Source organism: Streptomyces sp. NPDC059256 (genome assembly GCF_042753785.1).
Lineage (GTDB): Bacteria > Actinomycetota > Actinomycetes > Streptomycetales > Streptomycetaceae > Streptomyces.
In genome coordinates, this window is the sequence record NZ_JBHYZO010000003.1 from 502,686 (window position 1) to 560,356 (window position 57,671).

The 57,671-nt window shown below is 68.7% G+C and carries 49 protein-coding genes and 1 pseudogene (1 of these 50 only partly in view); 37 read left to right on the forward strand and 13 right to left on the reverse strand.

Annotated elements, in window-relative coordinates; all coding sequences use genetic code 11:
* A protein-coding gene (locus ACFXJL_RS10140; RefSeq protein WP_384691364.1) for a hypothetical protein crosses the window boundary here: on the reverse strand, positions 1-179 show its beginning. 1,339 nt of this gene lie to the left of the window's left edge; 179 of the gene's 1,518 nt are visible here — the first part of the coding sequence; its start codon is at positions 177-179; the stop codon falls past the left edge of the window.
* 800 nt (positions 180-979) lie between these two features.
* Between ACFXJL_RS10140 and leuS the strand changes: the two genes are divergently transcribed.
* From leuS to ACFXJL_RS10165, 5 genes and pseudogenes are all read left to right on the forward strand, one after another.
* Positions 980-3,844, forward strand: a complete 2,865-nt coding sequence (leuS, locus tag ACFXJL_RS10145) for a leucine--tRNA ligase (protein WP_384690934.1) — start codon at positions 980-982, stop codon at positions 3,842-3,844.
* 295 nt (positions 3,845-4,139) lie between these two features.
* Positions 4,140-4,919, forward strand: coding sequence for a hypothetical protein (locus tag ACFXJL_RS10150; protein WP_384639300.1), 780 nt, complete (start codon positions 4,140-4,142; stop codon positions 4,917-4,919).
* A 247-nt stretch (positions 4,920-5,166) separates the two neighbouring features.
* On the forward strand, positions 5,167-6,012 hold the full coding sequence (locus ACFXJL_RS10155) for a DegV family protein (protein ID WP_358879051.1): 846 nt from the start codon (positions 5,167-5,169) through the stop codon (positions 6,010-6,012).
* Between the two features lie 1,051 nt (positions 6,013-7,063).
* Positions 7,064-7,723: a helix-hairpin-helix domain-containing protein gene (locus ACFXJL_RS10160; protein WP_384690937.1), complete on the forward strand. Its 660-nt coding sequence runs from the start codon at positions 7,064-7,066 to the stop codon at positions 7,721-7,723.
* Positions 7,720-10,326, forward strand: a pseudogene (locus ACFXJL_RS10165) (ComEC/Rec2 family competence protein); the annotation flags it as partial. The gene ACFXJL_RS10160 and the pseudogene ACFXJL_RS10165, both read left to right, overlap by 4 nt.
* A gap of 447 nt (positions 10,327-10,773) precedes the next feature.
* Here the strand turns inward: ACFXJL_RS10165 and ACFXJL_RS10170 are convergent.
* Positions 10,774-11,244 (reverse strand): pyridoxamine 5'-phosphate oxidase family protein, encoded by a 471-nt coding sequence (locus ACFXJL_RS10170; protein ID WP_384690940.1) that lies wholly within the window; start codon positions 11,242-11,244, stop codon positions 10,774-10,776.
* Between the two features lie 65 nt (positions 11,245-11,309).
* Here ACFXJL_RS10170 and ACFXJL_RS10175 point away from each other — a divergent pair, with 65 nt between their 5' ends.
* Entirely contained in the window at positions 11,310-12,194 is an 885-nt protein-coding gene (locus ACFXJL_RS10175) for an arylamine N-acetyltransferase (RefSeq protein ID WP_384690943.1), read from the forward strand.
* 4 nt (positions 12,195-12,198) lie between these two features.
* Here the strand turns inward: ACFXJL_RS10175 and ACFXJL_RS10180 are convergent, their stop codons facing one another.
* Positions 12,199-12,444 carry a hypothetical protein gene (locus ACFXJL_RS10180; protein WP_358879055.1) on the reverse strand — a complete coding sequence of 82 codons (246 nt, stop codon included), beginning with the start codon at positions 12,442-12,444 and terminating at the stop codon, positions 12,199-12,201.
* 56 nt (positions 12,445-12,500) lie between these two features.
* Here ACFXJL_RS10180 and holA point away from each other — a divergent pair, with 56 nt between their 5' ends.
* Complete coding sequence (holA, locus tag ACFXJL_RS10185) at positions 12,501-13,487, forward strand: DNA polymerase III subunit delta (protein WP_384691367.1); 987 nt, start codon at positions 12,501-12,503, stop codon at positions 13,485-13,487.
* 344 nt (positions 13,488-13,831) lie between these two features.
* On the opposite strand, the gene rpsT is transcribed toward holA, so the two are convergent.
* The gene (rpsT, locus tag ACFXJL_RS10190) at positions 13,832-14,098 is read right to left on the reverse strand and encodes a 30S ribosomal protein S20 (RefSeq protein ID WP_358879056.1); all 267 of its coding nucleotides are present in this window, start codon (positions 14,096-14,098) and stop codon (positions 13,832-13,834) included.
* Positions 14,099-14,334: 236 nt separating this feature from the next.
* Between rpsT and lepA the strand changes: the two genes are divergently transcribed.
* The 3 genes from lepA (at position 14,335) to hemW (ending at position 19,892) form a co-directional block, all read left to right on the forward strand.
* A complete protein-coding gene (gene lepA, locus ACFXJL_RS10195) occupies positions 14,335-16,203 on the forward strand; it encodes a translation elongation factor 4 (protein WP_358879057.1) in 1,869 nt (622 codons plus the stop codon).
* A gap of 420 nt (positions 16,204-16,623) precedes the next feature.
* Positions 16,624-18,513, forward strand: a complete 1,890-nt coding sequence (locus tag ACFXJL_RS10200; protein WP_384690947.1) for an AMP-dependent synthetase/ligase — start codon at positions 16,624-16,626, stop codon at positions 18,511-18,513.
* 146 nt (positions 18,514-18,659) lie between these two features.
* Positions 18,660-19,892 carry a radical SAM family heme chaperone HemW gene (gene hemW / locus ACFXJL_RS10205; RefSeq protein WP_384690949.1) on the forward strand — a complete coding sequence of 411 codons (1,233 nt, stop codon included), beginning with the start codon at positions 18,660-18,662 and terminating at the stop codon, positions 19,890-19,892.
* 246 nt (positions 19,893-20,138) lie between these two features.
* Here the strand turns inward: hemW and ACFXJL_RS10210 are convergent, their stop codons facing one another.
* Together ACFXJL_RS10210 and ACFXJL_RS10215 are read right to left on the reverse strand one after the other, a co-directional pair.
* Positions 20,139-20,963, reverse strand: coding sequence for a DUF3097 domain-containing protein (locus ACFXJL_RS10210; protein WP_384639281.1), 825 nt, complete (start codon positions 20,961-20,963; stop codon positions 20,139-20,141).
* Between the two features lie 10 nt (positions 20,964-20,973).
* A complete protein-coding gene (locus ACFXJL_RS10215; protein WP_384690952.1) occupies positions 20,974-21,699 on the reverse strand; it encodes an MBL fold metallo-hydrolase in 726 nt (241 codons plus the stop codon).
* Positions 21,700-21,875: 176 nt separating this feature from the next.
* Between ACFXJL_RS10215 and hrcA the strand changes: the two genes are divergently transcribed.
* From hrcA to era, 17 genes are all read left to right on the forward strand, one after another.
* Complete coding sequence (gene hrcA / locus ACFXJL_RS10220) at positions 21,876-22,901, forward strand: heat-inducible transcriptional repressor HrcA (protein ID WP_358879062.1); 1,026 nt, start codon at positions 21,876-21,878, stop codon at positions 22,899-22,901.
* Entirely contained in the window at positions 22,902-24,038 is a 1,137-nt protein-coding gene (dnaJ, locus tag ACFXJL_RS10225; protein WP_358879063.1) for a molecular chaperone DnaJ, read from the forward strand.
* 392 nt (positions 24,039-24,430) lie between these two features.
* Positions 24,431-25,504: a nitronate monooxygenase gene (locus tag ACFXJL_RS10230; protein ID WP_329018613.1), complete on the forward strand. Its 1,074-nt coding sequence runs from the start codon at positions 24,431-24,433 to the stop codon at positions 25,502-25,504.
* Entirely contained in the window at positions 25,501-26,244 is a 744-nt protein-coding gene (locus ACFXJL_RS10235) for a 16S rRNA (uracil(1498)-N(3))-methyltransferase (protein ID WP_329018610.1), read from the forward strand. The genes ACFXJL_RS10230 and ACFXJL_RS10235 overlap by 4 nt, the downstream gene beginning before the upstream one ends.
* A 246-nt stretch (positions 26,245-26,490) precedes the next feature.
* Positions 26,491-26,925: a hypothetical protein gene (locus tag ACFXJL_RS10240; RefSeq protein ID WP_358879065.1), complete on the forward strand. Its 435-nt coding sequence runs from the start codon at positions 26,491-26,493 to the stop codon at positions 26,923-26,925.
* Positions 26,926-27,304: 379 nt separating this feature from the next.
* The gene (locus ACFXJL_RS10245; RefSeq protein ID WP_384690956.1) at positions 27,305-30,547 is read left to right on the forward strand and encodes a S41 family peptidase; all 3,243 of its coding nucleotides are present in this window, start codon (positions 27,305-27,307) and stop codon (positions 30,545-30,547) included.
* A 204-nt stretch (positions 30,548-30,751) separates the two neighbouring features.
* A complete protein-coding gene (locus tag ACFXJL_RS10250; RefSeq protein WP_358879067.1) occupies positions 30,752-31,111 on the forward strand; it encodes a histidine triad nucleotide-binding protein in 360 nt (119 codons plus the stop codon).
* A gap of 12 nt (positions 31,112-31,123) precedes the next feature.
* A complete protein-coding gene (locus ACFXJL_RS10255; protein WP_358879068.1) occupies positions 31,124-32,032 on the forward strand; it encodes a ribonuclease Z in 909 nt (302 codons plus the stop codon).
* 14 nt (positions 32,033-32,046) lie between these two features.
* The gene (locus ACFXJL_RS10260; RefSeq protein WP_358879120.1) at positions 32,047-33,054 is read left to right on the forward strand and encodes an adenosine deaminase; all 1,008 of its coding nucleotides are present in this window, start codon (positions 32,047-32,049) and stop codon (positions 33,052-33,054) included.
* Between the two features lie 497 nt (positions 33,055-33,551).
* The gene (locus ACFXJL_RS10265) at positions 33,552-34,601 is read left to right on the forward strand and encodes a PfkB family carbohydrate kinase (protein WP_358879121.1); all 1,050 of its coding nucleotides are present in this window, start codon (positions 33,552-33,554) and stop codon (positions 34,599-34,601) included.
* 343 nt (positions 34,602-34,944) lie between these two features.
* A complete protein-coding gene (locus ACFXJL_RS10270; RefSeq protein WP_358879069.1) occupies positions 34,945-36,027 on the forward strand; it encodes a PhoH family protein in 1,083 nt (360 codons plus the stop codon).
* A 13-nt stretch (positions 36,028-36,040) separates the two neighbouring features.
* Positions 36,041-36,538, forward strand: coding sequence for an rRNA maturation RNase YbeY (gene ybeY, locus ACFXJL_RS10275; RefSeq protein WP_358879070.1), 498 nt, complete (start codon positions 36,041-36,043; stop codon positions 36,536-36,538).
* On the forward strand, positions 36,535-37,833 hold the full coding sequence (locus ACFXJL_RS10280; RefSeq protein ID WP_358879071.1) for a hemolysin family protein: 1,299 nt from the start codon (positions 36,535-36,537) through the stop codon (positions 37,831-37,833). The genes ybeY and ACFXJL_RS10280 overlap by 4 nt, the downstream gene beginning before the upstream one ends.
* Before the next feature lie 76 nt (positions 37,834-37,909).
* On the forward strand, positions 37,910-38,263 hold the full coding sequence (locus ACFXJL_RS10285) for an MmcQ/YjbR family DNA-binding protein (RefSeq protein ID WP_358879072.1): 354 nt from the start codon (positions 37,910-37,912) through the stop codon (positions 38,261-38,263).
* A gap of 102 nt (positions 38,264-38,365) precedes the next feature.
* Positions 38,366-39,052, forward strand: coding sequence for a hypothetical protein (locus ACFXJL_RS10290; RefSeq protein ID WP_384690962.1), 687 nt, complete (start codon positions 38,366-38,368; stop codon positions 39,050-39,052).
* A gap of 94 nt (positions 39,053-39,146) precedes the next feature.
* Positions 39,147-39,500, forward strand: a complete 354-nt coding sequence (locus ACFXJL_RS10295; RefSeq protein ID WP_384690965.1) for a cytidine deaminase — start codon at positions 39,147-39,149, stop codon at positions 39,498-39,500.
* Positions 39,501-39,730: 230 nt separating this feature from the next.
* Positions 39,731-40,684, forward strand: a complete 954-nt coding sequence (gene era / locus ACFXJL_RS10300) for a GTPase Era (RefSeq protein ID WP_384639251.1) — start codon at positions 39,731-39,733, stop codon at positions 40,682-40,684.
* 138 nt (positions 40,685-40,822) lie between these two features.
* Here era and ACFXJL_RS10305 read toward each other — a convergent pair whose 3' ends face one another.
* Together ACFXJL_RS10305 and ACFXJL_RS10310 are read right to left on the reverse strand one after the other, a co-directional pair.
* Positions 40,823-41,089: a protealysin inhibitor emfourin gene (locus ACFXJL_RS10305; protein WP_384639248.1), complete on the reverse strand. Its 267-nt coding sequence runs from the start codon at positions 41,087-41,089 to the stop codon at positions 40,823-40,825.
* A gap of 108 nt (positions 41,090-41,197) precedes the next feature.
* Complete coding sequence (locus ACFXJL_RS10310; protein WP_358879076.1) at positions 41,198-42,274, reverse strand: M4 family metallopeptidase; 1,077 nt, start codon at positions 42,272-42,274, stop codon at positions 41,198-41,200.
* A gap of 313 nt (positions 42,275-42,587) precedes the next feature.
* On the opposite strand from ACFXJL_RS10310, the gene leuA reads away from it, so the two are divergent.
* The 8 genes from leuA to ACFXJL_RS10350 all read left to right on the forward strand — a co-directional run bounded on the left by leuA (position 42,588) and on the right by ACFXJL_RS10350 (position 50,802).
* On the forward strand, positions 42,588-44,348 hold the full coding sequence (gene leuA, locus ACFXJL_RS10315; RefSeq protein WP_358879077.1) for a 2-isopropylmalate synthase: 1,761 nt from the start codon (positions 42,588-42,590) through the stop codon (positions 44,346-44,348).
* Positions 44,349-44,552: 204 nt separating this feature from the next.
* Entirely contained in the window at positions 44,553-45,248 is a 696-nt protein-coding gene (locus tag ACFXJL_RS10320; protein WP_358879078.1) for a TerB family tellurite resistance protein, read from the forward strand.
* Positions 45,249-46,060: 812 nt separating this feature from the next.
* The gene (locus tag ACFXJL_RS10325) at positions 46,061-47,257 is read left to right on the forward strand and encodes a sensor histidine kinase (RefSeq protein ID WP_384690969.1); all 1,197 of its coding nucleotides are present in this window, start codon (positions 46,061-46,063) and stop codon (positions 47,255-47,257) included.
* A complete protein-coding gene (locus ACFXJL_RS10330; RefSeq protein ID WP_384690972.1) occupies positions 47,254-47,958 on the forward strand; it encodes a response regulator in 705 nt (234 codons plus the stop codon). The genes ACFXJL_RS10325 and ACFXJL_RS10330 overlap by 4 nt, the downstream gene beginning before the upstream one ends.
* A 167-nt stretch (positions 47,959-48,125) precedes the next feature.
* On the forward strand, positions 48,126-48,395 hold the full coding sequence (locus tag ACFXJL_RS10335) for a DUF1905 domain-containing protein (RefSeq protein ID WP_384639239.1): 270 nt from the start codon (positions 48,126-48,128) through the stop codon (positions 48,393-48,395).
* Positions 48,396-48,577: 182 nt separating this feature from the next.
* A complete protein-coding gene (recO, locus tag ACFXJL_RS10340) occupies positions 48,578-49,342 on the forward strand; it encodes a DNA repair protein RecO (RefSeq protein ID WP_358879082.1) in 765 nt (254 codons plus the stop codon).
* A 61-nt stretch (positions 49,343-49,403) separates the two neighbouring features.
* The gene (locus ACFXJL_RS10345; protein ID WP_329018544.1) at positions 49,404-50,228 is read left to right on the forward strand and encodes an isoprenyl transferase; all 825 of its coding nucleotides are present in this window, start codon (positions 49,404-49,406) and stop codon (positions 50,226-50,228) included.
* Positions 50,221-50,802, forward strand: coding sequence for a YcxB family protein (locus ACFXJL_RS10350; protein WP_384690975.1), 582 nt, complete (start codon positions 50,221-50,223; stop codon positions 50,800-50,802). The genes ACFXJL_RS10345 and ACFXJL_RS10350 overlap by 8 nt, the downstream gene beginning before the upstream one ends.
* A gap of 26 nt (positions 50,803-50,828) precedes the next feature.
* On the opposite strand, the gene ACFXJL_RS10355 is transcribed toward ACFXJL_RS10350, so the two are convergent.
* From ACFXJL_RS10355 to ACFXJL_RS10370, 4 genes are read right to left on the reverse strand one after another with little or no spacing between them, the layout of a single operon-like run.
* Complete coding sequence (locus ACFXJL_RS10355; protein WP_329018538.1) at positions 50,829-51,254, reverse strand: transcriptional repressor; 426 nt, start codon at positions 51,252-51,254, stop codon at positions 50,829-50,831.
* A 57-nt stretch (positions 51,255-51,311) separates the two neighbouring features.
* Complete coding sequence (locus ACFXJL_RS10360; RefSeq protein WP_358879084.1) at positions 51,312-52,217, reverse strand: metal ABC transporter permease; 906 nt, start codon at positions 52,215-52,217, stop codon at positions 51,312-51,314.
* Positions 52,218-52,219: 2 nt separating this feature from the next.
* A complete protein-coding gene (locus tag ACFXJL_RS10365) occupies positions 52,220-53,014 on the reverse strand; it encodes a metal ABC transporter ATP-binding protein (RefSeq protein ID WP_358879085.1) in 795 nt (264 codons plus the stop codon).
* Positions 53,011-54,009: a metal ABC transporter substrate-binding protein gene (locus ACFXJL_RS10370; RefSeq protein WP_384639231.1), complete on the reverse strand. Its 999-nt coding sequence runs from the start codon at positions 54,007-54,009 to the stop codon at positions 53,011-53,013. Before ACFXJL_RS10370 ends, ACFXJL_RS10365 begins: the two co-directional genes overlap by 4 nt.
* A gap of 143 nt (positions 54,010-54,152) precedes the next feature.
* On the opposite strand from ACFXJL_RS10370, the gene ACFXJL_RS10375 reads away from it, so the two are divergent.
* A complete protein-coding gene (locus ACFXJL_RS10375) occupies positions 54,153-55,535 on the forward strand; it encodes a glycine--tRNA ligase (RefSeq protein WP_329018526.1) in 1,383 nt (460 codons plus the stop codon).
* Positions 55,536-55,825: 290 nt separating this feature from the next.
* Positions 55,826-56,059 (forward strand): DUF6243 family protein, encoded by a 234-nt coding sequence (locus ACFXJL_RS10380; RefSeq protein WP_358879087.1) that lies wholly within the window; start codon positions 55,826-55,828, stop codon positions 56,057-56,059.
* A 115-nt stretch (positions 56,060-56,174) separates the two neighbouring features.
* Here the strand turns inward: ACFXJL_RS10380 and ACFXJL_RS10385 are convergent, their stop codons facing one another.
* Positions 56,175-57,626 carry an MFS transporter gene (locus ACFXJL_RS10385; RefSeq protein ID WP_384690980.1) on the reverse strand — a complete coding sequence of 484 codons (1,452 nt, stop codon included), beginning with the start codon at positions 57,624-57,626 and terminating at the stop codon, positions 56,175-56,177.
* Positions 57,627-57,671: the final 45 nt, after the last annotated feature.

Sequence of the window (57,671 nt, forward strand, 5' to 3'; positions counted from 1 at the left end):
GCACGGTGGACGGCCTGCGCCAGCAGTCGATGGCGGGGAGAGAGCAATAGTCGATCGGTGGCGATCAGCCCCCAGGCGATCGAGGCCGTCAGGGCCACCAGGGCAAGGACCCCGGTGGTGAAGTCGAGCGCTGCGCGAAAACTCTCGCTCCCGCCGATGGCGAGAAGGGGAATGAGCACCAATCCCGCTACGGTCAGGCCGCCTTGCACGGGGCGACCGAGTCCGGAACTCGGGGCGGGCGATGAACGGCTCTTGCGATGAGGCTTCATGGGGCAACTCCGAGGGTGCGGGAAATGCGGTCCCGTTGAGGAATGCTAAGTCGACCCTTGGTGGGCGGAACGACGTTTTGGCGTTTACGGGGGAGACCCGCTCCCGCCGGATGCTGAGGTTGCCCCGGATAGGGTTGATATGCGCGTCCAGCAGGGGGAGTTGGCGCTCCGGGGTTCTGATCGGGGTAGGTGCCCGGTGACCTGCGCGGGACGGACGGCATTCGGCTCCCGGGGCTGTCGGCGATGTCCACGCGTTTCGATACGGGTTTCGTCCCGGATCGTCTCGATGTCGAGAGCGGTCGGTTGAAATTTCCGGTCACTGTCGCTTCTTCGCCGACCACCATTCCCGTGGGGGCCTTCACCTCTCGGGCGCATCGGTTTTACCATCGGCCACGACGCCATCCGCTTTACCGGTCGTCCGGGAGCCGGCATTCCCAGCGCTGACCGCCCCCGCTCACCCGGTGCCCTCTCACCGCTCACTCCCCGTGCCCGGGGCATACCAGCGCGCGTCCGGATCTGCTGCTGCGGTACCCTGACGCTATGCGTGCCGTACGCCTTCTGCTTAGCGAGCCGCGCTGATCAGTCCCGACGGATGAATAGGTCCGGTCGGAATCGGCGCGGCTTCCCCTCCTGTGCGAGGGGTCCTTTTGTTTACGGGCTATGCCCATTCCGACCGCTGGGCAGAGACGATCGATGGAGCTTTAAGGATCATGAGCGAGACGAATTCTGCTGCTTCTGCCGCCGAGGTGGCTGCGCCGCACCGCTATACGGCAGCGATGGCCGCCGATATCGAGGCACGCTGGCAGGACTTCTGGGACGCAGAGGGCACGTACGAGGCACCCAACCCGAGCGGCGACCTGGCGGGGGACCCGGCACTGGTTGCTCGGCCCAAGAAGTTCATCATGGACATGTTCCCCTATCCGTCCGGTGCCGGACTGCACGTCGGGCACCCGCTGGGGTACATCGCCACCGACGTCTTCGCCCGTCATCAGCGGATGACCGGCCACAACGTGCTGCACACCCTGGGCTTCGACGCCTTCGGACTGCCGGCAGAGCAGCACGCGGTCGCCACCGGAACCCATCCGCGGGTGTCGACCGAGGCCGCCATGGACAACATGAAGCGCCAACTGCGCAGGCTGGGGCTCGGTCACGACCAGCGCAGGTCGATCGCGACGATCGATCCGGAGTACTACAGGTGGACCCAGTGGATCTTCCTGCAGATCTTCAACTCCTGGTACGACCAGGAGGCTCAGCAGGCCCGTCCGATCGCGGAACTGGTGGCGCAGTTCGAGTCCGGTGAGCGACAGGTCCCCGACTCCTCGCGCACCTGGGGCGAGTTGAGCGCCGTCGAGCGTTCAGAGGTCCTGGGCGGGTACCGCCTGGCGTACGCCTCGGACGCACCGGTGAACTGGTGCCCCGGTCTGGGCACCGTACTGGCGAACGAAGAGGTCACCGCCGACGGTCGGTCGGAGCGTGGGAACTTCCCCGTCTTCAAGGCCAAGCTGCGCCAGTGGAACATGCGCATCACCGCCTACGCGGACCGTCTGCTGGACGACCTCGATGCGCTGGACTGGCCCGAGGCCATCAAGTTGCAGCAGCGCAACTGGATCGGCCGGTCCGAGGGCGCTCGTGTCGACTTCTCGATCGAGGGACATGACGACGCCCGGATCACGGTCTTCACCACCCGACCCGACACCCTGTTCGGCGCCACCTACATGGTGCTGGCTCCCGAGCACGCGCTGATCGACTCGATCCTGCCGGCCGAATGGCCGCAGGGCGTGAAGGCCGAGTGGACGGGCGACGCCGCCACACCGGCCGATGCCGTGTCCGCGTACCGCAAGCAGGCGCAGACGAAGAGCGACGTCGAGCGTCAGACCGAGCACAAGGACAAGACGGGCGTCTTCACCGGCGCCTACGCCGTCAATCCGGTCACGGGCACCCGAATTCCGGTCTTCGTCGCCGACTATGTGCTGATGGGCTACGGCACCGGCGCGATCATGGCCGTGCCCGGGCAGGACGAGCGGGACTGGGAGTTCGCCGAGGCTTTCGGCCTGCCGATCATCCGTACCGTCCAGCCGCCCGCAGGATGGGAGGGCGAGGCGTTCACCGGTCAGGGCCCGGCGATCAATTCGTCGAACGAGGAGATCTCGTTGGACGGCCTGGAAGTCGTCGAGGCCAAGGCACGGATCACCACCTGGCTGACCGAACGGGGGATCGGCGAGGGAACCGTCAACTTCCGGCTGCGCGACTGGCTGTTCAGCCGGCAGCGCTACTGGGGCGAGCCGTTCCCCATCGTCTACGACGAGGACGGTGTGGCCCACTCGCTGCCGGACTCCATGCTGCCGCTGGAGCTGCCGGAGGTCGACGACTACTCACCGCGTACGTTCGACCCCGATGACGCGGACACCAAGCCGGAGACCCCGCTGTCCCGGAACGAGGAATGGGTCAACGTCACCCTGGACCTCGGCGACGGTCCCCGCAGGTACCGCCGAGAGACCAACACCATGCCCAACTGGGCCGGTTCCTGCTGGTACGAGCTGCGCTACCTGGACCCCCACAACAGTGAGCAGTTGGTCGCTCCGGACATCGAGCGCTACTGGATGGGGCCGCGCGAGGGGATGCCGCACGGCGGTGTCGACCTCTACGTGGGCGGCGCCGAACACGCGGTGTTGCACCTGCTGTACGCACGGTTCTGGTCCAAGGTCCTGTTCGACCTGGGGCACATCTCCTCGCCCGAGCCGTTCCACAAGCTGTTCAACCAGGGCATGATCCAGGCGTACGTCTACCGTGACAGCCGTGGTTTCCCGGTGCCCGCCGTCGAGATCGAGGAGCGGGACGGCAAGTTCTTCCACGAGGGCGAGCCCGTCAAGCGCGAGCTGGGCAAGATGGGCAAGTCCCTGAAGAACGCGGTCACTCCCGATGAGATCGCCGCCGAGTACGGCGCCGACACGCTGCGGCTGTACGAGATGGCGATGGGGCCGCTGGACGTGTCCCGGCCCTGGGACACCCGCGCCGTGGTCGGCCAGTACCGACTGCTGCAGCGGCTGTGGCGCAATGTGGTGGACGAGTCCACCGGCGACGTCACCGTCGAGGACCGCGAGCCGGACGAGGCCACGCTGCGTGCCCTGCACAAGGCGATCGACGGCGCGGGAGCCGATCTGGCGGCGCTGCGCTTCAACACGGCCATCGCCAAGATCACGGAACTGAACAACTACCTGACCAAGTCCGGTGGGCCGCTGTCCAGGAGCGTGGCGGAGCGGCTGGTCCTGCTGATCGCCCCGCTCGCCCCGCACATCGCCGAGGAGCTGTGGCGGAAGCTGGGGCACCGCGAATCCGTCGTGCACCAGGACTTCCCGGTCGCCGACCCCGCCTACGTGGTGGACGAGGCCGTGACCTGCGTGGTTCAGATCAAGGGCAAGGTCAGGGCACGCCTGGAGGTCTCGCCGACGATCTCCGACACGGAGTTGGAGGCGCTGGCTCTGGGCGATGCCGCTGTCGTCGACGCCCTTGGAGGCGGCGGCATCCGCAAGGTCATCGTGCGCGCCCCGAAGCTCGTCAACATCGTCCCCGAGTAGTCCTCTTTCCCGAGACGGCCGGTCAGCGCTGCGCCCTCCCCGGACGGCGTGCTGCGCCGCGACGGCCGTCTCGGAGCATTCCCGGCCGCCCTGAGACCGATCCGCGCCCTGATGTGCGGGGACGCGCCGACTCCGGGTGGCTCAGGGGGCGATCAGGGGCTCCTCAGGGGCTCCTCAGGGTCTCCACTCAGGGCAGGTTGAGGGTTCCAAGGAACCCTTGGCCTGCCTGCGGCGTTTACGGTGGGAGGAGCACGACTACGGTGGATGTAGGACAACCGAAGCCGAAGGGGCGCCCATGGAAAGCGCGATTCTGATACTGGCGCTGCTCTTTGTCGCTTTTGTGGCGCTCGGGGTCTATGCGACGGTGAAGGCGGTGCGCATCGCCAAGAAGGGCGTGGAGCGCACGGTCAACCAGGCGCGCCGTACGGTCGAGGACACCACCCTGCGGGCCAAGAGCTACGGTCAGATCGGCGTCGCGGGCGAGCTGGCACAACTGCGGCTGAAGCTGCGGACCTCCATGCGGGCGACGCAGGACGCTCTGAACGCCGGCGTGGCGGAGGACGCCTCGCTCTCCGAATCCATCAGCCTGTTCGAGCGCCTCAGCGTTCACGGGCGCGAGTTGGACGACGAGCTGAAGCGCCTTGAGCGCGAGCCTGACCGGGTGACGATCTCCAGCAAGCTGCCCGAGCTGCGCGAGCGCATGGAGCGGATCACCCGCTCGGCCGAGTCGCTCCGCTGGGCGGCCCGGGATCGGGCGAGTCGCTTCGCTGAGGACGATCTGGACACCTTGGCGGGCCAGATCGACATGGAGGCCGGAGCCCTGCGGCACTGGGCGGAGACCGAGTCCCCGGCGGATGCGGGATCCACCACGGGATCGGCCTCCGACTGGCCCGCGGCGGACGATCGCACGGTGGCCCATCAGTCCTGGTCGGACGAGGAGTCCGCGACCGGTGAGAGCGCTGGCAAGTCCGGCACCGGCCCGTCGGACCAGCAGCCGCAGGCCATTACGGCGCGTGACCCCCGGCTGACGAGCTACCCATGGGAGAAGTCCGCGCGCCCCGAGACCACCAACTGAGGCGGTACGAGTCGGGGCCGGGGAGTCCCCGAGCCGCTCTGTGGGATGTCCGCTGTCCGCATGGTTGACTCCCACCGAGTGCCCCGCATGGTTCGGGGCATCCGAGGGCTATGAGCCAATGTGACGGGGAGCGCCACCGCAGCAGTCACCACCGCACCGGACTGGAATGGGCGGGGCGGATGGGACCGTGTGAGGTACCGAGGGGCCGGGCTCCCGTTTGCGAGCGCTGACCGGTAACCTCCCGCTCATGTCCCGCCATGTCGCTATCGTCACCGATTCAACGGCCTACCTGCCGCAGCCGGCGATGGCGCGCCACGGCATGGTGGCGGTGCCCCTGACCGTTGTTCTCGGCGATGAGGCGTTGGAAGAGGGCACCGAGATCTCGGCCCGCTCGCTCGCTCTGGCCCTGCAGAAGAGGCGCTCGGTCACCACCTCGCGCCCCAGCCCGCAAGTCTTCGCCGAGACTTATCGCGCACGAGCCGAGGCGGGGGCGACCGGAATCGTCTCGCTCCATCTGTCCGCCGAGTTCTCGGGCACCTACGATGCCGCGGTGCTGGCCGCGAAGGACGCACCGGTACCGGTGCACGTGGTGGACACCGGGATGGTCGCGATGGCCCTGGGGTTCTGTGCGTTGGCCGCCGCCGAAGCGGCTGAAGCCGGTGGGACCCTCGACGAGGTGGTGGCCGCGGCAGAAAAGCGGGCCGCGAACACCTCTGCCTTCTTCTACGTCGACACTTTGGACTATTTGCGGCGCGGTGGCCGTATCGGAGCTGCGCAGGCCCTGTTCGGCTCGGCACTCGCGGTGAAGCCGTTGCTCCAACTGGTCAACGGACGCATCGAGATGCTGGAGAAGGTGCGCACAGCATCGAAGGCGATCGCCCGGCTTGAGGAGATCGCCGTGGCCGAGGCGGGTAGCGGCTCCGTGGATGTCGCGGTCCATCATCTGGCGGCTCCCGAACGGGCCGCGGCCTTGGCGGATCGGCTGCGTGAGCGGGTGCCGGGGCTGGTCGACCTCCATGTGAGCGAGGTGGGCGCGGTGATCGGGGCTCACACGGGTCCGGGCCTCCTGGGGGCCGTGATTTCACCCCGCTGACGTCTCCGGCCCGGTCGATGAGGCGCACCCCCGCCCGGGTGGGTCCTTCCGTCTCCTCGTCTCTGTACGTGAACGGTGTCCGCTCGGTACTTGAACGGTGTCCACTCGGTACGTGCACGGTGTCCGCGGTGGATTTCTGCGCCCGCCTCGACTTCTGCGAAAGGGACGGTTGGCCTCCTGGGGTCAGGGCCCGATGCGGAGGCTCTGCCGCCTGGGCACGGTTCTGCCCTGTTGAAGGGATGACCTGCCTTGGTGCGGGATGGCCGCTCTCGGCGAGGGGCGCTACGGCAAGGAACGACGGCAGGCGGACCACTCGATGTGGCGATGTGGCGATGTGGTCGGGGAGACGCCTGGGACCGGTGGCGTGTTGGTGGGCTCAACAGGGTTCATGTGGGTGTCTGGGTTATCCACAACACATCAGTTTTCCACCGTAATTGAGGTCGCTCAGCGAGATCAGCAGGGGCTGTCTAGCGTCCTGTGCATGGATCTTCGATCACGTTCTGCAACCAGCGGGCCGGGCCGTGCCCCGGCTTCGGACGGTCGTGCCCGTACCGGGCGTGGCGCAGGTCCGACCGCCCGGGCCTCTCGTGTGCGCCCCGCTGTCGGCTTCGGCACCCGACCGGGTGGCCACGGCCGAGGACCGGCACCGGGTGGCCGTGGCTCCCGATCGAGTGTCGGCCGAAGGCGGCTGCACCGCGCATCCCGCCCTTCCCACCCGGGGGTGCAGGTTTCCTCCCATGAGGTGGCCAGGCGGAGAGCGGTCGCCTTGTTCGACTCACCTTCGGGAAGCGGCGCTGGCGCCACAGGGACAGCCGACGACCTCACGCCCCCTGCCGGGGCGTTCCCATCCCACGCCCGCGCAAACGAATCCCAAGGACCCGCGGTACCAGCGCAGTTGGCCTCCGTGCCACCATCCCGGCCACCCGGAGAAGTCGCAGCGGGCGAGGGGAGCGGTCCCCGGGCTTGGCGCCGGCTGGCTCTCGCCACCCGGGAGCGGCTGCCCCTCTGGGTGCAGCTGCGATGCGGGCTCGAACCGAAGACGCTGGTGGCGTTGGCAGTCGTCTTCCTGGTGGCGGCGGTCTTCGCGGCCCAGCACTTCTGGACCGGACGACCGGAGACCGTGCGAGCTCCGCAGGTGCTGCCGGAGCCGGTGGCGCAGGCGCGTACGCCCCCGCCCGGGCCGGCGCCGACTCCTCGACCGACGCCGTCGACAGTTGGACGCATCGTCGTCGATGTCGCCGGCAAGGTACGGCGTCCTGGTGTGCTGAAGCTGCCGATGGGCTCCCGCGTCGCCGATGCCCTGGCGGCTGCTGGTGGGGTGAGGACGGGCGTGGACACATCCGCCCTCAACCGCGCTCGGTTGCTCGTGGACGGTGAGCAGGTGGCAGTGGGTGTGCCGGCGGCCCCTGCCCCGGCTCCGGGAGTGGATGGCGGCGCAGCCGGTGCGGGTTCGGGCGTCCCCGGGGATCCTCGCGCAGGTGGTGAGGGCGGTCAGGGGGCGAGCACTGCCCGAACCGCAGGGACGCTGAGTCTGAGCACGGCAACAGCGGAGGAGTTGGACACCCTTCCCGGTGTCGGACCGGTGCTGGTCCAGCACATCATCGACTACCGCACCCAGCACGGTGGATTCCGCTCCGTCGATCAACTGCGTGACGTCGACGGCATCGGGGATCGACGGTTCGCCGAGCTGAAACCAAGGGTGCGGCCGTGACGCGCGGGGGAGTCCACCGCGGGTCCGCCCATTCCTTGGGAAACTCCCACCCACGCCAAGAGGGCCCTGCCGACCTGCGATTGGTGTGCCCTGCTCTGGCGCTCTGGGGTGCGGCTGCCCTGGCCGTCGCCTTGTCGTGGCGGACAACAGCCCTCGGGGTCGTGCTCTGTGTCTGTCTGGCGGTCCTCCTACTGGCTTGGGCCGTGCTCCAGCGCAGCGGATCTTCATCTCCGGCCCGTACGACTTCTCCGGCCTCCGGCGATGGTGCTGCCCGCCGGGACAGTCGTCTGCGGCTGAACGCCACCGCGCTCGCGGCCGTGTTGCTGGCAGCGGCTGCGGGTGCTGTGGCAGGAGGGCTCCACGCGGCTGATCAGCGGCGTGGTCCGCTGCCGGACATGGCAGCAGCGCACTCCCGCGCCACTGTGGAGCTGACGATCTCCACCGACCCGCGGTTAGCCCGGCCCCGGGCACCAAGTGGATCCTGGATGGCACGCGCTCTGCTCTTCGACGCCGAGGTCACCCAGGTCACAGCACCCGGGGGAGAGGTGACAGCGACGAGGAACCCCGTGCTGGTGATCGTGCGGCCGGGCCTACCGCAAGCAGCCCTCGCACGCTGGCAACGACTTCTCCCGTCGACCCGGTTGCGTCTCCACGGCCAGCTCGCACCACCGCTTGCCGATGATCACCGCTTTGCCGCAGTACTGAAGGTGCCGGGCGGGTGGCCCGAGATCGTCCAGGGCCCCTCCTCCGTGCAGAGGAGGGCTGGCGACCTCAGAGCCGGGCTGCGTGAGGCATCGAAGGATCTGAGCCCAGATGCGCGCGCATTGTTGCCGGGGTTCGTCGTCGGTGACACCACGAGGGTCACCCCCGATCTGCACAGGGCATTCGAAGCAACCGATCTGACGCACCTCCTGGCGGTGTCAGGAAGCAACCTCAGCATCGTGCTCATTCTGCTGATCGGACCACCCGGTCGCGCCCTGCTCGCCGAGAGGGGTGGACTCGCGCCCCGACTCGGCATCACCCTGAGGGGGACGGCTCTCCTCGGAGGCGCCCTGACACTTGCTTTCGTCATCGTGTGCAGACCGGAACCAAGCGTTTTGAGGGCCGCCGCCTGCGGAGCGATCGTCCTGCTCGCGATCGGGACCGGGCGTCGACGATCACTGATCCCAGCCCTTGCCGCCGCCGTCGTGGTGCTCGTCCTCTACGACCCGGGCCTGTCCCGGAGCTACGGCTTTCTGCTGTCGGTCCTGGCCACGGGGTCCCTCCTGACCATCGCGCCGCGCTGGAGCGCCTCGCTCCAGCGGCGGGGCGTACCACCGAGGCCGGCCGAGGCGCTGGCCGCGGCAGCCGCAGCACAGGCCGTCTGTGCTCCAGTGGTCGCGATCTTCGCCGCCCGGGTCAGCCTGGTCGCGGTGCCGTGCAATCTCCTCGCGGAGCTTGCGATCGCCCCGGCGACCGTGCTCGGCTTCCTTGCGCTCGCCACTGCCCCGGTGTTCATGCCCCTGGCGGAAGCACTGGCTCAGATCGCGGGCTGGCCGACCGGCTGGATCGCCTCCGTGGCCCGGGCGGGAGCCTCGCTGCGGGGAGCCCAGCTGGACTGGCAGGGCGGTTGGAGGGGCGGGCTCTCACTGGCCGTGATCACCGTGCTGGCCGTTCTCGCTCTCCGCAGACTGCCGCGTCATCCATGGGTGGCACTGGTCTGCGCGCTGGTACTCCTGTGTGCTGTGGTGCGTCCCGCACCACTCACCCGGGTGCTCACGGGTTGGCCGCCGCCTGGTTGGACGTTCGCCATGTGTGATGTGGGTCAGGGAGATGCCATGGTGCTCTCCGCCGGTGACGGGAGGGCCGTGGTCGTGGACGCGGGGCCGGATCCCGTGGCGGTCGACGCCTGCCTCAGGACGCTGGGCGTCGAGCGGATCCCCCTCGTTGTGCTGACCCACTTCCATGCGGACCACGTTCGAGGGCTGCCCGGGGTGCTGAAAGGGCGCAGCGTGGGCGCGGTGCAGACGACCAGCATGCAAGAGCCCCCGGAGCAGAGCGCATTCGTCCACAGGGTCTCCGCCAGAGCCCACGTTCCTTTGATCCACGCTCGTATGGGTGAGCGGAGGAAGGACGGGAGGCTGTCCTGGCAGGTGCTCTGGCCACGGCCTCACGCACGCAGCGGAGAACTGCCGCATGTCGAGACACCAGGAAGGCACGGGGAGCTTGAGGTGCCCAACGGATTCGGCCTGCCGGACGGGCCCAACGACGCCAGTGTCACCCTATGGGTCGAGATCGCAGGGGGGCCGACCCTGCTGATGCTCGGAGACCTTGAACCGCCGGCCCAGCGCGGTCTGTTGATCGAGCACCCGAGGCTCGCGCGGGTGGACATCCTGAAGGTCGCCCACCACGGTTCGGCCCATCAACATCCGGAACTGCTCACCGCAGCGCGTCCCCGACTCGCCTTGATCTCCGTGGGCCGGGGAAACACCTATGGCCACCCTTCGCCTCGTACGGTGAGTGCATTGCGGGACGTGGGCGCACGCGTTCTGCGCACGGACAGGGACGGTCCCATCGCGGTCACCGGAGACGGGCAGAGTCTGCGGGCCCACATTGGTGGGAGTGCCCGTTCCGAAGGCACCCTCGCCGCATTCCGACACCTCCATGGTGGGGACGGTTCATCCACTCTCCGACAGGGCGGCGCGGCCCCGGGGAAACAGCACCGACTTCCGGGAGACGCCAGCCGTCGTGCCCGGCCTCGATGCCCATCGCGCTGTCATCGCGGGCGGACGGCCGATGGGGACTCGATCGCTGGTGCTGTCATTCTCGTAGGTCAGCACCGAGTACCGCTGCCTGTGCGCCGGGTGCTCGGACCGGTCATCTCCAGAACTCGTGCCGCGCAGCCGTCGCCCCCGTGTGTGGAGGAGCGACTCCCCGGTCGTGTCTTGGGCGCCGAAGGAGGCGGGCACCTCATGGCCTGCGGTTTCCTTCGACGGCGCAGGGAGCAGGCTTCGTTCCTCTGGCAGGCTGAGCCGCTGCAGTGCTCCCGACGCATTCGGTTCTGCCGGACCTCAGACCAGCCATGCACCATCGCGCATCAGATCGCGATCGGCGAGCTCATTGACCTCCCTCCACGCCTGTACGGTCGTCGGGGTGACCCGAAGGTAGATCCATCGCGGTTGGTCGCGCGGGTCCCAACCCTCCAGCTTGTCGGCAAAGGCATCCGCCGACCGGGTCGCCAGGGCTGCGCCCTCCACCATCTCGGCGTCTCCTTTGATCAGCACGACGTCCCGGGTCGTTCCCAAGGTGAGGATGACCGGCCCCCGAGGGGTCAGATTGATCGCGGTCGGGTTGGTTCGTCGGGTACACATCAACAGGGTGTCCTGGTCCCACACGAAGGACAGCGGTACCAGACAAGGCCTGCCGTCTGCGGATGCGGTCGCCACCCAGACATCGTGGTCCCGGGACAGCCGAGCGAGGACGTCGTGTTTGCGCTGCTCCGCCGAGCGGGCCGGATCGTAGCTCCGGGTCTCTGTCGCCATGTTCGGCACGCTAACCCGTGCCCTTGCTCTCACGCCTCGGCCAACGGGCCTAGGACCAGCGACTCATGGAAGTGGAGATCATCTGGGGCACCATGGGCGCCATGGACGACTACCTCCGCAGAATCGGTGCTGATCGACCCGCGCGGGTCGACATCGAAGCCCTACGCGAGCTTCAGTTGCGGCATCTGCGCACGGTGCCCTTCGAGAACCTGTCGGTGCATCTCGGCGAGGAGATCGTGTTGGAGGAAGGGCCCCTGCTCGCCAAAGTCGTCCAAGGTCGCCGGGGTGGGATCTGCTACGAGGTCAACGCAGCGTTCGCCGCACTTCTGCGCGATCTCGGGTTCACCGTCCGCCTGCTCGCCGGGCGGGTGCACACGGCGGACGGGCAATGGGGAATCCCGTACGACCATATGGCGCTTCTGGTGGAGCCGGCGGATGGGAGCGGGCGGTGGGTGGCCGATGTGGGATTCGGTGAGCACGCGCATTACCCCCTGGCCCTCGACGATCGGGCAGAACAGCCGGATCCCGCAGGTTCGTTCAGGATCGTGGAAGCGTCGGGGGGAGGGGTGTCGGGACACGGAGACCTCGACGTACTCCGGGACGGTGAGCCCCAGTACCGCCTGGAGACCAGGCCCAGGGAACTGGCGGACTTCCGCAGCGGCGCCTGGTGGCACAGCACCTCACCGCTATCGCACTTCACCCGGTCGCCCGTCTGCACCCGACTCACGGCCGACGGCCGGATCACGCTCAGTGGTCGCACACTGGTCACGACCGAGCACGGCGAGCGGCACGAAGAGCTGCTGGTCGACGATGGGGAGGTCCTGGCCGCCTATCGGGAGCGCTTCGGTGTGCGTCTCGACCGGGTGCCGGCCGACCCCCGCGATGATGTGGGGCGCACCGGTGACGACCGACCGGCCCGTGCTCGCCAGGAGCGGCGTCCGCCCGCCTGAGGGCTCAAGGAGACTCCAGCCAGCCTTCGTACTCGGCTGCGAAGTCATCGAGGGCCTGTGGGTCGAGACGGCTCGTCGGATCCTCCACCACGACCAGCCACTGGGCGTCTTCGGCGTCGTCCTCACCTGCGAGGGCATCGCGTATCAGCTGGGGTTCCTCGTGCACGCCGAAGCGCTCCGTCAACTCCCGCGCCACGTCCTCGGCCGTGTCGCGGTCGGGGAGCACCAGTACATGTCGTTCCTCGCTCACCCGGCCATTGTCCGGCACGCGAAGGAGTGTCGGTGGCACATGGGATGCTGGACGCGATGGCCACCAGGAAGAATTCCCACGACGATCCGCTCGCACCCGTCACCCTCGCGGTGGGGCAGGAGGATCTGCTCCTCGACCGCGCGGTACAGCAGGTGGTCGCGGCTGCGCGGGCCGCCGATGCCGATATGGACGTCCGCGATCTCACCGCTGATCAGCTGCAACCGGGCACTCTCGCGGAGTTGACCAGCCCGTCACTCTTCGCCGAGCGCAAGGTCGTCATCGTGCGCAATGCGCAGGATCTCGCTGCCGACACCGTGAAGGACGTCAAGACGTACCTCACCGCTCCTGCCGAGGAGATCACCCTGGTCCTGCTCCACCCCGGTGGAGCCAAGGGCAAGGGGCTGCTCGATGCGGCCCGCAAGGCGGGGGCGCGGGAAGTGGCCTGCCCCAAGACCACGAAGCCAGCCGAGCGGCTCACCTTTGTGAGGGCGGAGTTCCGGGCCATCGGGAGATCGGCCACACAGGAGGCGTGTCAGGCGCTCGTCGATTCGATCGGCAGCGATCTACGGGAGTTGGCCAGCGCTGTTTCCCAGCTCGCCGCCGATGTCGAGGCAACCATCGACGAGGAGATCGTCGGTCGCTACTACACCGGTCGGGCCGAGGCATCGAGTTTCAATGTCGCTGACCGGGCGGTGGAAGGCCGGGCCGCAGAGGCACTGGAGGCACTGCGCTGGTCACTGTCGACGGGGGTTGCCCCCGTGCTGATCACCAGCGCACTGGCACAGGGGGTGCGGGGCATCGGCAAGGTGCTTTCCGCACGTGGTGGTCGGCCGGCGGATCTCGCGCGTGAGCTGGGCATGCCGCCGTGGAAGGTCGATCGGGTCAAGCAGCAGATGCGGGGCTGGACACCTGATGCGGTGGCGATTGCCCTGCGCGCGGTGGCCGAGGCGGATGCGGGCGTGAAGGGTGGTGGGGACGATCCGGAGTACGCGTTGGAGAAGGCGGTCGTGACCATCGCTCGGGTCGCGCGCCCCCACCGCTAGCCCTTCCCGGCGCTTGCGTTCTGCGGCGCTTGCGATGGGTAGGCAGAGCGATCCACACTCCCCGCTGAGTACATCCGCACTCCCCGCTGGGTACATCCGCGACGCCGTTGCTCAGCCCAGGGGAGTCACGCCCGCGAGGTCGGGGACACAGGCGAGGGAGGGCAGGAGAAAGCCCCGGGCTCTGCGTCCTGGGGAAGGACGAGGAAGCACCGGGGCCTTCGAAAGGTCCTGCGGTCGGGCTCGCACCCGCGTGGCGAACGCAGGTCCAAGTGCAAGCCCTGAAGTGTCGGTCAGGGGCGGATGAGAGGGCCCGCTCACCCTTCCGACGGTTGGATCAAGAGCACTCAGCCCTGAAGAGCGGCAACCTTGGTGGCCAGCGCCGACTTCTTGTTGGCGGCGGCGTTCTTGTGGATGACGCCCTTCGAGACTGCCTTGTCGAGCTTGCGGGCGGCCTCGCGAGCGGCCACGGTGGCCTTCTCGACGTCGCCTGCGGCAGCAGCCTCACGGGCCTTGCGGACCGCGGTCTTGAGCGACGACTTGACGGCCTTGTTGCGCAGGCGCGCCTTCTCGTTCGTCTTGTTCCGCTTGATCTGGGACTTGATGTTCGCCACGAAAGAGCCTTCTCAGGTTCGATTGATCTTTGATGAGGTCCCGCGCGGAGTTCCGAATCGAAAGCCCTGTGCGAGCAGCCCGAGGCGGGCACGAGACACAGCTGTCCACATTACCAGTCGCTCTCCGGGCGGCCCAAACCGGGCGCAGCCCGCTGCGCGTGGGACCATGGAGGCTACGTATCGATCCGCCATCGCCCGAGACGAGACGCCCCGCGTCTCAAGAATCAGGACCTTGCGTGCCCGCGACTCCTCCCAACGTGCCCGAGCCGAGCCGTACCGACCCGGCGCTGATCCGCAACTTCTGCATCATCGCCCACATCGACCACGGCAAGTCCACGCTCGCCGACCGGATGCTCCAGCTGACCGGTGTGGTCGATCAGCGGCAGATGCGTGCCCAGTACCTCGACCGCATGGACATCGAGCGGGAACGCGGCATCACGATCAAGTCCCAGGCGGTCCGACTGCCCTGGGCACCCACCGAGGGGCCCGATCAGGGCAGGACCCACATCCTGAACATGATCGACACTCCGGGGCACGTGGACTTCACCTACGAGGTCTCCCGGTCCCTCGCGGCCTGCGAGGGCACGGTCCTCCTGGTGGACGCGGCCCAGGGCATCGAGGCCCAGACGCTCGCCAACCTCTATCTGGCGATGGAGAACGAGCTCACGATCGTTCCGGTCCTCAACAAGATCGACCTTCCGGCCGCCCAGCCCGAGAAGTTCTCCGAGGAACTGGCGAACCTCGTCGGTTGTGACCCGGAGGACGTGCTCAAGGTCTCCGCGAAGACCGGCATCGGCGTGGAGGCGCTGCTCGACCGGGTCGTCCGCGAGGTCCCGCCCCCGGTGGGCGTGGCCGATGCGCCCGCCCGCGCCATGATCTTCGACTCCGTGTACGACTCGTACCGCGGTGTCGTCACCTATGTGCGTGTCATCGACGGCAAGCTGGGCAAGCGCGAGCGGATCCGGATGATGTCGACCGGGGCCACCCACGAGCTGTTGGAGATCGGCACCAACTCGCCCGAGATGCTCTCGGCCGACGGTCTGGGCGTCGGTGAGGTCGGGTACCTCATCACCGGGGTGAAGGACGTTCGCCAGTCGAAGGTCGGCGACACCATCACCCAGCAGCACAAGGGAGCCACCGAGGCGCTCGGGGGGTACAAGGACCCGAAGCCGATGGTCTTCTCCGGTCTGTATCCGCTCGACGGATCGGATTACCCCGAGCTCCGGGAAGCCCTCGACAAGCTCCAGCTCAACGATGCCGCGCTGGTGTACGAGCCGGAGACTTCGGCGGCGCTCGGCTTCGGCTTCCGCGTCGGTTTCCTGGGCCTGTTGCACCTGGACGTGATCCGGGAGCGCCTGGAGCGCGAGTTCGGTCTCGACCTGATCGCCACCGCGCCCAACGTGGTCTACCGCGTCCTGATGGAGGACGGCACCGAGCACACGGTCACCAACCCGAGTGAGTTCCCCGAGGGCAAGATCGACGACGTCTACGAACCCGTGGTGCGGGCCACGATCCTGGCGCCCACCGAGTTCATCGGCGCGATCATGGAGCTCTGCCAGACCCGCCGCGGCACCCTGCTCGGCATGGACTACCTCTCCGAGGACCGGGTTGAGATCCGCTACACCCTGCCGCTTGCGGAGATCGTCTTCGACTTCTTCGACCAGTTGAAGTCGAAGACCCGCGGATATGCCTCGCTGGACTACGAGCCCACGGGCGAGCAGGCATCCAGCCTGGTCAAGGTGGACATCCTGCTGCACGGCGACAAGGTTGACGCCTTCTCGGCCGTCACGCACAAGGACGCGGCGTACGCGTACGGTGTGCGGCTTGTGGCGAAGCTGCGCGAGTTGATCCCCCGGCAGGCGTTCGAGGTGCCGATCCAGGCCGCGATCGGTTCCCGTGTGATCGCCCGCGAGACGATCCGTGCGATCCGCAAGGACGTTCTCGCCAAGTGCTACGGCGGTGACATCTCCCGGAAGCGGAAGCTGCTGGAGAAGCAGAAGGAAGGCAAGAAGCGCATGAAGATGGTCGGCAGTGTGGAGGTTCCGCAGGAAGCCTTCATCGCCGTCCTCTCCAGCGATGACAGCGGGGGCAAGAACAAGAAGTAGTCCCTCGTGGCTCTCGCCGTGCTGATGGCGGCGAGAGTGCGGCGGCAAAGGCTCCGCGCCGATCCGCCCCCGAGAGCGCCGTCACGTCAGCCCGGGTCGCCCTGGTCGGCCCGGGCTGAAGCGTATGTCCGTCCGCTGAAGCACATCTTTGTCCGTCGGTGGACGACGGTCGTGGCACTCTTCCGGTAGAGGTCAGGTCGAGGTCGGGGCGAGTACGGTCCGGGGTGCCCCGGGGCAGGTGTGACGGGCGCGGCCCATTGGTCGAGGGACCCCGCTTTCGCGCCGGGTTCGTTATGAAGCGGCAGCCCACAGAGACTTACGCCTCGGCACAGCGCGTTCTACTCTGATCACGGCTCGATGGTTACTCGCCAGTTAAACACCAGCCAGTCGTGCAGTGCTGCCGCAGGCCCGGAGGATGTCGTGAGCGACACACAGACCCTGATCGAGAACCGACCGCCCTCGGTGGCGAACCTCTTCGCCGAGCGGGTGCTGGCCACGCCGGACGCCGAGGCGTTCCGGTATCCGGTGCCCCCCGCCTCCGGTCAGGGGCCCGAGGAATGGAAGTCGCTCAGTTGGGGCGAGACCGCCGAGCGCGTTTATCGCATCGCGGCCGGTCTGATCGCCATCGGGGTACGCGCCGAGGACCGGGTGGCCCTGTTGTCCGCCACCCGTATCGAATGGATCCTCGCCGACCTCGGTGTCATGTGCACCGGCGGTGCCACCACAACGGTCTACCCCTCCACCAACGCCGAGGAATCGGCGTACATCCTCGCCGATTCCGGCAGCAGGGTGCTGGTCGCCGAGGACGCGACGCAGTTGGCCAAGGTGCGTGAGCGACGGGCCGAGCTATCCGAACTCAGCCATGTGGTCGTGATCGATCCCACCGGTGTGGAGGCGGACAAGTCGGACCCCGAGGGCTGGGTCCTCTCACTCGCAGATCTGGAGGAGCGTGGAGCCCGCCACCTCCAGGAGCACCCCGAAGCGGTCAAGGAGCGAGTCGGGGCGATCGAAGCCGATCAGCTGGCGACCCTCATCTATACCTCTGGCACCACCGGTCGCCCCAAGGGTGTTCGGTTGCCGCACGACAACTGGTCGTACATGGCGAAGGCGATCGCCGCGACCGGCCTGGTGACCCAGGACGACGTGCAGTACCTCTGGCTGCCGCTGGCCCACGTCTTCGGCAAGGTGCTGACGTCGGGCCAGATCGAGGTCGGTCATGTCACCGCGGTCGACGGCCGGATCGACAAGATCATTGAGAATCTGTCCGTGGTGCAGCCGACCTATATGGCCGCCGTTCCGCGCATCTTCGAGAAGGTCTACAACGGAGTCGCCACCAAGGCCCGGGCGGGCGGTGCGGCGAAGTACAAGATCTTCCAGTGGGCCGCTGCGGTGGCGCGCGACTACGCGAAGGCGTCCCAGGACAACTTCCGGCGTACGGGCACGGCATCGTCGCCGCTCGCCCTCCGCGCCAAGCACAAGGTGGCCGACGCCCTGGTCTACGCCAAGCTCCGCGAGGCGTTCGGCGGCAGGCTGCGGGCCGCGATCTCCGGGTCCGCCGCGCTCTCACCCGAGATCGGCTTCTTCTTCGCCGGCGCCGGCATCCACATCCTGGAGGGGTACGGACTCACCGAGTCCAGTGCGGCTTCCCTGGTCAACCCCGGTGAGGCATATCGCACCGGGACCGTGGGCAAACCGCTGCCGGGCACCGAGGTCCGCATCGCCGACGACGGCGAGATCCTGCTGCGCGGCCCCGGGATCATGGAGGGCTACCACGGGCTCCCGGAGAAGACGGAAGAGGTGTTGGAGCCCGATGGCTGGCTCCACACCGGGGACATCGGCGAGCTCTCGGCCGACGGATATCTGCGGATCACGGACCGCAAGAAGGACCTGATCAAGACGTCGAACGGCAAGTACATCGCGCCGACCGAGGTGGAGATCCAGTTCAAGGCCATCTGCCCGTTCGTCTCGAACATCGTCGTCATCGGCGCCGACCGCAACTTCTGCACGGCGCTGATCGCCCTCGACGAGCCGACGCTGCTCAGCTGGGCCGAGGGCCATGACCTGGCGGGGAAGCCCTACGGGGAGGTCCTCGTCGCGCCGGCGACCGTCGAGCTGATCCAGGGCTATGTGAACCGGCTGAACGAGGGCCTTCAGCGGTGGCAGATGGTGAAGAAGTTCCGTCTGCTGCCCCGGGACCTCGACGTCGAGCACGGTGATCTCACTCCCAGCCTCAAACTGAAGCGACCGGCCGTCGAGCGTGAGTTCCAGCACTTGATCGAAGAGATGTACTCCGGAACCCGCGAGGCATAGGACGGGACATCACCGGTGCGGGCCGGGTGCACCCCGTCCCGCACCGGCCCGTCCGCCGGGGGAGCGGCCCGTACCCCGGCGCCCCGATGCCCCGGCCGCTCGCCACCGACGGATTCCACTCCCGTCAGTGACGGACAATGGGGCGTATGCCTTCCGTACTGCCTGACGGCGAACCCATGCCCGAGGACGGGGCGCTTCCCGCGTCCGCCCTTGAAGGGGCAGCCGACCGGCCGCTCGCCTTCTACCTGCACGTACCGTACTGCGCCACACGCTGCGGCTACTGCGACTTCAACACCTACACGGCGACCGAGCTGCGCGGCTCGGGCGGGGTGCTGGCCTCCCGTGACAACTACGCGGCCACCCTCACGGACGAGGTTCGCCTCGCCCGCAAGGTCCTCGGAGACGACCCCCGCCCGGTGCGCACCCTGTTCGTGGGAGGCGGTACGCCGACCCTGCTGGCCGCATCCGACCTGGTGGCCATGTTGAGCGCCGTACGGGAGGAGTTCGGCTTCGCGGAGGGCGCGGAGATCACCACGGAGGCGAATCCGGAGTCCGTGGGTCCCGAGTACCTCGCGGAGCTACGGGCAGGAGGCTTCAACCGCATCTCCTTCGGCATGCAGAGCGCCCGCCAGCACGTCCTGAAGGTCCTGGACCGCACCCACACCCCCGGGCGGCCCGAAGCGTGCGTCGCCGAGGCGCGGGCGGCGGGGTTCGAGCACGTGAACCTCGATCTGATCTACGGCACTCCGGGGGAGAGCGACGACGACTGGCGCGCCTCGCTCGCCGCTGCGGTCGGAGCCGGGCCCGACCACATCTCCGCGTACGCGCTCATCGTCGAGGAAGGGACCCAGCTGGCCCGGCGCATTCGCCGCGGCGAGGTGCCCATGACCGACGATGACGTCCACGCTGACCGCTATCTGATCGCGGACTCGGTCCTCTCGGAGGCGGGCTACTCGTGGTACGAGGTGTCCAACTGGGCTACGACCGAAGCGGGCCGATGCGTCCACAACGAGCTCTATTGGCGGGGCGCCGACTGGTGGGGGGCCGGTCCCGGGGCGCACAGCCATGTCGGCGGGGTCCGCTGGTGGAACGTGAAGCATCCCGGGGCCTATGCCGCGGCACTCGCCCAGGGCCGCTCACCGGGAGCCGGCCGTGAGCTGCTGTCGGCCGAGGACCGGCGGGTGGAGAGGATCCTGCTGGAGCTGAGGCTTCGGGAGGGGGTACCCCTGTCATTGCTGCGTGAGGCGGGGCTGGAGGCCGCTCGGGGAGCCCTTGCGCAGGGGCTGCTGGACGAAGTTCCGTACGGCGAGGGGCGCGCGGTCCTGACGCTGCGGGGGCGTCTGCTCGCGGACGGTGTCGTACGGGGTCTGGTCGACTGACAACCCGATCCGGACCCCGCGCGCCCAGAGCCGCGGTGGGGGAGCGACCCGGAGCCCCACCCGGGACCGAAACCGACCGGCTGAAACCCACCGACCGACCGACCGACCAGCCAGCCACCCACCTAACCAACCGACCGACCAACTGACCAACCGACCGGCCGCGCCCGGCGTCCACCGGCCCACTGCTCCACCGGCACCGGCACTGGCACTGGCACCGGCCCTCCGGTCAGGGGAGAAGTGCGGGCGTCACCCGTCCCCCGCGGGTGCGGTCACGAAGTCGATCAACTCCTCGACCCTCCCCAGCAACTCAGGTTGCAGGTCCCGGTACGAGTGCACCTTCGACAGGATGTGCTGCCACGCGGCGCCCGTGTTCTCCGGCCAGCCCAGGGCCTTGCAGACGCCCGTCTTCCAGTCCTGCCCCCGGGGGATGACCGGCCACGCCTCCAGTCCGAGGACCGACGGCTTCACCGCCTCCCACACATCGATGTAGGGATGGCCGGCGACCAGTACGTGCGCGTCCGTCACCGAAGCGGCGATCCTGGACTCCTTGGACCCCGGCACCAGATGGTCCACCAGCACCCCGAGCCGGGCGTCCGGTCCCGGAGCGAACTCGGCGACCACCGCCGGAAGGTCGTCGATGCCCTCCAGGTACTCCACCACCACGCCCTCGATCCGCAGATCGTCGCCCCAGACGCGTTCGACGAGCTCGGCGTCGTGGCGGCCCTCCACATAGATCCGGCCAGCCCGGGCCACCCGCGCCCTTGCCCCGGGAACCGCCAGGGAACCGGAAGCGGTCACCACCGGCTTGGACGGTCTCCCCGGGCCCGGCCGGACCAGGGTCACGACCTCGCCGTCCAACAGAAACCCCCGCGGTGCCAGCGGAAAGACCCGGCGCTTGCCGAAGCGGTCCTCCAGCGTCACCGTGCCGGCCTCGCAGCCCACCACCGCACCGCAGAAGCCGGTGCCGGCCTCCTCCACCACCAGATCGGGGTCCGACGGATCGGCCGCGACCTCCCTGGCGGGAGCCGACTTCTTCCAAGGGGGCGTCAGATCAGGGCTGTAGCTGCGCATTCGGCCGACGCTACGACACCTCGAACCGCTCCGCCAGCGCATCGCGCTGGGCACGTACGAACGCGGCGTCCACGACCGCGCCGTGCCCCGGCACGTACCGTGCGTCCTTGCCGCCGAGCGCCAGCAGCCGGTCCAGAGCGGCCGGCCAGCGGGCTCCGACGGCGTCCGGCCCCGCCTGCGGCTCTCCGGACTCCTCCACCAGATCGCCGCAGAACACCACGGCGGGGCTCCCCGGCACCAGTAGCGCCAGATCGTGACCGGTGTGCCCGGGACCTGCGTCGACGAGAACCACCCGGCGGCCTCCGCCCAGATCGAGCGTCTGCTGACCGGCGACCGCATGCCCCGGGCTCACCAGCGCCCCGGCCGCCGCAGCCGCCTCCAGCGGCTCCACGCCGTGCCGTACGGCATCTGCCCGCAGTGCGTCCGCCTCCCGGCGCAGGAGGCCATCGAGGCCCTGTGTGCCGTACACCTCGGCCCCGGGGAATGCGGCGGCCCCCAGCACATGGTCGAAGTGCGGGTGGCTCAGTGCGATGTGCGTCACCTCGCGACCGCTCAGCAGGGCCTGTGCCTGGGCCCTCAGCTCGGCACCCTCCCGCAGGGTCGAACCGCTGTCGAACAGCAGCACGCCTTCGCCACCGACGACCAGCCCGCAGGTCGCGTCCCAACCCGGCAACCGCCGTCGCCCCACCCCGTCGGCCAACCGCTCCCAGCCGAAGTCTTCCCAACAGACGTTCATACCGGGACGCTACTGGCAGCGACCAGCGAAGGCGCGCGGTAGCGTGGTCGGTCGCCCTTGCTACGGGCGTACCCCACGGCCGTACACTGGCACGGGGGATTCTTGGCACTCGGACCTGGTGAGTGCCAGACAGTGACCGAAGAACCACCGTGGGACCACAGCTGGAGGTGTGCGCGATGCTCAGTGAACGCAGACTCGAAGTGCTGCGCGCCATCGTCCAGGACTATGTCGGTACCGAGGAGCCCGTCGGCTCCAAGGCGCTCACCGAGCGCCACAGGCTCGGTGTTTCACCGGCCACCGTCCGCAATGACATGGCGGTCCTGGAAGACGAGGGATTCATCGCCCAGCCGCACACCAGTGCCGGGCGCATCCCCACCGACAAGGGGTACCGCCTCTTCGTCGACAAGCTCGCCGGGGTGAAACCGCTGTCGTCAGCCGAGCGCCGCGCCATCCAGAGCTTCCTGGACGGCGCTGTGGACCTCGATGACGTCGTCGGCCGTACGGTGAGGCTGCTGGCGCAGCTGACCCGTCAGGTCGCGGTCGTGCAGTACCCCTCGCTCACCCGCTCCACGGTGCGCCACGTGGAGTTGCTGGCGCTCGCACCCGCACGGGTCATGCTCGTGTTGATCACGGACACGGGCCGGGTCGAGCAGCGCATGGTCGACTGTCCGGCTCCCTTCGGCGACACCCCGCTCGCCGATCTGCGGGCCCGGCTCAACAGCAGGGTCGTCGGCCGTCGCTTCGCGGATGTGCCGCAGTTGGTCCAGGACCTCCCCGACTCCTTCGACCCGGAGGACCGGGGTGCGGTCTCCACCGTGCTCTCCACCCTGTTGGAGACGCTGGTCGAGGAGACCGAGGAGCGGTTGGTCATCGGCGGCACCGCGAACCTCACGCGCTTCGGCCATGACTTCCCGCTGACGATCAGGCCCGTCCTGGAGGCCCTTGAGGAGCATGTGGTGCTCCTCAAGCTCCTCGGTGAGGCCAAGGAGTCCGGCGGCATGGGCATGACGGTGCGTATCGGCCATGAGAACGCCCATGAAGGACTCAACTCAACCTCCGTGGTCGCCGTCGGCTACGGTTCGGGCGACGAGGCAGTCGCCAAACTCGGCGTGGTCGGACCGACCCGCATGGACTACCCCGGAACGATGGGAGCGGTACGCGCAGTGGCACGTTACGTCGGACAGATCCTGGCGGAGTCGTAAGTGGCCACGGACTACTACGCCGTACTCGGCGTGCGCCGCGACGCATCTCAGGACGAGATCAAGAAGGCGTTCCGCCGGCTGGCGCGTGAGCTCCATCCGGACGTGAACCCCGATCCGAAGACCCAGGAGCGGTTCAAGGAGATCAACGCCGCTTACGAGGTGTTGTCGGACCCGCAGAAGAAGCAGGTCTACGACCTCGGCGGCGACCCCCTGTCCCAGGCGGGTGCCGCCGGTGCGGCCGGCTTCGGTGCCGGTGGCTTCGGAAACTTCTCGGACATCATGGACGCCTTCTTCGGTACGGCGTCCCAACGCGGCCCCCGCTCGCGCACCCGGCGCGGCCAGGACGCGATGATCAGGCTGGAGATCGACCTCAACGAGGCCGCCTTCGGTACGACCAAGGACATCCAGGTCGACACGGCAGTCGTCTGTACGACGTGTTCGGGCGAGGGCGCGGCCCCCGGGACCTCGGCCCAGACCTGTGACATGTGTCGTGGGCGCGGTGAGGTCTCCCAGGTCACCCGCTCCTTCCTGGGCCAGGTCATGACCTCGCGCCCCTGCCCGCAGTGCCAGGGCTTCGGCACGGTCGTCCCCACCCCGTGCCCGGAGTGTGCGGGCGACGGTCGGGTCCGTTCCCGTCGCACGCTGACCGTGAAGATCCCGGCCGGCGTCGACAACGGCACCCGTATCCAGTTGGCGGGGGAGGGCGAGGTCGGCCCGGGCGGCGGCCCCGCCGGCGATCTGTACGTCGAGATCCACGAAGTGCCCCATGCGGTGTTCCAGCGACGGGGTGACGATCTGCACTGCACGGTGACGATCCCCATGACGGCGGGCTCGCTCGGTACGAAGGTGCCGTTGGAGACGCTCGACGGGATGGAAGAGATCGACATCCGGCCGGGGACCCAGTCGGGGCAGTCCATCCCGCTGCACGGCCGGGGTGTCACCCACTTGAGGGGTGGCGGTCGGGGTGATCTGATCGTGCACGTCGAGGTGATGACGCCGACCAAGTTGGACGCGGAACAGGAGAGGCTCCTTCGGGAGTTGGCGAAACTTAGAGGTGAGGAGCGCCCGCTCGGTCAGTTTCAACCGGGACAACAAGGACTCTTCTCCCGACTGAAGGACGCGTTCAACGGGCGTTAGGCGATGCCCCCGCGGTGCCGAGCCTCGGCCGGCGCCGCGGGGTCTGCTCAAGGGCCCCGGGCCCCTCTGGCCCCGGCCAGAGCTTCCCGGGCCAGAGCTTCCCGGGCTAGAGCTTCCCGGGCCAGAGCTTCCCAGGCCGGAGTGCGCCAGCCTTCCCCGTGCGATCCGGAGCCCCCTTCCACGGGCCTTGCGAGCACCCCGGAAACACCCGCCGACCCCCTTCCGAGCAGCCTCCGAATCCCTTCCGCGGCCCCTTCCCGACCAGGTGATCCGACCCTCGTCGCAGCCGTCCGGCCCTCTGGTGAGGGAGGGTGCGTAGCACGTCAAGGGGCCTTCCGGGGAGCTGTCGGGCTCGATTCGGCCGGCCGTCAGCGGCATGACACGATGCACACATGTCCTCCGTACTGACCGATCTCTGCCGGTATCCGATCGTGCAGGCACCGATGGCGGGCGGTGCGTCGTGCCCGCAGTTGGCCGCTGCTGTGTCCGAGGCCGGCGGCCTCGGGTTCCTGGCTGCCGGGTACAAGACCGCGGACGGCATGTACCAAGAGGTCAAACAGATCCGCGGGCTCACCTCGCGGCCCTTCGGCGTCAATCTCTTCATGCCGCAGCCCAAGACGGTGGATTCGGCGGCCATCGAGGTCTACCGGCAGCAACTCGCCGGTGAGGTGAGTTGGTATGAGACTCCGCTCGGTGACCCCGATTCGAGTCGTGACGACGGCTACGAGGCCAAGCTCGCCATTCTCCGTGACGACCCCGTACCGGTGGTGTCCTTCACCTTCGGCTGTCCGAGCGCCGAGGTCCTGGAGTCGTTCGCCAAGGCCGGAACGGTCACCGTCGTCACCGTCACCACACCGGAGGAGGCACGCATCGCCGAGCGCGCCGGTGCCGATCTGCTCTGCGTCCAGGGAATCGAAGCGGGCGGCCACCAGGGCACCTACCGGGACGATCCCGCCGCCTCGCACGGGGGCATCGGGCTGCTCACGCTCATCGCCCTGATCCGTGAGTGCGTCGACCTCCCGGTGATCGCCACCGGCGGGTTGATGCGGGGCAGCCAGATCGGCGCGGCGATCGCCGCAGGGGCGAACGCCGCTCAGTTGGGGACCGCGTTCCTCGTCTGCCCCGAATCCGGTGCGCACCCCCTGCACAAGCAGGCGATGACCAATCCCCTCTTCGCCCGCACGGACCTGACCCGGGCCTTCACCGGGCGGGTAGCACGCGGTCTCGTCAACCGCTTCATGCGCGAGCACGGACCGTACGCCCCCGCCGCCTACCCGCAGGTGCACTATCTGACGAGGGACCTGCGCAAGGCGGCTGCCAAGGCGGGGGACGCCCAGGGCATGGCGCTCTGGGCCGGTCAGGGACATCGGCTGGCGCGCGAGATGCCCGCCGGGCAACTCGTCGAAGTCCTCGCCGCCGAACTGGAATCGGCCCACATCGCCCATGACCCCGAGGAGTCCCGTTGACCGCGCCCGTGTTCCTGACGGACTCCCTGGCGGATCTCGTGCCCGGTGCCCGGCTCGTCCTCGACGGTCCGGAGGGCCGTCACGCGGTGTCGGTGCGACGGTTGCAGCCGGGGGAGGACATCGTGCTCACCGACGGTCTGGGCCGGGGCGCCGCCGGGCTCGTCGTCGGGACCGAGGGCAAGGACCGGCTGACCGTGGAGGTGCTGAGCCTGCCCGAGGAACCCGAACCGCGGACGCGCATCACCGTGGTGCAGGCGCTGCCCAAGGGGGACCGTGGCGAGTTGGCCGTGGAGACGATGACCGAAACGGGTGTGGACGCCATCGTTCCGTGGGCGGCGGCGCGTTGCATCACCCAGTGGAAGGGCGAGCGCGGCGCCAAGTCCCTCGCCAAATGGCGGGCGACGGCCAGGGAAGCCGGCAAGCAGTCGCGTCGGCTGCGGTTCCCGGAAGTGGCGGAAGCCGCCACCACCAAACAGGTCGCCTCCCTCCTCGCTGATGCCGACTTCGCCGCTGTGCTGCACGAGGAGGGCGCACAGCCGCTCGCCACGGTCGCGTTGCCGGCCGAAGGTTCGATCGTGCTGGTCGTTGGCCCCGAAGGCGGAGTCGCCCCACAGGAGTTGGCCGCCTTCGCCGATGCCGGTGCGTCCCCCTATCGATTGGGACGCAGTGTGCTGCGGACTTCGACGGCGGGCACGGCGGCGGCGGCGCTGCTCCTGGGTCGCACGGGGCGTTGGTCCTGACGCTCGCGGTCGGATCGATGGCGCAGTTCGCCTACGCCAGTTGGGGTAGGCGAAAAGGCCGACGATCGGTCATCTTGGCGTCCATCCGGGGGGTTGTGGCCGCAACCAGTCTTTTCCCGCCCGCTCCCCGGTGTCACCCTGCCCTCCATGGAAGTCTCACCGCATAGGCGGAGCCGGCGCGTTCTGGTGTCGTGCGCCCTCACGGGAGCTGTCGTCGCCACGACCGCCTTGACCGGGTGCGAGCCCGTGTCCAACGGGCTCAACTCCTCGGCCGTCGCGATCACCACGGACCGTACGGCCACGAACGCCCTGGAGCGACTCGGCTTCCAGGTGGGGTGGTTCAGTTGTACGGCGGAACTGGGCGAGAAGGACCGGTCCGCCGCACCGACGGGGTCGGGGTTCGCCTCCGTCGACTGCGAGGGGGAAACCGACTCCGACCAGCGGATCACCCTCAAGGGCCGGGTGACGGAGGAGCGTTCGGGCACCTGTATCCGGGGCGATCTCACGACGCGGATCAGCGGGAAGGTCGTCTTCACGGCGACGTTCCTCGGGGACTGCGAGTCCCAGCCCACGAGGACGACCCGTCCCGTCGAGCCGCCGGACCGTTCGAACGGGAGACCCCGGGCGACCGTCACCGTCACGGAGACGGTCACCGTCACCGCCGAACCGCCCCGTAAGTGACCGGGCCCGTGCGTACGGGTGAGGACGCTCCCCGCGCACACGGACGCGCCATGCCCGTCCCGTCGGCGTCGTCGGAGAACGCCGGAAGCTCCCCGCGCACCGGTGCACGTCCGTACGCGGACCAGCATCCGTACCCATCCATGCACCCGCACCAGCGCCCGCACGCGCCGTGCTCGCGCCGCCCGACCGAGTGGGCGCGGCCGGCGCCACCCGCTCGCACATCGGTGTCGGCCGGATGCCGGACACCGGCTGCCAGATGCCGTCCGTCCAGGGGTTGCACCGCTTCCCGCTGCGTGCACGCGAAGGCGGTGCCGACCCATGTGCTGATGTTGCCCGCAAAGCCGTGACCTCGACGTCCCCACCTGCCTAGGGTGATCCTGTGACGCAGCCTGCTTACCTCCGGTATCCGCACATTCACGGCGAGTTGATCGCCTTCACCGCCGAGGACGACGTCTGGGTCGCCCCGCTCGACGGAGGTCGAGCCTGGCGCGTCAGCGCCGACGACATACCGGTCGACCACCCGCGCTTCTCACCCGACGGCGCACACATCGCCTGGACCTCCCGACGCGACGGCGCCCCCGAGGTCCACGTGGCCCCGGTCGATGGCGGATCGACGACCCGGTTGACGTACTGGGGGGACCACAAGACGTCCGTCCGCGGCTGGACGCCCGACGGCGAGGTCCTCGCCATCAGCGCGCGTGGACAGGCGTCCTCCCGTCGCACCTGGGCCAGGGCCATCCCGTTGGACGGCGGACCGGCGACCGTGCTGCCGTACGGCCTGGTGGGCGATGTTGCCCACGGCGGGTCCGGAGTGCTGCTGCTCTCCGCCACCATGGGGCGGGAGGCCGCCGCCTGGAAGCGCTACCGGGGCGGTACGGCCGGGAAGTTGTGGATCGATCGGGCCGGAGACGGAACGTTCGTCCGGCTGCTCGAAGAGTTGGCCGGCAACATCGAGTACCCGCTGTGGATCCAGGGGGACGGTTCCCGGGACACCGAGGGCAGAGTCGCCTTCCTGTCCGACCACGAAGGCACCGGAGCCGTCTACTCCGCCCAGCCGGACGGTTCGGACCTGCGACGGCACACACCACTCGGCGGCTTCTACGCCCGGCACGCCGCCACCGACGGGACCCGTATCGTCTACAGCTCCGCAGGCGAACTCTGGGTCGTCGACGATGTGTTCGCCGAGAGCTCGCAACCCCGTCGGCTGTCCATCAAACTCGGCGGTCAACGCACCGATCTGCGACCCCGGCTCATCGACGCCGAACACCACGTGGGCTCCGCACGGCCCGACCACACCGGCCGCGGGAGCGCCGTGGAGGTACGGGGCGGCATCCACTGGGTGACGCATCGGGAAGGGCCGGCGAGGGCCCTGTCCGTCACCCCGGGGGTGCGCGCCAGACTGCCCCGCAACTTCCGGGTCGACGGCGCCGAGCACGTCGTCTGGGTCACGGACGCCGAGGGAGAGGACGCCCTGGAGTTCGCGCCGGCGACCGGTGCCCAACCGGGGGTCGCACCGCGCAGGCTCGCGGCCGGGCAACTCGGCAGGGTACTGGGCCTGGCCATCGCCCCCGACGGCAGTCGAGCCGCGGTCGCCACCCACGACGGCCGGGTCCTGCTGGTCGAGCGGGAGTCGGGGGAGGTGCGCGAGGTCGACCGCAGCGCCGACGGCGAAGCCACCGGTCTCACCTTCTCGCCCGACTCCGGTTGGCTCGCCTGGTCCCACGCCGGACCTGCGCCCCTGCGCCAACTCAAGCTGGCCGGCACCGCCGAACTCACCGTCGCCGAGGCCACCCCGCTGCGCTTCAGGGACTTCCAGCCGGCGTTCACGCTCGACGGCAAACACCTGGTGTTCCTCTCCGAGCGCGCCTTCGACCCCGTCTACGACTCGCACGTCTTCGACCTCGCGTTCGTCGGCGGCTGTCGTCCGCACCTGATCACCCTGGCCGCCACGACCCCCTCGCCCTTCGGTCCGCAGCGCCACGGCCGCCCCTTTGAAGCGGACAAGCCCGATAGGCCGGACAAGGGCGACGAAGGGGACGGCCGACAGGTTGGTGCCATCACCAGGATCGATCTGGAGGGGATCGCCGATCGGATCGTGCCCTTCCCCGTGGAGGCGGCCCGGTACTCGACCCTGCGGGCGGCCAAGGACGGGGTGCTCTGGTTGCGCCACCCGCTGAGCGGCGTGCTCGGCACCGCCCGGGCCAATCCCGGCGACCCGGGGCCCACCACCTCGCTGGAGCGGTACGACCTGGCCCAGCCCGGCATGGAGGAACTCGCCTCGGACGTGGCGAGCTACTCGGTCAGCGGTGACGGGAAGCGGGTGCTCCTCTTCACGGGCGGCAGCGTGAAGGTGGTCCCGAGCGACCAGCGCGCCTCCCACGACGAGGACAGCGACACCAACATCACCGTCGACCTCTCGCGGGTTCGCCAGCCACTCGACCCGGCTGCCGAGTGGCGGCAGATGTACGAGGAGGCGGGCCGGTTGATGCGCCAGAACTTCTGGCGTGCCGATCTCGGCGGCGTCGACTGGGACGACGTACTGGACCGCTACCGACCCGTGCTCGACCGGATCGCCACCCATGACGACCTGGTGGACCTTCTGTGGGAGGTGCAGGGGGAACTGGGCACCTCACACGCCTATGTCACCCCCCGTGGCTGGTTCGGCGGTCGGTCCGAGCGCCAGGGACTCCTGGGCGCCGACCTCTCGCGGGCCGAGGACGGCATCTGGCGGGTGGACCGGGTGCTTCCGTCCGAGACGTCCGACCCGCAGGCGCACTCCCCGCTGGCCGCACCCGGCGTCGCGGTCCGCGCGGGCGATGCGATCACCGCCGTCGACGGCCGGCCGGTCGACCCGGTCGCCGGCCCGGGGCCGCTGCTGGTCGGTTCGGCGGGCAAGCCGGTGGAGTTGACGATCGCTCCGGCGGGTGGTGGCGACCCCCGGTACGCGGTGGTGGTGCCGATCGCGGACGAGGAGCCGCTGCGCTACCACGCCTGGGTCGCCGATCGGCGCGCCTACGTCCATGAGCAGTCGCAGGGCCGGCTCGGCTATCTCCACGTACCGGACATGCAGGCTCCCGGCTGGGCCCAGATCCACCGAGATCTACGGATCGAGGTAGCCCGGGAGGGGCTCGTCGTCGACGTCCGGGAGAACCGCGGGGGCCACACCTCCCAACTGGTGGTGGAGAAGCTGGCCCGGCGGATCGTGGGCTGGGACCTGCCGCGCGACATGCGCCCCTTCAGCTATCCGCAGGACGCCCCGAGGGGGCCCGTGGTCGTGGTGGCCAACGAGTTCTCCGGATCCGACGGGGACATCGTCAACGCGGCGATCAAGGCCCTGGGGATCGGTCCGGTGGTGGGGACGCGGACCTGGGGCGGTGTGGTGGGCATCGACAGCAGATACACATTGGTCGACGGCACCGCGGTGACCCAGCCCAAGTACGCCTTCTGGCTGGAGGGTTACGGCTGGGGAGTGGAGAACCACGGGGTGGATCCCGATGTGGAGGTCGTGATGACTCCGCAGGACCACGTGGCCGGCCGGGACCCGCAGTTGGACGAGGCCGTGCGGATGGCGCTGGCGACGCTGGTCGAGAACCCGGCGAAGTCGCCGCCCACGGTCGAGTGATGCACCCGCCCGGCTTCCCTGGGGGAGCCGGGCGGAAACCGGCCGTCGACCGGGCGGTCGACGGCCGGCCCGGGCGTCCCCGCTGCGGTCGTGGCACGAGCACGGGAGCCGATCGCACGCCGCGTTGTCCACAGGGCGGACGGGCCGGACACCCGGGCTCGATACGATGCACGGGTACTGGACGCAATGCGAGGAGGACCCGGCATGGCGGGAGAACCGCAGGCTGACTGCCTGTTCTGCAAGATCGTCGCGGGTGATGTGCCCGCCACCTTGGTCCGGGAGACCGAGACCGCGGTCGCCTTCCGCGACATCAACCCCCAGGCGCCCACCCATGTGTTGGTGATCCCGCGGGCCCACTACCCCGACGCTGCCTCCCTCGCCGTGGCCGAGCCCGCCCTCGCGGCGGACGTGCTGCGTCTGGCCGGTGAGGTCGCCGAGCAGGAGAAGACGATCGACTCCGGGTACCGCATCGTCTTCAACACCGGTTCGGGTGCGGGCCAGACCGTCTTCCACGCCCATGCGCACGTCCTCGGTGGACGCGGGCTCGCCTGGCCCCCTGGATAGCGGCGACCGATCTTGTCCGTACGAGAACTGGTGGTGCTGGGCACCGCCAGCCAGGTCCCCACCCGTCACCGCAACCACAACGGGTACCTCCTGCGCTGGGGTGCCGAAGGCATTCTCTTCGACCCCGGCGAAGGCACCCAGCGCCAGATGCTGCGGGCCGGGGTCGCAGCCCACGACATCAACCGCATCTGCATCACCCACTTCCACGGCGACCACTCACTGGGGCTGGCCGGGGTCATCCAGCGCATCAACCTCGATCGCGTTCCGCACGAGGTCGTCGCCCACTACCCCGCCAGCGGCCAGCGCTACTTCGACCGCCTGCGCTACGCGACGGCCTACCGGGAGACGGTCCAGCTGACCGAGGCTCCCGTCGCCGCCGACGGGACGCTCGCCAGTACCGGGGCGTACCAACTCCTCGCCCACCGGCTCTCCCACCCGGTCGAGTCATTCGGCTACCGACTCGTCGAGCCGGACGGCAGACGGATGCTCCCCGAGGCATTGGCCGCCCACGGCATCCGCGGCCCCGACGTGGGCCGCATCCAGCGCGAGGGCGCGCTGGGCGGAGTCACCCTGGACCAGGTCAGCGAGGAACGCCGTGGTCAGCGATTCGCGTTCGTCATGGACACCCGACTCTGTGACGGCGTGTACGCCCTCGCCGAGGACTGCGATCTGCTCGTCATCGAGTCCACCTTCCTGGACGAGGACGAACAGCTCGCCACGGACCACGGCCATCTCACGGCCGGCCAGGCCGCCCGGGTCGCCCGTGAAGCGGGTGTGCGGCATCTCGTCCTCACCCACTTCTCCCAGCGCTACGCGGACCCGGACGCCTTCGAGCGACAGGCGAGGGCCGCCGGATTCGGCGGCGAGTTGACCATCGCGGCCGACCTCCTGCGCGTCCCCCTCCCCACCCGACGACCATGAACGAAGCTGAACCCGTGCCCCTCCCCAAAGCCGAACTCCACCTCCACATCGAAGGCACCCTAGAACCGGAACTCGCCTTCGCCCTCGCCGCGCGCAACGGCGTCCAGCTGCCCTACCCGGACACCGAGGCGCTGCGCAGCGCGTATCTCTTCGACGACCTCCAGTCCTTCCTCGACCTCTACTACGCCCTGATGGCGGTGTTGCGGACCGAGGACGACTTCGCCGATCTGACGGACGCCTATCTGACCCGGGCCGCCGCGCAGGGGGTGCGGCACGCCGAGATCTTCTTCGACCCCCAGGCCCACACCGCCCGGGGTGTGCCGATCGGCACCGTCATCAACGGAATCGCCCGGGCGCTCGACCGGAGCGAGGACCGCCACGGCATCTCCACCCGTCTGATCATGTGCTTCCTGCGGGACCTGTCCGCCGCATCCGCGCTGGAAACCCTCGATGCGGCGAGGCCCTACCTCCATCGGATCACGGCCGTCGGTCTCGACTCCGCGGAGGCGGGCCATCCGCCGTCCAAGTTCCGTGAGGTGTACGAGGCGGCCGGAGCCCTGGGACTGCGCAAGGTGGCCCACGCGGGGGAGGAGGGCCCGCCGGAGTACATCCGCGAGGCGCTGGACGTCCTCGGAGTCGAGCGCATCGACCACGGACTGCGCTGCATCGAGGACAGCGAGTTGGTGGCACGGCTCGCCCGTGAAAGGGTGCCGCTGACCCTGTGCCCCCTGTCGAACGTCCGGCTCAAGGTCATCGACGTACTGGAAGACCACCCATTGCGGCAGTTGATGGACGCCGGGCTGCTCTGCACGGTGAACTCGGACGACCCGGCGTACTTCGGCGGATACGTGGGGGACACCTTCCACGCCGTCCGCGAGGCGCTGGACCTGGATCATGAGCGGCTGCGTGAGCTCGCTCGCAACTCGTTCGTCGCGGCCTTCCTCCAGGACGACGAGGAACGGCGCACCCGTTTGCTGGCCGAGGTGGACGCATACGACTTCGCAGGCGAGTCGGGTTTCTAGCGCGGCTCGCCGGATCGCCCGGGCCTGAGGGGGCTGCTGGACCTTCCGGGCTCGGGGCGCTCCTCGCCCACCGGATCGCACCAGCCAGACCAGTGGGCCAGCGCACGCCGGACGGACCGGCCGCATCAGAGCTGACTCAGTCGAGCCAGTCGAACCAGTCTGAATCGTCCACAGCAGTCGGTTGGGCCCGGACTCCCCTCCGGTGCGGCCTCTGCCGCCCATCGGTGGGGCATACACCGAGCGAAAAAGGGCAATTGTCGAGCTTGCTGTGACTTGCACGGAAAGAGTAGTCCCGACCGAAGAAACTTCTTCCTTCCTCTCACAACAGGCCCCGCCCCAGCAGGCTCCATCAGGCACACTTGCCCTCATCTGCACCATGCACAGGAGCGGCGGCACGGGTGAGCACGCGACACGGAAAACACGGGCAACAGCACGGACCCCGGGAGGCCCAGCAGCCCCCGGTCCCCAAACCCCCCTGCCTCGATCCCCTCGCCGCCCTGCGCACCCCCGCCGATCCCGCCTGCGACGTCTACCTCACCGGGACCGTCTTCCTCGACATCATCTTCACCGGGCTCGGCTCGGCACCCGTGCGCGGCACCGAGTCCTGGGCGCACGGCATGGGCTCCAGCCCCGGTGGCGTCGCCAACATGGCCACCGCCCTGGCCCGACTGGGCCTGCGCACCTCCCTCGCCGCCGCCTTCGGTGACGATCACTACGGCGACTACTGCTGGGACGCCCTGGAACAGGGCGAGGGCATCGACCTCACGCTGTCACGCACGGTTCCCGGCTGGCACTCCCCGGTCACCGTCTCGATGGCGTACGAGGGCGAGCGGACGATGGTCTCCCACGGCCATGAGGCACCACCGCCCGAGTCCGCCCCTGAATGCCCGCCGCCCGCGAGAGCCGCCATCGCCTCGCTCACACCCGGCCGCCGGGACGAGTGGATCGCACAGGCGGCCCGTCAGGGCACCCGGGTCTTCGCCGACGTCGGCTGGGACGAGACGGGCCGCTGGGATCCGGACGACCTGGCCGATCTGGAGCACTGCGAAGCATTCCTCCCCAATGCCGAGGAGGCCATGCGCTACACCCGCACCGACTGCCCACGGGCTGCGGCGCACGCCCTCACCGAGCGGGTGCCGGTGGCCGTGGTCACGCTCGGCGCGGAGGGCGCGTACGCGGTGGACGGTCGCACCGGCGAGTGCGCCGAGGTCCCCGCCATCGTGGTGGAGGCTCTCGACCCGACGGGCGCCGGCGATGTGTTCGTCGCCGGTTTCGTCACCGGCACCCTGGCGCAGTGGCCGCTGGCCGATCGGCTCGCCTTCGCGGGGTTGACCGCGGCGCTGTCGGTGCAGGAGTTCGGCGGATCGCTCTCGGCGCCCGGGTGGCTGGAGATCGCGACCTGGTGGCAGCAGGTCCAAGGGATGGCCGACCAGGACCCGGCGGCCCTGCGCAGGTACACGTTTCTCGATGGGCTCCTGCCGGCCCCGGCTCGGCCGTGGCCCCTGCCCAGGGCCGTCCCCACGATCGGCTTCCGCAACTCCGCCTGACTTCCGCCGCCCGCCGGGCCGAGACGGTTCGTCGCTCCCGACCGCGCCTCCCGACCGCGCCTTCCGGCCCGGTCGGGGCCCCGTGCCGGACAGCGCCATCCCCCCGGATCCGGTCGTTCGCGTCGTGCTCGTTGTTTCGTCGTGCTCGTCGTTTCGATGTGCTCGACGTGCTCGACGCGCTCGTTGTTGTCGACGCGCTCGTTGTTCCGGTGGGGCCTGTCGGATCTCATGGTGAAAAAGCCCTCGGTCCTTGTCAGCACGGCGTCGTACGCTGGAGTTCCAGAGGTTGTCGAGCAGCGAGAACCCTGCGACGGGAGGTATGTGCAGGCCACAGAGCCGGCCCATGACTCACACACCCACAGCCCAGACCAGTTCCCGCCACCCGGCCAGCCCCGAAGGCGCGCGGAACACACCAGAGCCGGGACAGGCACGAGCCGCGTTCACCGTTCCCGCAAAACACCCGATGGTGACTCTCCTCGGTTCCGGCGACGCGCTGCTGCGCGTGATTGAGAAGGCGTTCCCGGCAGCCAATATCCATGTCCGGGGCAATCAGGTCAGCGCCGTGGGCGACCCGGTGGACGTCGCGCTCATCCAGCGCCTGTTCGACGAGATGATGCTGGTGCTCCGCACCGGACAGCCGATGACGGAGGACGCAGTGGAACGCTCGATCGCCATGCTTAGGGCGAGTGGGAACGGCACCGGGGGCGATTCCTCCGAAACCCCCGCCGAAGTGCTCACTCAGAACATCCTCTCCAGCCGCGGTCGGACCATCCGCCCCAAGACTCTCAACCAGAAGCGGTACGTCGACGCGATCGACAAGCACACGATCGTCTTCGGCATCGGCCCCGCGGGCACCGGCAAGACCTATCTCGCCATGGCCAAGGCGGTCCAGGCCCTCCAGTCCAAGCAGGTCACCCGGATCATCCTGACCAGGCCCGCGGTCGAAGCGGGTGAGCGGCTCGGCTTCCTGCCCGGCACGCTGTACGAGAAGATCGACCCCTATCTGCGTCCGCTCTACGACGCGCTGCACGACATGCTCGACCCCGACTCCATCCCCCGGCTGATGGCCGCGGGCACGATCGAGGTCGCGCCGCTGGCCTATATGCGCGGACGGACGCTCAACGATGCGTTCATCATCCTCGACGAGGCGCAGAACACCAGCGCCGAACAGATGAAGATGTTCCTCACCAGGCTCGGGTTCGACTCGAAGATCGTCATCACGGGAGACATCACCCAGGTCGACCTTCCGAGCGGCACCAAGAGCGGTCTCCGACAGGTCCAGGACATCCTGGACGGCGTTGAGGACGTCCATTTCTCCCGCCTCACGTCCAACGATGTCGTTCGGCACAAGCTCGTCGGCCGTATCGTCGATGCGTACGAGAAGTACGACGGCCTCAACGACGGCCGCGGCGCGAACGGGAAGTAGCTCGAACCACACCATGTCGATCGACGTCAACAACGAGTCCGGAACCGAGGTCGACGAGCACGCGATCCTCGACGTCGCCCGTTACGCGCTCGCGAGAATGAGGATCCATCCGCTCTCCGAACTCTCGGTGATCGTCGTGGACGAAGCGGCGATGGAACAGCTCCACCTCCAATGGATGGATCTGCCGGGCCCCACCGATGTCATGTCCTTCCCGATGGACGAACTGCGCCCACCGGTCAAGGACGCCGAGGAGCCTCCCCAGGGGCTCCTCGGTGACATCGTGCTCTGTCCCGAAGTCGCCAAGACGCAGGGTGAGCAGTCTCCGACCCAGCACTCCATGGACGAGGAGTTGCAACTGCTCACCGTCCACGGCGTCCTCCACCTCCTCGGCTATGACCACGAGGAGCCGGACGAGAAGGCCGAGATGTTCGGTCTCCAGGCGGCGATCGTCGATGGCTGGCGGGCGGAGAAGGGCCTGACCGGACCGTCCCCCGCGCCGACCGTCTCATGAGCGGGGCACTGGTCTTCGGGGCGGTCCTGCTGGTCGTCGTCGCTTGGCTTGCGGCGTGCGCCGAGGCCGGCATCGCGCGCGTCTCCAGCTTCCGCGCCGCGGAAGCCACCCGCTCGGGGCGACGGGGTGCCGCCAAGTTGGCACAGGTCGCCGCCGACCCCACCCGCTATCTCAATGTGGCCCTCCTGGTGCGTGTCGCCTGTGAGATGGCCGCGGGCGTCCTGGTCACCTACGCCTGCCTTCAGGAGTTCCCCGAGACCTGGGAGGCGCTCGCGGTCGCGATCGGTGTGATGGTCCTGGTCTCCTATGTGGCGGTGGGCGTTTCCCCGCGGACGATCGGCCGTCAGCACCCGCTGAACACGGCCACCGCCGCCGCGTACGTCCTGTTGCCGCTCGCGCGGATCATGGGTCCGATTCCACAACTGCTGATCCTGCTCGGAAATGCGCTCACCCCCGGGAAGGGTTTCCGCAAGGGCCCCTTCGCCAGCGAGGCGGAACTGCGCGCGATGGTCGATCTGGCCGAGCAGGAATCACTGATCGAGGACGAAGAGCGCCGTATGGTGCACTCCGTCTTCGAACTCGGTGACACGCTGGTCCGCGAAGTCATGGTTCCGCGCACGGACTTGATTTCCATCGAGCGGTACAAGACCGTTCGGCAGGCCATGACCCTGGCCCTGCGTTCCGGCTTCTCCCGCATTCCCGTCAGTGGGGAGAACGAGGACGATGTCGTCGGCATCGTCTATCTCAAGGACCTCGCGCGAAAGACGCACATCAATCGTGAGTCCGAGGCCGACTTGGTTTCCACCGCCATGCGAGCGGCGGTCTTCGTTCCCGACACCAAGAACGCCGGGGACCTGCTGCGCGAGATGCAGCAGAAGCGCAACCACGTCGCCGTCGTCATCGACGAGTACGGCGGCACGGCCGGCATTGTCACCATCGAAGACATCCTGGAGGAGATCGTCGGCGAGATCACCGACGAGTACGACCGTGAACTTCCGCCGATCGAGGATCTGGGTGAGGGGAGCTTCAGGGTCACCGCGCGTTTGGACATCGGTGACATGGGTGAGCTCTACGGCTTGGACGAGTTGGACGACGAGGACGTGGAAACCGTCGGCGGACTGCTTGCCAAGGCCCTGGGACGGGTACCGATCGCGGGTGCGGGCGCCGTGGTCGACCTGCCGGACGGACGAGCGCTTCGGCTGACGGCCGAGTCCCCCGCAGGGCGTCGGAACAAGATCGTCACCGTTCTGGTGGAGCCGGTTCCAGGGCGTGCGGAGAACGAGCACGGAGCATAGGGCTCAGCCGGGACGGTACGGGGCTCGCCGCCCTCGTGGCCGGGCCCCGATTCCAAACACGCTGGAGGGCTGCTGTATGGACGCAGAAGAACTCAAGGCATTCTGTCTGGAGTTCAATGACGCTACCGAGGAATTCCCATTCGGTGAGGACGTGTCGGTCTTCAAGGTGGCGGGGAAGATGTTCGCCCTGAGCTCGCTGGACGCCAAGCCCCTCAAGGTCAACCTCAAGTGTGATCCGGACTTGGCCGTACAGCTGCGCACCGACCACTCCGCGATCGCTCCCGGCTGGCATATGAACAAACGTCATTGGAACACCGTCACGGTCAAGGAACTTCCCACCGAGCTGGTGCGGGAACTCATCGAGGATTCCTATGATTTGGTGGTCGCGCGACTCCCCAAAGCGATTCGTCTACGCCTTGATCGTCCCTGATCCGATCTGCGTGATGGGGATTGGTCTGCTTTGCGCGGGTATTCTGAGGCGCAGCGGGGAGGGGGGCTCCCCATTGTCTCGTTGATGCAGGGGAGTAACACCGTGAAGTCCATTCGCATGCGTCGTGGCGCCGCCTCGCTCGCTGCCGTCTCGGCGCTGTGTCTCACCGCAGCCGCCTGCGGCGGTTCCGATGAACAGAAGTCGGAGAAGGCGCCGAAGTCGGACGCCAAGCCGTTGACCCTGACTCAGATGAAGGCCGGCCTTGTCGCCCCGGCCGATCTGCCCGCCGGTTTCAAGGCCATGGAAGAGGGCGAAGCGGCAGGCGAACACAAGGCCGACAAGAAGGAATGTCAGCCGATCGCCGCGTTCATGAACCAGAAGGTCTCCGATGCCACCGTCGGCGGGGACATCGACCTCCAGAGCAATGACGCCATGATCAGCCAGCAGGTCATCACCTTCCCGGGGAACGGTGCGCAGGAATTCCTCAAGGAGGCCGCCACCGCACTGGAGGAGTGCAAGGCGTTCTCGGTGAAGCAGGACGGCGAGCACGTCGACGTCAAGGTGGAGAAGATCTCCGGGCCGAAGGCCGGCGAGGAATCCCACGCCTTCCGGCTGAAGTTGAAGCTGGAGACCCTCTCCGTCGAGATGGAGACCAATCTTTTGGTGGCCAGGCAGGGCACCGGCGTGACCCGGATCGCCCATGTCCCGAACAACGCCACCGGTCACAAGGATTTTGATGAACTGGCCGGTCGTGCGGCCAACAAGTTCGCCCGAGCCGCACAGGGCTGAGCCGGCGCCAGACGCCGCACTGTCCAGGATGTGGGGGCTCCGAGTTGGTCGGGGTCCCCGCGGTCGTTCCCCCTTCCCGATCTATGCTCGACCCATGACGCAGAGCACCGCCCCAGGTCCGGAGGACCGCAAGATCATTACGCTGGCTCGCAGCGCCCGGGCCCGGAACGGAGTGCCCGAGGGCGCCGCCGTCCGGGATGAGACGGGCCGTACGTACGTCGCCGGGACCGTGGCGCTCGCCTCGCTCAACCTCAGTGCGCTCCAGACCGCGGTGGCGATGGCCGTGGCCAGCGGTGCCAAGTCCTTGGAGGCGGCGGCGGTGGTGTCGGATGCGGACACCGCGTCCGAAGCGGACCTCGCGGCCGTCAGGGATCTGGGCGGAGCGCAGACCCCCGTACTGCTGGCGGCGCCCGACGGGACCCTGAGGGCCACCATTACCGCGGGATAGGAGCCCATCCTCCAGTCGAGCGCTCCGGAGTGGGGGTGTCTGGGACCGGGGAGCAGGGACCCCGTCCGACCGGTAGTCGTGCGGGATCGTCGATTGGTCGATTGTCCCCGCGCGGGAGCAATGAGGTCCGGGCCATCGGGCCCCGGGGCGGGGTCATGTCCGGCCCTACCACGGCGGACCGTGGCCGCGCCGGCCACCGGAGGCACGGAGGACCGCCGGCATCAGCGACAATGGGCGGCATGAGTGTTCGTAGCCAGTCCTCCGAGCCCGCCCCGCACCGGGCGGGCTTCGCCTGTTTCGTCGGCCGTCCCAATGCGGGCAAGTCCACCCTCACGAACGCTCTTGTCGGTCAGAAGGTGGCGATCACCTCCAGCCGGCCGCAGACGACCCGGCACACCGTGCGCGGCATCGTCCACCGTCCCGAGGCCCAGTTGATCCTGGTGGACACCCCCGGACTGCACAAGCCGCGGACCCTGCTCGGGGAGCGGCTCAACGATGTCGTCCGAACCACCTGGGCTGAGGTCGACGTCATCGGCTTCTGTCTGCCCGCTGACCAGAAGCTCGGCCCCGGGGACCGGTTCATCGCCAAGGAGCTGGCGGGGATCAAGAAGACCCCCAAGGTCGCCATCGTCACCAAGACCGACTTGGTCGACTCCAAGACCCTGGCTGAGCAATTGCTCGCGGTGCATATGCTCGCGGAAGAGCTGGGCTTTGAGTGGGCGGAGATCGTCCCCGTGTCCGTCGTCGGTGACCAGCAGGTCCAGCTGGTGGCCGACCTGCTGGTCCCGCTGATGCCCGAGGGGCCCGCGCTCTATCCGGAGGGTGACCTCACGGATGAGCCGGAGCAGGTCATGGTTGCCGAGCTGATCCGTGAGGCGGCGCTTGAGGGCGTGCGCGACGAGCTGCCGCACTCGATCGCGGTCGTCGTCGAGGAGATGCTGCCGCGCGAGGACCGCCCGGCGGACCGGCCGCTGCTGGACATCCACGCCAATCTCTACATTGAGCGTCCGAGCCAGAAGGGGATCATCATCGGCCCCAAGGGCAAGCGGCTCAAGGACGTGGGGACCAAGTCCCGCCAGCAGATCGAGGCCCTGCTGGGTACTCCGGTCTTCCTCGATCTCCACGTCAAGGTGGCGAAGGACTGGCAGCGCGACCCGAAGCAGCTGCGCAAGCTCGGTTTCTGAGCCGCCTGCGGGCCAATTCTGAGCCCGGCAGGGGCCGTGGCCCATCGGGACCGGGCCCGCTGGCCCGGTCCGTGTTCTGCGGGTCGCGGGAGCACTCCGCCGTGCCGAACGCGATGGTGAGGCGTCGACGAAGCCTGGTCAGGCGCCTTCCCTCAGCACCCGGGAGACCAGCTCGCGCTGGGCGTCGGTCAGCCGCGGTTCACTGGCGTGGACGGTCGTCCCGTCGACGGAGATCTCGTAGCTGAAGCCGTCCGGCACCCCTCGGGACGGTTCGCTCCGGCCGTTCGTGAGCGCGCGCACCGCCAGCTCCCGCCAGCCGTCCGCGTCCGCCCGCTCCGAGACGTCGATCTCGGCGAACCGCTCGATCCCCGCGAACCCGCCCGTACGCCTTACCTGGATACGCATGGTTCCCGTTCTATTACGGATCGGCCCGGGGCGCCACGAGGTCCGGGACGGAGACCCACCCCGGACCCGACGTGCCCCGGCCGGTTCATCCGGCGGGGTCGAGCCGACTCACAGCTTGGCCTGTGTGGTGGGGACGCCCACCTGCGACCACGCCTTGGTCACGGCCTCCAGCTCCGCGCCGTCGCCGTAGCGAGACCGCGCCGACTCCACCGTCAGCCGGGCGAACTCCGAGAACTGCGCCTCGGACGACAGCTCGCCCCCGGTGAGGGTGTCGAACCAGATCTGTCCGGCCCGTTCCCACGCCTTGCCGCCGAGCTGGGTCGCCAGCAGATAGAAGGCGTGGTTGGGAATCCCGGAGTTGATGTGCACACCGCCGTTGTCCCGTCCGGTGCGGACGTAGTCCTCCATCGTCGCGGGTTGCGGGTCCTTGCCGAGGACGTCGTCGTCGTACGCCGTGCCCGGGGCCTTCAGGCTGCGCAGGGCGACCCCGCTCACCCGGGGGGCGAGCAGGCCCTCGCCGATCAGCCAGTCGGCCTGGTCGGCGGTCTGGTCGAGCGTGTACTGCTTCACCAGCGAGCCGATCACATCCGAGAACGACTCGTTGAGGGCGCCGGACTGGCTGAAGTACTCCAGGTTGGCCGTGTGCTGGGTGAGTCCGTGCGCCAGTTCGTGCGCGATGATGTCGACGGAGACGGAGAAGTCGAGGAAGATCTCCCCGTCCCCGTCGCCGAACACCATCTGCTGGCCGTCCCAGAAGGCGTTCCCGTACTTCTCGTCGTAGTGGACGCTCGCGTTGAGCGGCAGTCCCGCATCGTCGAGCGAGTTGCGGCCGTACGAGTTCAGCAGGAGCTCGAAGGTGGCACCGAGGCCCGCGTAGACCCGGTTGACAGTGGCGTCCTGCCCCGGTTCGGAGCCCTCTCCACGGACCTTCTTGCCGGGCAGCCGCAGTGTGTTCTCGCAGTCGTAGATCGTGCGCCGGGGCTTGTCCGTCGTGGCGCCCGTCGTCGAGGGGACGGCCGCTGCCAGTCCGCGGATGGTGGTCACACGACGCCGGGTCCGCTGGGCGGCGTCCACTTCCAGGGTCCGCTGGGCGGCCTCGGCGAGTGCGCTGTCCTCACCGCGGGCGATCTTGTCGAGCACATGCGGCGGCACGATGGTGCAGAACGTGGGATGGGAATCTGTCATGACCGGCAATGTGGCACTGGGTCATCCCACTGTCACTAGTTGCCACCGGGATTGACGAGATGGAGTGACGAATACCGTATGGCTGACGGATATCCCGCATACTGATACAGGACCGCCGTTCCAGCGCGGCTCGGCTATGCTCGCCCGCATCATGCGTTTCGGGCTGCTTCTTCTTAGCTGCCGCGGTGAGGGCCTGTAGTCGTAGGCCGACCCCCTCCCCGCGGGATCTGGTGCTGCAGCGTTTCGTCGGCCTCCCCCATAGCCCCTGAGGGCATGGGAGGTAACCAAGCCGGACCCCGAGGAGCCCCGCGCAATGTCTGAGACTTCTGTTGGCCGCCCCACGCCCATCACCAATGCGACCCACACGCAGAAGCCGTCCGGAATGCCGATCCACAAGTACGGCCCCTACGAGGCCGTGGACATCTCCGACCGCACCTGGCCGAACCAGCGGATCACCAAGGCCCCCCGGTGGCTGTCCACCGATCTGCGGGACGGCAACCAGGCCCTGATCGACCCGATGTCTCCCGCTCGCAAGCGCGAGATGTTCGATCTGCTGGTGCGGATGGGCTACAAGGAGATCGAGGTCGGCTTCCCGTCCTCCGGTGAGACCGACTTCGCCTTCGTCCGGTCGATCATCGAGGAGGGGGCCATCCCCGAGGACGTGACGATCTCCGTACTGACCCAGGCCCGCGAGGAGCTGATCGAGCGCACGGTGGAGTCCCTGAAGGGCGCGCACCGGGCCACGGTCCATCTGTACAACGCCACCGCGCCGACCTTCCGCCGGGTCGTCTTCCGCGGTTCGAAGGACCAGGTCAAGCAGATCGCCGTCGACGGTACCCGGCTGGTGATGGAGTACGCGGAGAAGGTCCTGGGCCCGGAGACGGTCTTCGGCTACCAGTACAGCCCGGAGATCTTCACCGACACGGAGCTGGACTTCGCCCTGGAGGTCTGTGAGGCCGTGATGGACGTCTGGCAGCCGGAGGCCGGTCGCGAGATCATCCTGAATCTGCCGGCGACCGTGGAGCGCTCGACGCCGTCCACGCACGCGGACCGTTTCGAGTGGATGAGCCGGAACCTGTCCCGCCGCGAGTACGTCTGTCTGTCCGTGCACCCCCACAACGACCGGGGCACCGCCGTCGCCGCGGCCGAGTTGGCGATCATGGCGGGCGCCGACCGGATCGAGGGCTGTCTGTTCGGTCAGGGCGAGCGCACCGGCAATGTCGACCTGGTGACCCTGGGCATGAACCTGTTCTCGCAGGGCATCGACCCGCAGATCGACTTCTCGCAGATCGATGAGATCCGTCGGACCAGCGAGTACTGCAACCAGATGGAGATCCACCCGCGCCATCCGTATGCGGGTGACCTGGTCTACACGTCCTTCTCCGGCTCCCATCAGGACGCCATCAAGAAGGGCTTCGACGCGCTGGAGGCGGATGCCGCCGCGGTCGGCAAGTCCGTCGACGACATCGAGTGGAACGTGCCGTACCTGCCGATCGACCCCAAGGACGTGGGCCGTTCCTACGAGGCGGTCATCCGCGTCAACTCACAGTCGGGCAAAGGCGGCATCGCCTACGTCCTGAAGAACGACCACAAGCTGGATCTGCCGCGGCGGATGCAGATCGAGTTCTCCCGGATCATCCAGGCGAAGACCGACAGCGAGGGCGGCGAGATCACCCCGGCCGCCATCTGGGCCACCTTCCAGGACGAGTACCTGCCCAATCCGGAGAACTCATGGGGCCGCATCCAACTGCGCTCTGGGCAGTCCACCACAGACACCGACGGCACTGACACCCTGACCGTCGAGGCCGTAGTGGACGGCACCGAGACCGTGTTGGCTGGATCTGGCAACGGCCCGATCTCGGCGTTCTTCGCCGCTCTGAACGCCGTCGGCGTGGATGTACGACTGCTGGACTACACCGAGCACACCCTCAGCGAGGGTGCATCCGCGCAGGCCGCGTCGTACATCGAGTGCGCCATCGATGGCAAGGTGATGTGGGGCATCGGCATCGACGCCAACACCACGAGGGCCTCGCTGAAGGCTGTTGTCTCGGCGGTCAATCGCGCCACGCGCTGATTCCGCAAATTGACCGATCACGCCCCCTGGACCCCGCCTGAACGGGAGATTCCGGGGGGCGTGCCCTGTTTACGGCTGCGAATCGGGGGGCGAGGAATCGGCCATGTGCTGGCGTACAGCCGCTGGAGTGCTGACGTAGCAACCCTGCTGTGGCTAACATCACGTCAACGCGGGAATGTTGCCGGAGCGTTACGGAGGTGCGCAGTGCGCGCAGGCCGGGGAGTATTTGGCCGAAAGTTGTTGGTCTGCGGCATTCACACTTCGTGGAACACCGTAGGGGACGGGGAGTTCTTCTGTCCTGCCTGCGGAGGTGACAGGAACTATCGCCGCCGCACCGGCCGCCGTCGTTTCACCCTGCTCGGAATCCCGCTCCTGCCGCGAGGGTCGGCGGGTCCCGTCGTCGAATGCGCCGCCTGCCACGGGCACTTCGGCATGGACACCCTCGACCATCCGACGACCGCGCGTTTCTCCGCGATGCTCCGGGACGCAGTCCACACGGTGGCCCTGGCCGTTCTCGCCTCCGGTGGCACCTCGTCCAGTTCCGTTCGCGAGACCGCGGTCACCACGGTCCGTGCGGCGGGTCTGCACGACTGCACGGAGGACCAACTCACCGGACTGATCGAGGCGCTCGCCGCGGACACCGGTCGCTTCGTCACCGACACCGGACCGTACGGCGCTGCCCTCGCGATCGAACTGCACGAAGCCCTGGAGCCGCTGTCGCCGCACCTCGCGCCGGCGGGCAGGGAGTCGATCCTGCTCCAGGGAGCGCGGATCGCGCTCGCGGACGGGCCCTACACACCGGCCGAACGAGAAGTGCTGACCACCGTGGGCACGGCGCTCCAACTGCCGCCGTCGGACACCACCCGACTGCTGTCGATGGCCCGCACGCTCTCCCCGTAGCCCGTAGCCCGTAGCCCGTTGCCGGTTGTGCCCGGGGCTCGCGGTCCAGCCGGGGGCTGTGGGCTTCGGAGCGGTGAGCAGGCGTGGCCAGGGGCGTACCGATGCCGTCAGGGGCTTCCAGGGGTGCGCACGCGCCCCCGAACCTCACCTGGCACCCTGGGGCGCTTCCGCCCGCCGTAGGCCCGTAGAAGGCCGCTGAGGCCGCGAGGCGTGGCCGTTGAGGGCTGTTCGGGTACTCGGGTGTGCAGCCGTTCGAGCCATCGCGCGGGCAGCATGCCCGCCCGGTCGGGCTCCGGCCCTACTTCGTGGTAGCCAGCTCGTTGGCTGCCGGACCGGCGATGGGCGCCGGCGTGCGCCCGGCTGAGGGCGACCCGTGCCGGGCACCTGCCCCGCCCGTGCCGAAGTGCCGTACGCCGCACGGGAACTGCTCCGGCGGGACGGTGGGTTACTCCCCGGGGAGTAGTACGCCCCCGGTGGCCACCTCCGGCAGTAGGACCCATCTCGCTCCCCTGTCCGACGCACTCCTGCTCCGGTGTCGAAAGCCTGGTGTGTGACCCCGTGACCCGCTAGACCATGACCCCGGCCGCAGCGCGACACCGCGAGGTGGCCAGGGGACCCGAACCGACAGTCCCGAGCCGAGAGTCCCGAGCCCGAGCGGTCGACGGCCCGCCGTGCCCTGTCCGCTGCTGCTCCGGTGCGGTGTTCCTCGCAGGGACATCGGAACCCGGGCCAACGATCAGTACGACCCATGTGTGACCCATTCGTGGTGCAGAACCCGCTCCCGCCGACCGCCCGCCCCTGAGGATGACCCCATGCCCGAACCCGCCCCGCGTCTCGGCGAGCGCGTCCTGACCGCCGTGAGCGGCGATCCCCTCACCGTCCCCAACCGCACGCGCAATGACGCACTCATCGCGGTGGGAACGTGGGTGCTCTCCGCCGCCATCGCCCTCTGCGCCGAGGACGGGAACGTCCCGGACCCGGTCGGCTGGCTCCTGTTGTCCGGCTCCGTGACGGCGCTGGTCTGGCGCAGGACCTGTCCCGGAGTGGTACTGCTGGCCGTACTGGTGTGCTCGGTGCCGTACCACGCCTTCGACAATCCGCACGCCGCCGCCATACCCGCGCTGGTCATCGCCCAGTACACGGTGGCCGCCACCGCCCGGCTCCTGTACACCTCCCTCATCGGGGCCGGGGCTATCACCGTGTCGGTCGCGGTGATGTTCGTCGTGGGCACCTCCGAGGGGCTGGATGCGCTCCGCAGTTCCGGTTGGCTGCTGACCGTCCTCGTCTTCGGCACGGACGTACGTATCTACCGCCGCTACATCGCATCCGTCGTCGGCCGAGCGGAGCACGCGGAGCGGACGCGCGAGGAGGAGGCGGCCCGTCGAGTCGCCGAGGAACGGCTGCGCATAGCCCGTGACCTGCATGACCTCATCGCCCACTCCATCACCCTCATCGGCGTCCGCACCTCGGTCGCCTCCCATGTGATGCTCACCGACCCCGAACGTCTCGACCGGGCCGCGATAGCCCAGGCCCTCGACGACATCGCCGAGACCTGCCGCACCGCACGCGGGGAGTTGCGCACCACCCTGGCCGTCTTGCGCACCGACGCCCCCGACCGCGACGGCCCGCTGCCCGATCTCGCCGCGCTGCCCGACCTGGTGCGGCCCGCGGCGGCCGAGTTGACCCTGGACCTCAAAGCGGCACCCGTGCCCCCCGCGGTGGGCGCCGCCGCCTACCGCATCGTTCAGGAGTCGCTGACCAACGCGGTACGCCACGCGGGGCCGGACGCCCACATCGAGGTCGCGGTGGTGCGGGAGGGGCCCGCGCTCATGGTCACGGTCTCCGACGACGGCCTGGGGCCGGTCCAACAGGGCAACGGCTACGGCATCATCGGCATGCGCGAGCGCGCCCGTAGCGTCGGCGGGACCCTCACCACCGGTGCACGCGTCCCCCACGGGTTCCAGGTGACCGCGCTGCTCCCCGTCCAGCAATCGGAGGCCATCGCATGAGCGGTACGACACGACCGATCAGAGTGCTGCTCGTCGACGATCAACTGCTGGTGTTGGCGTCCTTCGCGATGCTCGTGGAGTCGGCGGCCGACATGGAGGTCGTCGGTCAGGCCACCGGGGGCGCGCAGGCCGTGGAGATGGCCCGCTCCAGCCTGCCGGACGTGGTCGTCATGGACGTCCGGATGCCCGGGCTCGACGGCATCGGGGCGACCCGGCTGATCGCGGCAGACGAAAGCCTCCACTCCGTGAAGGTGCTGGTCCTGACCACGTACGACACCGACGAGTACGTGGTGGACGCGCTGCGGGCCGGTGCCTCGGGCTTCCTGGTCAAGGACACCCGCCCGGCCGATCTGCTGTCGGCGATACGTACCGTGGCGGCCGGGGACGCACTGCTGTCCCCGGGGCCCACGGCCCGTTTGATCGCACGGGTGCTGAACGGCCCTTCGCTCGCTCCGACCACCCGGATACCGACGAAGGGCACGGAGAAGCTCACCGAACGCGAGCGACAGGTGCTGGCCCTGGTGGCACGCGGTCTGAACAACACCGACGCGGCGGCTGCGCTGGGGCTTTCCCCGCTCACCACCAAGACCCATGTGAGCCGGATCATGGGCAAGTTGGGCGCTCGGGACCGCGCCCAGTTGGTGATCATCGCCTATGAGTCGGGCCTGGTGGTGCCGGGAGCAGCCCAAGCCCGGCCGTGACGGAGTCCGATGCGGGCCGTGGAACACGGTGATCCCGGCAGTGGACGGCCGTGCGGGCGCGGCGATGAGTTTCCCTCCCGACGACGGTCCACCCTGATGAGGGCGCGCTCCGGCGCACATCGACCAGCGATCACGCGTATCGACCAGCAATCAGGAGGGCAGCAGCCGTGGACGAACAGTTCACCGCCACTTTGCGCAAGAGCCCCGAGGCCGGCGGGTGGACCTATGTCGTATGGCCCGCATCGGTGGAGTTCTTCGGTACACGGGGACTGGTCAAGGTCCGCGGCACCATCGACGGGCACCCCTTCCGCAGCTCCTTCATGGCCCTGGGCGACGGCACCCACAAGCTGCCGGTCAAGGCCGAGATCCGCAGGGCGATCGGCAAGGAGGCCGGGGACCCGGTCACGGTCCATCTGTACGAGCGGCTCCAGGGGTGAGCCGGCCGGTCCCGCCCGCTTCGACCAGGGCCGCGGCGCGCGTCCACGCCGACCAGGCCGTGAGCGTGCGCCGAGTGCCTCCGCAGCCCCATCGCTGACCTCCCGCACCACCGGAGCGCATGCCCGGGGTGCATCCCGACGTACAGGACCGTGGGCGGCCGACGGTACGGGACAATGGCCGCATGAGCCTGTTCCGTGACGATGGGATCGTCCTGCGCACCCAGAAGCTCGGCGAGGCCGACCGCATCATCACCCTGCTCACCCGCGGCCACGGCCGCGTGCGGGCGGTCGCCCGGGGAGTGCGCCGCACCAAGTCGAAGTTCGGTGCCCGGCTGGAGCCCTTCTCCCACGTCGACGTGCAGTTCTTCGCCCGTGGCAGCGAACTCATCGGCCGCGGTCTCCCCCTGTGCACCCAGGGCGAGACGATCGCCCCCTACGGCGGCGGGATCGTCACGGACTACGCTCGCTACACGGCGGGCACCGCCATGCTGGAGACCGCCGAGCGGTTCACCGACCACGAGGGTGAACCCGCGGTCCAGCAGTACCTCCTCCTCGTCGGGGCGCTGCGCTCCCTCGCCCGCGGCGAGCACGCACCCCACCTGATCCTCGACGCGTTCCTGTTGCGCTCCCTCGCCGTGAACGGTTACGCCCCCAGCTTCGACGACTGTGCGAAGTGCGGCCTCCACGGTCCCAATCGCTTCTTCTCCGTCGCCGCCGGCGGGGTCGTGTGCGGCGACTGCCGGGTGCCCGGCAGCGTCGTACCCTCGGCGCAGGCCCTCGGCCTGCTCAGCGCACTGCTGACCGGTGACTGGCCCACGGCCGATGCCTGTGAGGCGCGCCACGTCCGGGAGGGCACCGGGCTGGTGTCCGCCTATCTGCACTGGCACCTGGAGCGCGGCCTGCGCTCGCTCCGCTATGTCGAGTACGGCGAGAAACAGCCCCGGTGACCGGCGTGGTCCACCGGGACGTCCAAGAAGCACCAGCAGAGCGACAGGAGATGTGAATCGCATGGCACGACGCGGAATCCTGGGCAGGGCCCGCCGCGACTACAAGGTTCCCGAGCCGCACCCTTCCGGCGCCCGGCCGCCGAAGATCCCCGGTGAGCTGGTGCCCAACCATGTGGCCTGTGTCATGGACGGCAACGGCCGTTGGGCCAAGGAACGGGGACTGCCGCGCACGGAGGGGCACAAGGTGGGCGAGGGCGTCGTCCTCGACGTGCTGAAGGGCTGTCTGGAGATGGGCGTCAAGAACCTCTCCCTGTACGCCTTCTCCACCGAGAACTGGAAGCGTTCGCCCGACGAGGTCCGCTTCCTGATGAACTTCAACCGCGATGTCATCCGTCGCCGCCGCGACGAGATGAACGAGCTGGGCATCCGCATCCGCTGGGTCGGTCGGATGCCCAAGATGTGGAAGTCGGTCGTCCAGGAACTCCAGGTCGCCCAGGAGCAGACCAAGGACAACGACGCCATGACCTTGTACTTCTGCGTCAACTACGGCGGCCGGGCGGAGGTCGCCGACGCCGCACAGCGCATCGCCCTCGATGTGGCCGCGGGCAAGTTGGACCCGTCCAAGGTCAGTGAGAAGACGGTGCAGAAGTACCTGTACTACCCCGATATGCCGGACGTCGATCTCTTCCTGCGCCCCAGCGGTGAGCAGCGCAGCTCCAACTATCTGATCTGGCAGAGCGCGTACGCGGAGTTCGTCTTCCAGGACGTGCTGTGGCCGGACTTCGACCGTCGCGACCTGTGGCGGGCCTGTCTGGAGTACGCCCAGCGCGACCGTCGTTTCGGCGGGGCGATCCCCAACGAGGTCCCGGGGCAGGCACGTGGCTGAGAACGCCCACCACACCGACCACACCGGCTCCGCCACCGGGGCCATACCGGAGTCCGTGGAGCTGGCCTATCGGCCGGTCCTCGCGGACATGCTCGCCGGGGTGCTCGTCCAGCGCAGGAAGACCCCGTCGGGCCGCGCCCAGCTCGTGGGGTGGCCCCTCGGGGCGCTCGCCGCCTTCGCAGCGGCCCGGATCCGTTTCGACGCCACTGGCCGGGTGACCGACCCCGCTGCGGTGATGCTGGTGACCGGGGGGATCTTCCTGGTGGTGCTGACGCTGTTCCTGCCCCGGCTCATGGCACGGCAGCACTACCGGCTGACGGCTGAGCACGGGGAGTACCGGGCCGTTCTCGATGAGCGGGGGGTGCACTTCACCGCCGAACGGTTCTCGTACTCCTCCGACTGGGCCTTCCTCAATCGGTACGTGGAGACGGCAGAGCACTTCGTCCTGCTCACTGCGAACAAGGGCATGGCCGGTCTGATCGTGCTCCCCAAGCGGGGTGTGCAGCAGCCCGAAGCGCCCACAGGCATAGATGCTCTGCGGGCGCTGCTCGACGTGCGGCTACGGCGGATCTGACCCTTCCGGGAGATCGACCGGCTGCCTCAGGCGTTCGCGCAGTCGGCGCAGGTACCGAAGATCTCCACGGTGTGCGCCACGTTCACGAAGCCGTGCTGGGCGGCCACCGTCTCCGCCCACTGCTCCACCGCAGGACCTTCGACCTCCACCGCCTTGCCGCAGCCGCGGCACACCAGATGGTGGTGGTGGTCGTCGGTCGAGCAGCGTCGGTAGACGGACTCGCCGTCGCTGGTGCGCAGGACATCGACCTCGCCGGCGTCGGCCAGGGATTGCAGGGTGCGGTAGACCGTCGTCAGACCCACCGAGTCGCCGCGATGTCTGAGCATGTCGTGGAGTTCCTGTGCGCTGCGGAACTCATCCACCTCGTCGAGCGCCGCCGCGACGGCGGCACGCTGTCGTGTGGACCGCCCTCGCACTGAGGCGGTGTTACCGCCGCTGGGCGCAGTCGCCACAGGTGCCTCCTTGCTTCGACCACCATGCTAATGGGGGCCAATTCTGCCAGGTCGGGATCAGGCCCTGACGCCGTCACCCGGCTGACGCATACCCGGCAGCTCCGAATCGCACTCGGCCCGGCCCGCCGCCGCTGGTGGGACGTGGTGTCGGGCCCGTCGCTTCGCCAGCGGAGCGGCGAGGGCGGTCAACAGGATGAACACGGCGATCGCGAGCAGCACGATCGTCGCCCCGGGCGGTACGTCCTGGTAGTACGAGGTGGTGGTGCCCGCCAGGGACACCGTCACGCCGATCGCCACGGCCAGCGCGAACGTTGCCTTGAACGAGCGGGAGATCTGCTGCGCCGCCGCAACGGGAACCACCATCAGCGCGCTCACCAGCAGGAGTCCCACCACACGCATGGCGACCGAGACGGTGACGGCGGCCGTGACGGCGATCAGCAGGTTCAGGGCGCGCACCGGCAGTCCGGTGACCCGCGCGAACTCCTCGTCCTGGCTGACCGCGAACAGTTGCCGCCGCAGTCCCACCGACACCAGCATCACGAAGGCGGCCAGAACGGCGATCGCCGTGAGGTCGGCGTCGGAGACCGTGGAGAGCGAGCCGAACAGGAACGAACCGAGGTTCGCCGTCGACCCGGTGTCCGACAGATTGATCAGCAGGACACCGCCCGCCATGCCGCCGTAGAACAGCATCGCCAGTGCGATGTCCCCGCGCGTCTTGCCGTAGGCCCTGATCAGCTCCATCGCGACGGCACCGATCACCGAGACGACGGTGGCCATCCAGATGGGGTTGGTGGAGAGCAGGAAGCCGAGGCCGACACCGGTCATGGCGACGTGGCCGATGCCGTCGCCCATCAGTGCCTGCCGTCGCTGCACCAGATAGATGCCGACGGCCGGCGCGGTGATCCCGACGAGGAGCGCCGCGAGGAGTGCCCGCTGCATGAAGGCCGTTTCCAGGATTTCCATGATCAGCTCAGCAGTCCCGTGCGGAGCGGCTCGTGGGCCGCGTGCGGATGTACGTGGTCGTGGCCGGGCAGGGCGTGCTGACCGGTGGCCTTGGGCGGCGGTCCGTCGTGGACGACACAGCCGTCGCGCAGCACCACGGCCCGGTCGATCAGGGGCTCGATGGCGCCCAGCTCGTGGAGGACGAGGAGGACGGTCGTACCGGCCGCGACCTGGTCGCGCAGGGTGTCGGCCAGGATCTCCTGGCTGGCGAGGTCGACGCCTGCCATGGGCTCGTCCATGATCAGCAGTTCGGGTTCGGAGGCGAGCGCGCGGGCGATCAGCACGCGCTGGTGCTGGCCGCCGGAGAGTGCGCTCACCGAGTCCTCGGCCCTGTCGCTCAGCCCCACGAGCTCGATGGCGCGGTCCACGGCCGCCCGGTCGGCCCGGGAGAGCCGGCCCAGCCGGGCCCGGGAGAGCCGGCCGGAGGAGACGACCTCGCGAATCGTCGCGGGCACTCCGCTGGCGGCCGTGGTGCGTTGCGGCACGTAGCCGATGCGCGACCACTGGCGAAAGCGCCGCAGCTCGGTCCCGAAGAGCGCGATCTCACCCTCGGTGAGGGGTACCTGTCCGATGAGCGAGCGCACGGCGGTGGACTTGCCGGAGCCGTTGGCGCCGAGCAGGGCGACCACCTCACCGCGCGTGACGGTCAGATCGACGCCGCGCAGCACGGGCCGGGAGCCGAGTGTGGCCCGGGCTCCGCACAGGGATATGACGGGTTCGCTCCCCGATGGCACAGCTGCCTCCCACGGTGGTTTCATTTCGCGCCCAGGGCCTTCTTGAGGGCGGTGAGGTTCGACTCCATCACGGCGATGTAGTCGTCGCCCTTGGACTTGTCGGTGATGCCTTCGAGCGGGTCGAGGACGTCCGTCTTCAGCCCGGTGTCGTCGGCCAGGGTCTTGGCCGTGCGGTCGCTGGCGAGCGTCTCGAAGAACACCGTGGTCACCTTCTCCTTGGCCGCCAGGGCCTGGAGCTCCTTGATCCTGGCCGGGCTGGGCTCGGATTCCGGGTTGACGCCGGAGATGCCCTCCTGGTCCAGCCCGTACCGCTCGGCGAGGTAGCCGAAGGAGGTGTGGGTGGTGATGAAGGTCTTGGTGGTGGTGCTCTTGAGGCCCTGGCGGTAGGCGGCGTCCAGTGTGTTCAGCTCGCCCACCAGGGCGTCTGTGTTCTTCTGGTAGGCGGCGGAGTTGTCCGGGTCCGCCTTGGCGAGGGCGCTGTTCACGCCCTTGGCGACCTCGGCGTACTTCACCGGGTCGAGCCAGATGTGCGGATCGCCGCCGGCCTCGCTCGCGTGATCGTGCTCTTCCTCGGAGTGGCCTTCCGTGCCGTGCTCCTCCGTGCCCGCCGTGCCGTGGTCATGGCCGTGGTCGGTGCCCTGGTGGGTCTCCAACTCGGTGAGGGTGGCGGCGTCGATCTTGTGCTTGGCCTCGGACTGGCCGATGGCCTTGTCCACGGCGGGCTGGATGCCCTTGAGGTAGAGGATCAGACCCGCCTCGCCCAGTTCGGCGGTCTGGCGCGGCTTGAGCTCCAGGTCGTGCGGCTCGACACCCGGCTTGGTCAGGGTGGAGACGGAGACGTGGTCGCCTCCTATGCGCTCGGCCAGGTACTCCATCGGGTAGAAGGACGCCACGACCTTCAGCTTGCCGTTCTCCTTGCCGTCGGCGGCATCGGAGGTGGCGCAGGCGGACACGGCGACCAGGCCGAGCGCCACTGCACCGGTGGCGGCTGTTGTGCGTATAAGGCGTCCTATGTTCATGACACTCATTTTCAACAAAAATGGAAACGATTGTCAACAAAGCCCGGTCCGGGGCGAGGGCCGCAACCGATTTGATCCCAGGGGTGCGCCCGCCGGTAATCTGAACCATTCGCCGTTAGCCGTCGTCCTATGAAGAGAGCACCGTGGCCGCCGACAAGATCGATACGATCGTCAACCTGAGCAAGCGCCGTGGCTTCGTCTACCCCTGCAGCGAGATCTACGGCGGTCAGAAGGCCGCCTGGGACTACGGGCCGCTGGGTGTGGAACTGAAGGAGAACCTCAAGCGTCAGTGGTGGCGCTACATGGTCACCTCGCGTGAGGACGTCGTCGGCATCGACTCGTCGGTGATCTTGGCCAGTGAGGTCTGGGAGGCTTCCGGCCATGTCGCGACCTTCAGCGACCCGCTCACCGAGTGCACCTCCTGCCACAAGCGCTACCGCGCCGACCACCTGATCGAGGCGTACGAGGCCAAGCACGGCAGGACCCCCGAGAACGGCCTGGCGGACATCAACTGCCCGCACTGCGGCACCAAGGGCGCCTTCACCGACCCCAAGCAGTTCTCGGGTCTGCTCGCGACCCACCTCGGCCCCACCCAGGACTCCGGCTCCGTCGCCTATCTGCGTCCCGAGACGGCCCAGGGCATCTTCACCAACTTCGCCCAGGTGCAGCAGACCTCGCGCAAGAAGCCGCCGTTCGGCATCGCCCAGATGGGCAAGTCGTTCCGCAACGAGATCACGCCCGGCAACTTCATCTTCCGCACCCGTGAGTTCGAGCAGATGGAGATGGAGTTCTTCGTCAAGCCCGGCGAGGACGAGCACTGGCAGCAGTACTGGATGGACCAGCGCTGGAACTGGTACACGGGCCTCGGCATGCGCGAAGAGAACATGCGCTGGTACGACCACCCCAAGGACAAGCTCTCCCACTACTCGAAGCGCACCGCCGACATCGAGTACCGCTTCCAGTTCGGCGGCAACGAGTGGGGCGAGCTGGAGGGCGTCGCCAACCGCACCGACTTCGACCTCACCGCCCACTCCAAGGCGTCCGGTCACGACCTCTCGTACTTCGACCAGGAAGCCGGCGAGCGCTGGACCCCGTACGTCATCGAGCCCGCCGCCGGTGTTGGCCGCGCGATGTTGGCCTTCCTCCTCGACGCGTACAACGAGGACGAGGCGCCCAACGCCAAGGGCGTCCTGGAGAAGCGCGCCGTGATGCGTCTCGACCCGCGCCTCGCCCCGGTGAAGGTCGCCGTGCTGCCGCTCTCGCGCAACCCGCAGCTCTCCCCGAAGGCCAAGGGCCTGGCGGCCGACCTGCGGCAGAACTGGAACATCGAGTTCGATGACGCGGGCGCGATCGGCCGCCGCTACCGTCGTCAGGACGAGATCGGCACCCCGTTCTGCGTCACCGTCGACTTCGACACCCTCGACGACAACGCGGTGACCGTGCGCGAGCGCGACACCATGACGCAGGAGCGGGTCTCCCTGGACCAGATTCAGTCCTACCTCGGCAGCCGTCTCCTCGGCTGCTGACACCCGAGCTCTGCGGGGGCCGTCCGGGCGCTACCGTCCGGCGGCCCCTTCGCACGGTACGGAGCCGATGACGGGCGGGCAGACCGCGCAGCCACCCGCCATCGGTAGCGAGTGCACCCGCACGTCCACCGCCGCATCCGACGGAAAATCGGATGCCGCCCCTTCTCCAGGACAGGTACCGTCACCCTCATGTCTTCGTTCTTCCAGATCTACGAGTGAGAGAGCGGCGGTCACCCGCCCTCATCTGACGACCCCCCAAGTCACTTCTCACCACCCAATGGGAGAGCACCATGGCCAAGAGCCGCAACAACCTTCTCGGTGTGGGGGGACAGCGCAAGAAGCTGTCCCGTGCCGACCAGCAGGGCAACGGCCCGGCGCGCAACGCCGATCGCCAGGTCGCCGCAGACCACAAGGCCGAGCTGCTGCGCAAGATGCGCGAGCGGGCCCAGGACACCGACGGCGAGCAGCGCGACGCGTCCGATGAGTCCGAGCAGGTCCAGGAGTCCTCGGCGAACGAGTCCTGACACCCAGCAATGATCGACGGCCCCGCACCACGTACGGCATGTACGGGTGCGGGGCCCTCGTGCGTCCGTGTCCCTGTGACGGACGGCGTCCGGGGACGGCAAAGGGGGCGGCGGTTCAGCCGCGGGCGCCCGGCGCCGCGTCCGCGGCCCTCGTGGAGGGTTCCCGTCCCTCCAGCACCTCCGCACAGCGACCGGCCGTGCTCCGCGCCCAAGGGCCGCTCGTCACGGCGCCCACCACCAGGACGCACAGACCGCAACCGGCGATGATCCACCAGGCGACCCTGGCGGTATCGACGAAGTCCTGCGCATAGCTGGGGGAACTCGTCCCCACCGCGACCCCCGAGGCCAGTACGGTCCCGATCACCGCGACGCCCAGCGTCTGCCCGATCTGCCGGCTCGTGGAGGCGACCGCGGAGGCGACGCCGGCCTGGGCCCGGGGCATGCCGGAAACCGCCGTATTGGTGATGGGTGCGTTCACCATGCCGAAACCCACCCCGAACAGTACGTATCCGGTGAACAGCAGCGCCGTCGAGGTCTCGGCCTCGAACACGGCGAACAGCACACCGCTCGCCGCCATCGTCGTCCCCGCGACCAGCAGCGGCAGTCGCGGTCCCCGACTGCCCACCAGGCGTCCCGACAGGGGTGCGCAGACCAGGGTCAACCCGGCCATCGGGAGCATGTACAGCCCCGCGTGCAGGGCCGAGTAACCGCGGACGTCCTGGAGGTAGAGCGTGTTGAGGAAGAGGAAACCGCCCAGTGCGGCGAAGGCGGAGACGGCGATGACCGTGGCCCCGGTGAAGGGTGCGCTGCGGAAGAACCGCAGATCGATCAGCGGCTCGGTGCGCCGCGGTTCGTAGACGATCACTCCGAGCAGGGCGACGGCCGCGATCAGCCCGAAGACCAGGCTCTTCTCGATGATCGCGTACGTCAGCGAGCCGAGGAGAACCATGATCAGCAGTTGGCCCACGGGGTCCACCCGCCGTGGCTTGGGCGCCCGGGACTCGGGGACGTAGCGCCAGGTCAGAAAGAGGGCGAGCACGCCGACGGGCAGGTTCACCCAGAAGATCGACCGCCAGCCCACGGTGTCCACGAGCAGCCCGCCGATCAGCGGGCCGGCGGCCATGGAGATCCCCACGACCCCGCCCCACACACCGATCGCCCGGGCCCGCTCGGCGGGGTCGGTGAAGGTGTTGGTGATGATCGACATGGCGACCGGATTGAGCATGGAACCGCCCACGGCCTGCACCATCCGAAAGGCGACCATCGATTCGAGCGTGGGGGCCAGCGAACAGAGCAGCGAGCCGAGCGTGAAGAGCACCAGGCCGGCCATGAACACCTTGCGGCGGCCGACCCTGTCCCCGGTGGAGCCCGCCAGCATCAGCAGCGAGGCGAGGACGAGGGTGTAGGCGTCGATCGTCCACTGCAGGCCGGAGACGGAGGCGCCCAACTCCTCTCCCATGGAAGGCAGGGCGACATTCAGGATGGTGTTGTCGAGGCTGACGATCAGCAGGCTCATGCAACAGATGCCCAGGACGAGCAGCCGTCGCCGAGGAGTGAGCTCGGACATGCGCCGATAGTACGTCTAACTAACGAATTCAGTCGCACGCAATGC

Coding starts and splice junctions, on each gene's coding strand:
- ACFXJL_RS10280 (WP_358879071.1), top strand. CDS start 36,535: ATGAGCGGGGCACTGGTCTTCGGGGCGGTCCTGCTGGTCGTCGTCGCT.
- ACFXJL_RS10155 (WP_358879051.1), top strand. CDS start 5,167: ATGTCCCGCCATGTCGCTATCGTCACCGATTCAACGGCCTACCTGCCG.
- ACFXJL_RS10325 (WP_384690969.1), top strand. CDS start 46,061: ATGCCCGAACCCGCCCCGCGTCTCGGCGAGCGCGTCCTGACCGCCGTG.
- holA (WP_384691367.1), top strand. CDS start 12,501: ATGGCCACCAGGAAGAATTCCCACGACGATCCGCTCGCACCCGTCACC.
- ACFXJL_RS10175 (WP_384690943.1), top strand. CDS start 11,310: ATGGAAGTGGAGATCATCTGGGGCACCATGGGCGCCATGGACGACTAC.
- hemW (WP_384690949.1), top strand. CDS start 18,660: ATGCCTTCCGTACTGCCTGACGGCGAACCCATGCCCGAGGACGGGGCG.
- era (WP_384639251.1), top strand. CDS start 39,731: ATGGGCGGCATGAGTGTTCGTAGCCAGTCCTCCGAGCCCGCCCCGCAC.
- recO (WP_358879082.1), top strand. CDS start 48,578: ATGAGCCTGTTCCGTGACGATGGGATCGTCCTGCGCACCCAGAAGCTC.
- ACFXJL_RS10330 (WP_384690972.1), top strand. CDS start 47,254: ATGAGCGGTACGACACGACCGATCAGAGTGCTGCTCGTCGACGATCAA.
- ACFXJL_RS10365 (WP_358879085.1), bottom strand. CDS start 53,014: ATGAAACCACCGTGGGAGGCAGCTGTGCCATCGGGGAGCGAACCCGTC.
- ACFXJL_RS10385 (WP_384690980.1), bottom strand. CDS start 57,626: ATGTCCGAGCTCACTCCTCGGCGACGGCTGCTCGTCCTGGGCATCTGT.
- ACFXJL_RS10250 (WP_358879067.1), top strand. CDS start 30,752: ATGGCGGGAGAACCGCAGGCTGACTGCCTGTTCTGCAAGATCGTCGCG.
- leuA (WP_358879077.1), top strand. CDS start 42,588: ATGTCTGAGACTTCTGTTGGCCGCCCCACGCCCATCACCAATGCGACC.
- ACFXJL_RS10170 (WP_384690940.1), bottom strand. CDS start 11,244: ATGGCGACAGAGACCCGGAGCTACGATCCGGCCCGCTCGGCGGAGCAG.
- ACFXJL_RS10360 (WP_358879084.1), bottom strand. CDS start 52,217: ATGGAAATCCTGGAAACGGCCTTCATGCAGCGGGCACTCCTCGCGGCG.
- ACFXJL_RS10270 (WP_358879069.1), top strand. CDS start 34,945: ATGACTCACACACCCACAGCCCAGACCAGTTCCCGCCACCCGGCCAGC.
- ACFXJL_RS10305 (WP_384639248.1), bottom strand. CDS start 41,089: ATGCGTATCCAGGTAAGGCGTACGGGCGGGTTCGCGGGGATCGAGCGG.
- ACFXJL_RS10215 (WP_384690952.1), bottom strand. CDS start 21,699: ATGAACGTCTGTTGGGAAGACTTCGGCTGGGAGCGGTTGGCCGACGGG.
- ACFXJL_RS10345 (WP_329018544.1), top strand. CDS start 49,404: ATGGCACGACGCGGAATCCTGGGCAGGGCCCGCCGCGACTACAAGGTT.
- ybeY (WP_358879070.1), top strand. CDS start 36,041: ATGTCGATCGACGTCAACAACGAGTCCGGAACCGAGGTCGACGAGCAC.
- leuS (WP_384690934.1), top strand. CDS start 980: ATGAGCGAGACGAATTCTGCTGCTTCTGCCGCCGAGGTGGCTGCGCCG.
- ACFXJL_RS10380 (WP_358879087.1), top strand. CDS start 55,826: ATGGCCAAGAGCCGCAACAACCTTCTCGGTGTGGGGGGACAGCGCAAG.
- ACFXJL_RS10295 (WP_384690965.1), top strand. CDS start 39,147: ATGACGCAGAGCACCGCCCCAGGTCCGGAGGACCGCAAGATCATTACG.
- ACFXJL_RS10370 (WP_384639231.1), bottom strand. CDS start 54,009: ATGAACATAGGACGCCTTATACGCACAACAGCCGCCACCGGTGCAGTG.
- ACFXJL_RS10285 (WP_358879072.1), top strand. CDS start 37,910: ATGGACGCAGAAGAACTCAAGGCATTCTGTCTGGAGTTCAATGACGCT.
- ACFXJL_RS10150 (WP_384639300.1), top strand. CDS start 4,140: ATGGAAAGCGCGATTCTGATACTGGCGCTGCTCTTTGTCGCTTTTGTG.
- hrcA (WP_358879062.1), top strand. CDS start 21,876: ATGCTCAGTGAACGCAGACTCGAAGTGCTGCGCGCCATCGTCCAGGAC.
- ACFXJL_RS10230 (WP_329018613.1), top strand. CDS start 24,431: ATGTCCTCCGTACTGACCGATCTCTGCCGGTATCCGATCGTGCAGGCA.
- ACFXJL_RS10210 (WP_384639281.1), bottom strand. CDS start 20,963: ATGCGCAGCTACAGCCCTGATCTGACGCCCCCTTGGAAGAAGTCGGCT.
- ACFXJL_RS10310 (WP_358879076.1), bottom strand. CDS start 42,274: ATGACAGATTCCCATCCCACGTTCTGCACCATCGTGCCGCCGCATGTG.